At 60.0% G+C, this 45,431-nt stretch carries 33 protein-coding genes and 5 pseudogenes; 21 read left to right on the top strand and 17 right to left on the bottom strand.

Annotated features, from left to right (window positions below; translation table 11 throughout):
* Positions 1–68: 68 nt before the first annotated feature.
* Positions 69–575, bottom strand: a complete 507-nt coding sequence (locus tag IVA98_RS27385; RefSeq protein WP_247355818.1) for an FMN-binding negative transcriptional regulator — start codon at positions 573–575, stop codon at positions 69–71.
* Between the two features lie 1,047 nt (positions 576–1,622).
* Between IVA98_RS27385 and IVA98_RS27380 the strand changes: the two genes are divergently transcribed.
* The 3 genes from IVA98_RS27380 to IVA98_RS27370 all read left to right on the top strand — a co-directional run bounded on the left by IVA98_RS27380 (position 1,623) and on the right by IVA98_RS27370 (position 4,179).
* A complete protein-coding gene (locus IVA98_RS27380) occupies positions 1,623–2,099 on the top strand; it encodes a hypothetical protein (protein ID WP_247302444.1) in 477 nt (158 codons plus the stop codon).
* Positions 2,100–2,104: 5 nt separating this feature from the next.
* The gene (locus IVA98_RS27375; RefSeq protein WP_247302446.1) at positions 2,105–2,617 is read left to right on the top strand and encodes a hypothetical protein; all 513 of its coding nucleotides are present in this window, start codon (positions 2,105–2,107) and stop codon (positions 2,615–2,617) included.
* A gap of 632 nt (positions 2,618–3,249) precedes the next feature.
* On the top strand, positions 3,250–4,179 hold the full coding sequence (locus IVA98_RS27370) for a TauD/TfdA dioxygenase family protein (protein ID WP_247355817.1): 930 nt from the start codon (positions 3,250–3,252) through the stop codon (positions 4,177–4,179).
* A gap of 770 nt (positions 4,180–4,949) precedes the next feature.
* Here IVA98_RS27370 and IVA98_RS37745 read toward each other — a convergent pair.
* The 4 genes from IVA98_RS37745 to IVA98_RS27350 form a co-directional block, all read right to left on the bottom strand.
* On the bottom strand, positions 4,950–5,930 hold the full coding sequence (locus tag IVA98_RS37745; protein WP_247355816.1) for a carbohydrate porin: 981 nt from the start codon (positions 5,928–5,930) through the stop codon (positions 4,950–4,952).
* 1,819 nt (positions 5,931–7,749) lie between these two features.
* Positions 7,750–7,938 (bottom strand): hypothetical protein, encoded by a 189-nt coding sequence (locus tag IVA98_RS27360; protein ID WP_247355815.1) that lies wholly within the window; start codon positions 7,936–7,938, stop codon positions 7,750–7,752.
* A 196-nt stretch (positions 7,939–8,134) separates the two neighbouring features.
* The gene (gene hemN / locus IVA98_RS27355) at positions 8,135–9,466 is read right to left on the bottom strand and encodes an oxygen-independent coproporphyrinogen III oxidase (protein WP_247355814.1); all 1,332 of its coding nucleotides are present in this window, start codon (positions 9,464–9,466) and stop codon (positions 8,135–8,137) included.
* 1,135 nt (positions 9,467–10,601) lie between these two features.
* A complete protein-coding gene (locus tag IVA98_RS27350; RefSeq protein ID WP_247302457.1) occupies positions 10,602–10,928 on the bottom strand; it encodes a GcrA family cell cycle regulator in 327 nt (108 codons plus the stop codon).
* 557 nt (positions 10,929–11,485) lie between these two features.
* On the opposite strand from IVA98_RS27350, the gene IVA98_RS27345 reads away from it, so the two are divergent.
* Complete coding sequence (locus IVA98_RS27345; protein ID WP_247355821.1) at positions 11,486–12,724, top strand: cytochrome P450; 1,239 nt, start codon at positions 11,486–11,488, stop codon at positions 12,722–12,724.
* Positions 12,725–13,271: 547 nt separating this feature from the next.
* On the top strand, positions 13,272–13,796 hold the full coding sequence (locus IVA98_RS27340) for an EAL domain-containing protein (RefSeq protein WP_346657740.1): 525 nt from the start codon (positions 13,272–13,274) through the stop codon (positions 13,794–13,796).
* Between the two features lie 456 nt (positions 13,797–14,252).
* Here the strand turns inward: IVA98_RS27340 and IVA98_RS27335 are convergent, their stop codons facing one another.
* The 4 genes from IVA98_RS27335 to fixL form a co-directional block, all read right to left on the bottom strand.
* A complete protein-coding gene (locus IVA98_RS27335; RefSeq protein ID WP_247355813.1) occupies positions 14,253–14,951 on the bottom strand; it encodes a helix-turn-helix domain-containing protein in 699 nt (232 codons plus the stop codon).
* 103 nt (positions 14,952–15,054) lie between these two features.
* Positions 15,055–15,474 carry a response regulator gene (locus IVA98_RS27330; protein WP_247355812.1) on the bottom strand — a complete coding sequence of 140 codons (420 nt, stop codon included), beginning with the start codon at positions 15,472–15,474 and terminating at the stop codon, positions 15,055–15,057.
* Positions 15,475–15,518: 44 nt separating this feature from the next.
* Positions 15,519–16,136 (bottom strand): response regulator FixJ, encoded by a 618-nt coding sequence (fixJ, locus tag IVA98_RS27325; protein ID WP_247342243.1) that lies wholly within the window; start codon positions 16,134–16,136, stop codon positions 15,519–15,521.
* A gap of 3 nt (positions 16,137–16,139) precedes the next feature.
* Positions 16,140–17,657, bottom strand: coding sequence for a sensor protein FixL (gene fixL / locus IVA98_RS27320; protein WP_247302472.1), 1,518 nt, complete (start codon positions 17,655–17,657; stop codon positions 16,140–16,142).
* Between the two features lie 188 nt (positions 17,658–17,845).
* Between fixL and IVA98_RS27315 the strand changes: the two are divergent.
* The 10 genes and pseudogenes from IVA98_RS27315 (at position 17,846) to ccoS (ending at position 27,249) form a co-directional block, all read left to right on the top strand.
* Positions 17,846–18,729: pseudogene (locus IVA98_RS27315) on the top strand (putative universal stress family protein).
* On the top strand, positions 18,713–19,138 hold the full coding sequence (locus tag IVA98_RS27310) for a CBS domain-containing protein (protein WP_247355811.1): 426 nt from the start codon (positions 18,713–18,715) through the stop codon (positions 19,136–19,138). Before IVA98_RS27315 ends, IVA98_RS27310 begins: the two are co-directional and overlap by 17 nt.
* 211 nt (positions 19,139–19,349) lie before the next feature.
* Positions 19,350–20,999 carry a cytochrome-c oxidase, cbb3-type subunit I gene (gene ccoN, locus IVA98_RS27305; RefSeq protein ID WP_247355810.1) on the top strand — a complete coding sequence of 550 codons (1,650 nt, stop codon included), beginning with the start codon at positions 19,350–19,352 and terminating at the stop codon, positions 20,997–20,999.
* A 10-nt stretch (positions 21,000–21,009) separates the two neighbouring features.
* Positions 21,010–21,741, top strand: coding sequence for a cytochrome-c oxidase, cbb3-type subunit II (gene ccoO, locus IVA98_RS27300; RefSeq protein WP_247355809.1), 732 nt, complete (start codon positions 21,010–21,012; stop codon positions 21,739–21,741).
* Positions 21,742–21,754: 13 nt separating this feature from the next.
* Positions 21,755–21,919 carry a cbb3-type cytochrome oxidase subunit 3 gene (locus IVA98_RS27295; protein ID WP_247302487.1) on the top strand — a complete coding sequence of 55 codons (165 nt, stop codon included), beginning with the start codon at positions 21,755–21,757 and terminating at the stop codon, positions 21,917–21,919.
* A 6-nt stretch (positions 21,920–21,925) separates the two neighbouring features.
* Positions 21,926–22,801, top strand: coding sequence for a cytochrome-c oxidase, cbb3-type subunit III (gene ccoP, locus IVA98_RS27290; RefSeq protein ID WP_247302489.1), 876 nt, complete (start codon positions 21,926–21,928; stop codon positions 22,799–22,801).
* A 109-nt stretch (positions 22,802–22,910) separates the two neighbouring features.
* Entirely contained in the window at positions 22,911–24,377 is a 1,467-nt protein-coding gene (gene ccoG / locus IVA98_RS27285) for a cytochrome c oxidase accessory protein CcoG (protein WP_247355808.1), read from the top strand.
* A gap of 15 nt (positions 24,378–24,392) precedes the next feature.
* Positions 24,393–24,878 (top strand): FixH family protein, encoded by a 486-nt coding sequence (locus IVA98_RS27280; protein ID WP_247278979.1) that lies wholly within the window; start codon positions 24,393–24,395, stop codon positions 24,876–24,878.
* An 11-nt stretch (positions 24,879–24,889) separates the two neighbouring features.
* Entirely contained in the window at positions 24,890–27,082 is a 2,193-nt protein-coding gene (locus IVA98_RS27275; protein ID WP_247355807.1) for a cation-translocating P-type ATPase, read from the top strand.
* Positions 27,082–27,249 carry a cbb3-type cytochrome oxidase assembly protein CcoS gene (gene ccoS / locus IVA98_RS27270; RefSeq protein ID WP_247279006.1) on the top strand — a complete coding sequence of 56 codons (168 nt, stop codon included), beginning with the start codon at positions 27,082–27,084 and terminating at the stop codon, positions 27,247–27,249. Before IVA98_RS27275 ends, ccoS begins: the two co-directional genes overlap by 1 nt.
* A 181-nt stretch (positions 27,250–27,430) precedes the next feature.
* Here ccoS and IVA98_RS27265 read toward each other — a convergent pair.
* Positions 27,431–27,835: pseudogene (locus IVA98_RS27265) on the bottom strand (Crp/Fnr family transcriptional regulator); the annotation flags it as partial.
* Positions 27,836–28,876: 1,041 nt separating this feature from the next.
* Here IVA98_RS27265 and IVA98_RS27260 point away from each other — a divergent pair.
* Positions 28,877–29,080, top strand: a pseudogene (locus tag IVA98_RS27260) (FitA-like ribbon-helix-helix domain-containing protein); the annotation flags it as partial.
* Positions 29,077–29,250 (top strand): annotated as a pseudogene (locus IVA98_RS27255) (PIN domain-containing protein); the annotation flags it as partial. The pseudogenes IVA98_RS27260 and IVA98_RS27255, both read left to right, overlap by 4 nt.
* 328 nt (positions 29,251–29,578) lie before the next feature.
* Here IVA98_RS27255 and IVA98_RS27250 read toward each other — a convergent pair.
* Both IVA98_RS27250 and IVA98_RS27245 read right to left on the bottom strand, forming a co-directional pair.
* Positions 29,579–31,159 (bottom strand): Fic family protein, encoded by a 1,581-nt coding sequence (locus tag IVA98_RS27250; protein WP_247355806.1) that lies wholly within the window; start codon positions 31,157–31,159, stop codon positions 29,579–29,581.
* Between the two features lie 1,086 nt (positions 31,160–32,245).
* The gene (locus IVA98_RS27245) at positions 32,246–32,689 is read right to left on the bottom strand and encodes an amidohydrolase family protein (protein WP_247355805.1); all 444 of its coding nucleotides are present in this window, start codon (positions 32,687–32,689) and stop codon (positions 32,246–32,248) included.
* A gap of 443 nt (positions 32,690–33,132) precedes the next feature.
* Between IVA98_RS27245 and IVA98_RS27240 the strand changes: the two genes are divergently transcribed.
* Positions 33,133–33,357, top strand: coding sequence for a hypothetical protein (locus IVA98_RS27240; protein WP_247355804.1), 225 nt, complete (start codon positions 33,133–33,135; stop codon positions 33,355–33,357).
* 165 nt (positions 33,358–33,522) lie between these two features.
* On the opposite strand, the gene IVA98_RS27235 is transcribed toward IVA98_RS27240, so the two are convergent.
* From IVA98_RS27235 to IVA98_RS27225, 3 genes are all read right to left on the bottom strand, one after another.
* On the bottom strand, positions 33,523–34,101 hold the full coding sequence (locus tag IVA98_RS27235) for an anthranilate synthase component II (RefSeq protein WP_247355803.1): 579 nt from the start codon (positions 34,099–34,101) through the stop codon (positions 33,523–33,525).
* Entirely contained in the window at positions 34,098–35,492 is a 1,395-nt protein-coding gene (gene pabB / locus IVA98_RS27230) for an aminodeoxychorismate synthase component I (protein WP_247355802.1), read from the bottom strand. The genes IVA98_RS27235 and pabB overlap by 4 nt, the downstream gene beginning before the upstream one ends.
* Before the next feature lie 94 nt (positions 35,493–35,586).
* Positions 35,587–35,913 carry a Dabb family protein gene (locus tag IVA98_RS27225; protein WP_247355820.1) on the bottom strand — a complete coding sequence of 109 codons (327 nt, stop codon included), beginning with the start codon at positions 35,911–35,913 and terminating at the stop codon, positions 35,587–35,589.
* 2,386 nt (positions 35,914–38,299) lie between these two features.
* On the opposite strand from IVA98_RS27225, the gene panB reads away from it, so the two are divergent.
* The 3 genes from panB to IVA98_RS27210 all read left to right on the top strand — a co-directional run bounded on the left by panB (position 38,300) and on the right by IVA98_RS27210 (position 42,282).
* On the top strand, positions 38,300–39,172 hold the full coding sequence (panB, locus tag IVA98_RS27220; protein WP_247355801.1) for a 3-methyl-2-oxobutanoate hydroxymethyltransferase: 873 nt from the start codon (positions 38,300–38,302) through the stop codon (positions 39,170–39,172).
* A 14-nt stretch (positions 39,173–39,186) separates the two neighbouring features.
* Positions 39,187–40,038 (top strand): pantoate--beta-alanine ligase, encoded by an 852-nt coding sequence (panC, locus tag IVA98_RS27215; RefSeq protein ID WP_247355800.1) that lies wholly within the window; start codon positions 39,187–39,189, stop codon positions 40,036–40,038.
* A gap of 1,107 nt (positions 40,039–41,145) precedes the next feature.
* Positions 41,146–42,282 (top strand): MFS transporter, encoded by a 1,137-nt coding sequence (locus IVA98_RS27210; RefSeq protein WP_247355819.1) that lies wholly within the window; start codon positions 41,146–41,148, stop codon positions 42,280–42,282.
* Positions 42,283–43,093: 811 nt separating this feature from the next.
* Here the strand turns inward: IVA98_RS27210 and IVA98_RS27205 are convergent.
* Together IVA98_RS27205 and IVA98_RS27200 are read right to left on the bottom strand one after the other, a co-directional pair.
* Entirely contained in the window at positions 43,094–43,903 is an 810-nt protein-coding gene (locus IVA98_RS27205; protein WP_247355799.1) for an effector protein NopP, read from the bottom strand.
* A 1,051-nt stretch (positions 43,904–44,954) separates the two neighbouring features.
* Positions 44,955–45,431 (bottom strand): annotated as a pseudogene (locus IVA98_RS27200) (IS5 family transposase); the annotation flags it as partial.

Here is a 45,431-nt window from a genome sequence, read left to right as displayed (position 1 = left end):
CCAATCAGCAAGCCGCCTGACCCTTCACGCAACGCCATCGTAGAACTCGCCGTGCTCGCGCGCATGCGTCAATCAGGCGGCCTTCGTCGTATGCGTACGACAATCCGCTTAAGCTCCGTTTTGATGAAATCGGCAGGGGCGTCAGACACCGCCCAGCGGTCTTTGCCCGAGCGCTCATGCACATCGGTCAGCCGCGTGACCACCTTTCGCAGCCGATCGGCATCATCGAAGAATTCGACCGGCCCGTAGGCATGCACAGCGACATAGTTCCACGTCGGTACGGCCTCGCCTCTCTCGTGCTTGGTCACGTACCAGGAGGGGCTGACATAGGCCTCCGCTCCAGCGAAAATGGCCATCGCCTCGCCAGTCGGTGTCAGCTTCCACTGCGGGTTCGCACGCGCCACGTGGGCGTAAATCGTGCCCATGGAGCCTTCGCGCTCGTCGAGTACTACGGGCAGCATCGTTCCAACAAGCCCTTCGTGAGTAGCGGTAATCAGTGTCGCCGAGCGTGCCTGGCGCATTGTCCGATGAACGTCGGTGATATCGACAACTTGGAAGGAGGGCGGCGTGTACATCGACGAAGCTCCCCGGCAGCCCGACGGAAAGCCGGGCGACTCATCATTCGGACTGGGTACACCTCATGCTGGATCATAAAAAGGATCAGTTTTGGTGGGTGGTTTCAGTCCTCCGCGCGCGCTAGGCCCTGGGGGCGGTAAACCTATGACGCGTCAAAGGTGCAGGTGCACATCGGAGGGTGAGTTTGCACTCTGGTCAGCCGTTGCCTTCTATGCGCCCGCTTGCAGACGAATTCGGCTCTTCGCGGCGATGACTGCAGCACATGAGCAGCTTCACCTTAGGGCTGTGAGTGGGGACGACCAGAATTGCGGCTGAGCCCTGCTGCATCAGCTCGAAGCGCCGCGAGTCGCAGGTTGGCGGTGACTGGCTGTGCTAGATCCGCCCCTGGCACTGGACAGACAATCAAAAACAAGGAAATCGTAGCCATTCCGGCGGCGTGATGATTGCCGGTCATGAAATCGATAGGAGGCGTCTGTCCGTGTGATGGGCCTGGCACGCGACATACGGGGCCAATCTGGCCCATCTATATCGCAGAAGAAGGGGCCCGACATCCGACGTGCAATCCAGGAAGACGAGGATCCCAGCCGCGCCGCCTATCTGTTTCCCGCGGATGGGAATTATGATGCATCACGCGTTCTGGTGCAGGTCGAGAATGCCGAAGAGCTCAAGCGCCTCCCGCCGGTCCAGCAAAACGTCAGGAGCGACCGCCCATCCTCCCAGGCCGGACGTGTTGCGCGCTACAGTATTCCGCTGACGGGGCCTCGAAGCATCGACCGCTGCTTTCATCGGCCGTGATTGGCTCTATGGCTACCCAGATCCATCACAGCTGGCGCGGAGCCTGCGGCTGCACACTTCGGCTGTTGCGTCGCATGGTTCCGATCTTCCGATCCTGCCTCATTGAGGACGATCTGATGGCGTTAACGCCGCATGCTGATGGCCTATTCCAGTTCAGCATTTCAGTTCGAGAGTTCAAGTCCTCGTGCGGATTTTCCGGGTAAGAGAGAGCATATGCCTATGAAGGACACGATGAGCACATCAAGCGGTCGTTGCGCGTGCTCGGCGGACTTGCTGTCGTCGTCTGCGTCTCTTCCGTGCTCGGATCGAACAATGTGCGATCGGAAGCCCTCAAGGGCTTTGGCTCTGCAGCGACGGGCGGCCTTGGAGGCGAGGTAGTTCAGGTCAGATCAACCAAAGCTCTGAAGTATGAGTTGTGTCGTTCGTACAGCTACGGGCACTGCAATGACAATAGTCCGCGCGAGATCCAGGTAGCCGGAACAATAGACTTTACCGGTACGGAAGGGCAAGGCGGGGGGCAGGGTTGCCAATACGGCCGTGCTTGTTCGGCACCTTACAAGAGTGAGTCCCTTCTCCTTATAGACGGCAACGATGCGCATTGCGATGGCAAGGAGAAGACATTGGTCGGCTTCGACAGGGCGGGCAAGCGCCCGCTAGAGATTGGCTCAAACAAGACGGTGATCGGCGTTCGCCCGATCGCTACAATCAAAGGGAAGGGCTACGCCTAAATGGGGTGAGCAACGTCGTTATTCGCAATCTGACCATCAGTGATATCAATCAAGGCGTGATATTTGCCGGCGATGCTATTGCAATTGCACGAGCCGACCTGGTTAGGATCGATCACAACCGATTTCACAATATCGGGCGGCAGATGATTGCCGGCGGTTTTGGCCCTACGACGAATATTACGATTTCCTGGAACGACTTCGATGGCAGCGATACCTATTCCTCCTATTGTAACGGGGAGCACCATTGGAATCTCCTGTTTCTTAGTGTCCCGCAGACGATCACCATCGCAAATAACTATTTCCATGAGATGTCAGGGCGGGCGCCGCACATTGACGGTGCGCAGGCTATTATTCATCTCCTTAGCAATTACTTCCGCAATACGAATGCGCAACAGAGCGGCGGATTCTTCCATGCAGTGGATGCTGGACCATCTGTGCAAGTACTGATCGAGGGCAACTACTTTGACAACATTGAACACCTATCAAGACTGGTAGTGGACATATCTTTGGCTTGTTGAGCAAACCAGCCGGACCGTGCAGAACATCTGCCTCGCCTTGCTCGGACGTCTGTGCATCGAGAACATCGCGATCCCAGTGCCGCGGATCAATGGCTTTCGCCTGGATGAAGCCGTAGTTCATCGTTTGGAGCTCTTCCAAGGTCATCTATTCCTCTTCCATTTCCAGCCGATGGTGTTTCGGCAGTGATCACGGCCAGGGCAGGTCCCGGACACCTTGAGAGCCGGTGATGGCCCTTTCGCAGAGGCGGCTCGAGACTGGCCGACGTCCGCACTGTTAAGCGGAGGGCGCATACTGGACGAGAACAGCACGCACAGCTGGCTGCCCGGCGTTGCACGAGGACCGTATGGCCGTTCTCTTCGGGTGCCGAGCGGTACATTTCTTATCGATTATGTGCCCTATGCCTTCCGCCGCCGACCCGGGTGGCGTTGGCAAGAGGGTGGGAGGTGGCATCGAGTTCCTGGAAATCTGTTCGACTCAAATCCGATCCTGTACCTGACGGACGTTCACAGCTCCGTTTTCCGACTGGCATGGTGCTTGCTCGAGAGTACCCGTAGCGCGAGGCTCGCCTACGAAACCGAGTCACACGCGCCTTGCCCGCTTGAAGAATCCGCAAAGCTTGGAAAAATTCGCAATGAAACAAACGGCTTCGACCGAGAGTGTCATTCCACTGACCGACGTCGTCAAGCGCGCAGCGCGCATCGGTGTTGAAATCAGAAATATCACGCTCTCGGGTGATTTACCGAGCCAAACTATCGCTGGGATCAACAGCTTGCTGCTCGAACACAAGGTGATCTTCTTCCGTGATCAGGGGCATCTTGATGACGCGGAGCAGGAGCGCTTTGCTGCTTGTTTGGGAAGGCTGGTGCCGCATCCGACGCTCGGTACGATCAATGGAACGACCTCGATCATCGAGCTTGATTCCGCGCGCGGAGGTAGCCGGGCTGATGTATGGCACGCCGATGGAACCTTTCTCGCGGCGTATCCTAGACTTGCGGTGCTGCGAGCCCTTGTGGTCCCATCGTCCGGTGGCGATACGATCTGGTCGAACGCTGTGGCCGCCTATCTGGATTTGCCGCGGCCGCTCCAACGGCTTGCCGACGAACTCTGGACCGTTCACAGCAACGCCTTCGACTACGCCGGGACCTGCCGTGTTCGCGAAATCGACCAGAAGCATTTTGATGAGGTCTTTACCAAAACGATCTATGAGACGGAGCACCCGGTGGTCCGTGTACATCCCGAGACCAGCGAGCGCGCGCTGGTGCTCGGCGATCTGGTGCAAAGGTTTATTGATATCCCAAAACGCGACGGTCAGAAGCTGTTTGATCTATTCCAGTCTCATATCACGGCACCCGAAAACACCGTACGCTGGAGCTGGAAAGAAGGCGATGTCGCGATCTGGGATAACCGCGCAACGCAGCATTATGCGGTCAACGATTACGGTGACCAGCATCGCGTCGTTCATCGTGCCACAATCGATGGTGACGCGCCCGTCAGCGTCGACGGTCGATGCAGTGTAACGCGCCTCAAGACGACGAAGCACCCGTCCACGAAGGTTGGCTAGCAAGGCTCGGCAAATTCACCGATCATGCACTGCTCTTATCGCATGTTCGCGCGAATAGATGTTTGAGAAGAGAAGTGAACCCAGCAGAACGCCACGCGCATTGGGTGGGAGGGCTAACGCGCCGCAGACTCGGGAGGCGACCTCCTTGCTGGAGTAAGATGCTAAAGCTCGTCTCGACCGACGAAAATGAGTCAGCATTCGAGTGGCGCAAGTCATCCGGCCGCGTCCGCGTCGATTTGCCGCCGAAGGGGGGCACATCTCCGCCGACCTCGCGCATCGCGTTTCGGCCAGCGCCACGACCGTCGGACAGATATAGCGATTGCCGTGGTTGGGTAGCTTTGGCACCTGTGTCGCGGTTCCGCTTACCATACCTCTTCGGCGTGAACTAAGCTCCGAGGGCACGATTTCGGCTTGTCATGGGGAGCTCGGACGCGAGTCTGACGAACTGCACCAGCAATCATCCAAAAGCAATGTCGCTGCCGCAAGCTCAGCACTCAATTGAACAAATGAGCATCGGAGATCATTCCGCGGCCGGAGGGTATAGCTCTTGCGCAAATACGATGTCGGCCTATCGCCCGTAGACCGAAGCAGCAGGCTCTAACCTACCATTCCCAACAGCATGCTACGTTGGATATCACGGCTCAATTAGGGGGTACCCGGCTTCGCGTCAGGAGCACAGCGGATACCAAAATCGCCGTGATGGGTGGCCCACCGTTGAAAAGGGCGAGTGGGGATATCGACTACATGACGGTCCGCGCAGTCCTGAGAGCCTAGAAGAATATCGACGTAGATACCAATATATTCAGGGCGTGTCCTGTTTGCGGCGTGTAGGTAATGCTTGTCGGGTGATTGATGTACGTCAGTCCTACGGTTGTATATATCCCGGGCGCCAGATGCGCCGTATAAAGTCCCGAAATTGCTGTGCTGTCCCGGTGCGCCAGCTGCTCTTTCCCCAATGCAGCGTCCACCGCGAAATGGCTCCAGATGGTGTTGTTGACAACAAGACTCATCTGATCAGTGGGCCGGCTGTCAAACAGGCCCTTCGCATACAGGCGAAGCTCGTAGTACTGGCTAGCCCTATTTAGGTCAGGCGGAGCGTACATCGCAGAGAACCCGCCATAGATTCCGCGAGATGCCGAGCCATGGACGGCAGACTGCCAGAATTGCCTATCCGCAGCTACATAGTAGACGCTGTTCGCCTTGGCTGTCGGTTGCGTCGGATGCTGTAGGTCCGTGTAGCTGCTGTTGTTAAAGCCCGCGCCAGCCCGCAGCCAAGTCTCGGGTACCCCGGGAGCAGGCTTGTTCTTATAGCAAACTTCATCAAGTAAAAGAATGCCCGCGTCGCGCGTGCTCCAGTTCAAGCCAGTGGGGTTTTCGCTTACATGCGTATATTGACCGGCTGGACTGAGCGAGCGCTGGATTGAGAGCTTGTTATATAAGCGATCGTCAAAATTGTACTTCAGATTGAGAGCCGGCGTTGGCGCCCAATTGTTGCTCATGCCTGCTTGGAACAGCATCTTCGACGAGGGGCCAAACACCTTTTCTCCGGCACCCGCAAACTCATGTTGGTTCCTGAGGTAACCCACTTTGAGTTCGATCTTCCTTTCAAACAACGTTTGATAGTAGGAAACCGCACTGATTCCCAGTCGGTCTGGCCCGGCGCTCTTCCATGTCCAATATTGATGCTCTGCTCCCACGACGATCTGACCGTCGGGAATCCCAAACCGAGCGAGGTCATAGGTGACGATCATAGAGTTGACCGTACTAAATGTCGGATTCTGGCCGACATATTGTTGATTGGCGATGGTGCTTCTGGCGGCATTACCGAGTTGATTGTTGACAAACGTGTTTAGGGTCCAGCCAGCGAATCCAATCCCGAGATCCGAAAGCTCGGATCTGACAGAAGCTGTATCCTGATCTATGGTGTCCGCAGGACCAGGCCCAGTGAACGCCGCACCTTTTTCGCGGAGCTTCTCGAATTTTGCGAATGGGTCAATCTGCTTTTGACTTCTGCTCTTGGTGGTGACCTCCGCACTGTCGCGCGTTGTGGTAGACCTAGCTGCGTTTGGCAGCGAGTTCTCAGAAAGGCGCGCTGCTCCTTTGGGCCGGCCGCTTCGGAAGGTTACAGCCGGATTCGAAATTGTTTGGCTTCTTGCTCCGGCGAGCTCATCGGGGCTGTGACTTCTAGGGCCAGAGATATCACGAGGTTCTGCCTCCGCCGAACTGCAGGCGAGACTAGCTATCAGGGAAAGGAGAATACGCCCTCTTGACTTCGCACTTGGTCGAGAGATGAAAGCAACTTCGCCAGCCGAGTATGTCCGCATGGATACTGGCGCTATACCGCAACAATGCATCGTGATTTCCACGTCCGTCGATTTGAATAAGGTGCACGTCCACCTGACGGTCTAGACCGGTTCGGGATCCTAGTGCTCAAGGCGGACTAGGTGACGCTTGAGGCCAGGCGGCATCTCTGTGCCAACGAGACCCGCTCAGCCTTCCGCGCTATCACCACTGCTGGCGCAGCTTGGCCAACGTGGTGGTACCCAGCGCGGCGCAACCCAGCCGCTCGATCGCTAATCGAGTGCAAGCATCTGCGTGTCGAGACGGGGAGTGGCCTGCTCGATGTGACGTTCGCCGGCAAGAGATTGGCGGCCAGCGCCGGAGCCCAGGGATTCTCGCGACAAATCCGCTGCCACGAGGATGTTCTTCAACAGAGAGCCGCGCTAGCTGAGCTCGCATAAGAACACGCCGGACCCTAGAAACGCCCGCAGCTCGGTCCATGGGATGAAGCACAGGCGGGCAGAAGGGGCTAACATCTTTTGACGCGCGTAAGCTCGCTGAGGCCGGCACGAGGCCTTGATTGGCTCTCATGGGAAGATGGAGAGCGCGATTGGAGGCGTTTTGAAGCTGCGGGACCAGACAGAACATCCATCAGCTCGATTGGATTTACCGGATCTATATCGCATCGCGACTTCGTCCTTGATGTGGCCCGAGCGAGTTTCACCGGCACTGACTGGCATGTGTCCGTCATCTCCATCAATTGCTAGGTTTGGTAGGTTGACCGGGCGCGGGACGTCGGCCTCGCTGTGCGAATCTATCGTGCCGCTCGGCGCGAGACCGTCCCGGCGTTCGGGACGAACTCCGGTATGGCAGCATCGAGGGGTGGTATTCGGGAAGGTCGCTTCGATTCCGGTTGCGCGAGGCTCTTACGGGAAACTTGTTTCGATCCCGCGGGATCCGGTTCTAACTGTGGTGCTCGATTATCGTTGGCGCCGTGTCGCGCCGGCGCCGGTCCTTTTGTGCTCTTTGATCTAGCTCATCGCGTCGACCAGCTGCTGCTCTGGATTGCACGCAGCGATCCGTAGCGATCCTGGTCGAGCGGCGACCATGCACATCAATAGGATCCGTCGTGCATCACCACGAAGCGCTCCTCTTTGCTGGGAGTTCGTATCCAGCGTAGACCGCAGGCTGATTGCGGTATCCCGGGCTGCCAGCGCTTGAGGAGGTCGAAATATCCTCGTACATCCGGACGAGCTCGATCAGGTTTTAGATACCGAAGTCGCTGAACGCCTACATCTCATCTTCTCCGACGCGGTAGACCCAAATGAAGCCGTCCTCGATCGCCATTTTGTTGGCGACGTCCCGCAGCCAGTTGTCGTCCTGGTCGAGGTCCGCGGCCACACGGGCGATGGTGGTGATGTGATGAACTTTGTCGGTCACGCCGCTTGAGCGGACTGCGTTGCAGTCGGGGGCGTCCAATTGCCGGCAGCAACTCGCCTAGCTGACTTCGCGGCTAGGGCCGGGTCGGCTCTCGTCGCGCAGCTGCGCACGGCGTCCTTTACGAATTTGGCGCTGTACGTGAGTGCACCAGGTGAGCGAAAATCGTTACCCGGGCTTCTGGGCGCGTAACGGAAGGTAATGCATTCATACGATCAGCGCTCCTTGGCTGGTCTTGTCAGAGCGGCGCGCCAAGATAAGCATCGAATGCGGCGGCCACGGCGCGAGTTAGAAAACGATGCTCCTGCCTCACGCGGATGAATCCCTTTTCCACCTCCACGATCCCATCCTCGGCGAGCATTGCCAAGCGTTCGGGTGAACCGAGGAACGGGACCGGGTCAAATCCATGAGCAATGCAAATTGCCGGCACGTCGACCTCGAAATCGCACATCAGCCGCTCGATGATTGCGGCCCGGACGCGGTCTTCGAGGCTGAGACAGTAGCCCTTTGACGTCGCCAGACGGCCGGCTTTGATTTGGCGGCTGTAAGAACCCGCTGCAACTTCATTCTGGACGTAACCATCGCCAACTCGGCCGATGGCCGACGGCCCGAAACCGATGACTTTATGGCAGGTGTCGGCCGAGTAACCCAGTGAGTTCCGCCGCAGGCGACCGGCTTTCTGGGCCAGCGCGAGCTCATCGTCCGGCAAGGCGAAATGGTCAAGTCCGATTTGGCGGTAGCCCGCAGCAATCAGTGTATTGGCCATTGCCGCGGCCTGTTCTGCACGGGCAGGGCTGTCTGGCAGCGCTGCCTCGTCGATCAGGCGCTGATTCTTCTTAAAGGAAGGAACATGCGCGTAGCCAAATACCGCAAGCCGGTCTGGTCGCATGGCCGCCGCCGTAGTCGCGGTCTGAACGCAGGACTGCACCGTCTGATTTGGCAGACCGTAGATGAGGTCGAAGTTGATGCGCATTACTCCATGCTGCCGCAGCATTTCGACAGCGCGCTCTGTTTGTGCCTCACTCTGAACGCGGTTAATGGCCTTTTGAACAATTGGATCGAAGCTCTGGACGCCCAGGCTCGCGCGGTTCACGCCGGCAGCCGCTAACGCTTCGGATGTGGCGAGCGTGAACGTGCGCGGGTCGATCTCAACAGCGATGGCGGCCGTTTTCGAAACCACAAAGCGGCGGCGCAGAAGTTCCATCAGTGCCCCGAACTGCGCGGGCTCGAGGAGGGTCGGCGTTCCACCGCCGAAGTGCACGTCGCTCACAGGCAGCCGTTGCGGCACCTGCGCCGCGACCAACTCGATCTCCTTACGAAGAACCGCCAAATATTCTAGGATGGGTGAATCCCGGCGAGTGATGCTTCGAGCGAAGCCGCAATACCAGCAAATCGATCGACAGAACGGAACGTGGAAATAGAGCGACACTGACTCATTAACCGGCAGGCGCTGCAGCCATTTCTCAGAGGCTTCGGCGCCGACCACCGTGGAGAAGTGGGCTACAGTTGGATAGATGGTGTACCAAGGAAGACGAGCATCGCAATACTTTTCCAGGACCGAGGTCTGCAACGATTGTTATCCTATGTTTACGAAGTTTGTGGTCGCAAGCAAAGTCTTTTGCATTCCTTTTTGCCGACAGTAGTCCGGAACGTCGCTAGACAATTGGAAGCTTGCGTGACGGCCGATCTGCTGACGAAACGCGGTGTGGGATAGCAAGCCGTTCCTCTCGAAGACAGAGAACAACTGCTGCAGGCGAGATACTCGAATCAACACGGCCACGGCGGGGCCCCAGATTCAACTCCGCTTCGCTAATCTCCGACGTTCGCCAACGAGACATCCACCGGGGCCGTTGACGCTGCTAGAGCTCGAACTGCTCCACGAACTGACTCGTGCGAGGTTCATCGATCAAAATTGATACGTCGCCTCGCAATGTTTATCAACTGACAAGGTTTGGTAGTTGACTTCTGCCTGGCGTATTCCCCGTTTACCCAGGGATCCTGCGCCGGCTCGGGGACATCCCGGTACGTAGTCGAACTTCACCAATGCGAGGATCGTCGGTGTCGCGCGGCGCCACGGCTGTTGGCGTGAGTGTGTTCTCGCAGTTGGTATGGAAAAAGTAATGAGCCGGGTAGGCGAGGGAGAAGTGATCGATGCAATTGAACAGCCGTTTCAGACTTGCCACCGGTTTTGCACAGATCGTCAAGGCACCTATGGTGGGTGGTGGTCGTCTTCGCGTGTCTGGGGCACTGCAGGAGTCTATTTTTGACCGACGTCAGACAATATCTCGAGAGCTCGGCGGTCCGTGAAGTTGCTCCAAGGCTGAGCTTGTCACCGACGCCGGGGCGGTACCTGTCGGAGGTTCCATCGGGACAGGCTCACGGTCAAGCGGCTTCACCCGAGCTCGCGTCCTCGTCGGGCATGGCGTGTGCAGAAACTTCCAAACACGGCGCAACCAGGACGTCGGGCCCCGAAGACGCATAGCCGAAAACGAGGCTCAAGAACCAGAACGCATTCTTCTTCTAATTCAGTGCATCCAGCCTCTTGAGATTGGATGACTTGACCTACGATCGAGCCTCCGCCGCGAACATTCTACTCGACGCCACTGTTCGTCCCATAGCCACAAAGCGCGCAAACCAACAAGCAAATCGTCCGGATGGACCAAGTACGGCGCATAGCCCGGGAGATCGCGGCGCGCCTGACAGTTCTACGCGGTATTCCTGACTGCCTCAGCTAGCATCGCGTAAAGCTGCCGCTTGCTCATTTCCTGAGGCTGGCTATCTAGCGCCTTTTGCGACAGCTTCTTTCCGACGCAATCGCGACCAGCCGCCATCGCCGTCGGCCCTCGCTTCGGGGCGGGTCTAATCTTGGGTTTTGCTGTTGGTGGCTTGTGACCTCGAGTGAGGCCCAACCGAGCTAGCCTGCCGCAAACTGCGTTACGACTGCACTCGAGATGACGCGCGATCTGCGCGGCACTCTGTCCCGCGGCCCAGAGCTTTTCCAGCTGTGCCAATTCTCTTTTATTCCAGCGCATGGACGCTACTTTAGTGCCAGTTGTGACGTCAGGTTAGTTTACTCTTCGTCCGGCTCGCGCACGATCGCCGGTTTGGTCTCCTGTTCATTCATTCTACGAAAGCCCGCATCGCGAGTGAAGGAAACGAGTGTCCTTGACAAACCGCGCTCTCTTGTTAGTCCCTACCGTGATTAGGGTCCCATCTGCTCGCGCAATATAAGTAGTCGAGTGGCAACCGGGCGTGCCGCTGGGTGCCATCGCGGCGAGTGCTTGCGCCTGATGTTGACTACCACAAAAGCGAGTTCGCGCGCCTCCCCAATCTTGATAGGGGAGCTTCGCTCGCCTTTCCACTATTCTTTATCGACGGGGGCCGAACCAAGTTCCCAAGTAGCTTCGGCCGTAAGATAATTTCAGAGTTCTGACGATTGTGCGAGCTCTCGCGAAGCCGAGCCATGGACATGCGTCACACATTGTTACTGTAGGGCCCAGCTCGTTGTGTTTCGACCGAGCTTCCATGCGAGTGCAAATAGCGCATGAGCCGAGCTTTCAAAATTGCCGCCAATGTCCGCGAGACAATCATGACAGACTTATCGGCAGAGAACGCTTGCGAGGAGGCTGACATCCCGCTGAGCCGCCTTGATGTAAGCGAGCCCAAGCGCTTTGAAGATGATACCGTTTGGTCTTGTTTCGAGCGGCTGCGAAGGGAAGATCCCGTCCATTATTGCGAAGACAGCCCGTACGGTCCATATTGGTCGATAACGAAATACCGCGACATCGTAGCCGTGGATTCAAATCACACAATATTCTCGTCAGAGCGAAGCGTCACAATTGTGGACCCGCCGCAGAAGTATTGGAGTCCCAGTTTTATTAAGATGAGTCCTCCTGTCCATGCTCAGCAGCGTAAGACTGTCAGTCCGATCGCGGCATCGGAGAACCTGGCGAAGCTTGAAGGCTTGATCCGCTCGCGGGTTCAGAAGATCTTGGACGGTTTGCCGCGCAATTATACCTTCAACTGGGTCGATAGAGTCTCCATCGAGTTGACGACCCAAATGCTGGCCACGCTGTTCGACTTTCCATTTCAAGATCGACGGCTGCTGACCTACTGGTCGGACGTAGCCGCCTTGAGTCCACAAATGGGCCACCAGATCGACAGCTGGGAAAAGCGAAAGGCGGTGCTGTCCGAGTGCTTGGACTATTTCACACGGCTTTGGAGCGAACGGGCAAAATCCGAGCCGCGCGCTGACCTAATCTCTATGATGGCGCATTCACCGGCGACCCGAAACATGGAGCCATGTGAGTTCCTGGGCAACCTCATTCTGCTGATTGTTGGAGGTAACGATACTACGCGCAACTCAATTACCGGTGGCGTCTTGTTCATGAGTCAAAATCCGTCCCAACTGCGAAAACTCCGCGATGATGCTTCGCTAGTGCCGGGGGCGGTATCCGAGATTATACGATACCAAACGCCTATCGCGCATATGCGCCGGACCGCTGTGGACGATTTCACGATAGGGCACAAGCAAATCAGGCGAGGCGATAAAGTTGTGATGTGGTACATCTCTGGCAACCGAGACGACGACGCTATTGCTAGCCCCAACAGCTTCATCATCGATCGAGAACATGTACGGCAACATCTCTCTTTTGGCTTTGGGATTCATCGTTGCATGGGTAGGCATCTTGCAGAGCTGCAGCTGAAAGTCCTGTGGCAGGAGATGCTGAAGCGATCTCTGGAGGTAAAGGTGGTCGGCGAACCGGAGCGAGTTCAATCCAATTTTATGCACGGTTATTCCGCACTGCCGGTGCAGATTCCAGGTTAGTCTCGGTTGCGAGCGACATTCAACACTGGGTTATATCGTGCAGAACCAGTTAGGACCTCGTGGAGACCAGTTGTCTCGGTAAGTTCACCGGGGTTGCCTTGCGGGCTTCTGGGTGTTTTGACGATTGCCGGCAGGGCCACAGCGTCGCTATCCCGCCGAAGACCTTGGCCGGGCGGTTGCGATATTCATCGCGCCACCCCCTGGTGCCACCCCGACGGCCTCGCTTTCTGTGTCCTGGTTGTGCTCCGCCGAGCGGCCCTCTCGCCTTGTTCTGGGCGAAACGCTCGCTCGCGTTCACCTTGGAGGGATGGTGAGCGGATCGGCTCTCTCCGAGAAGCCCCAAGTGGCGGACCGATCCGTAATGGCTTTGTTTCCATGGGCGATCGCCTGCCGGAACTTTCCGCCCCGGTCGCTTGGCTTCAAAAAGCGCGTCCCACCCGACAGTTCTGTCATGCGATATCCCCTCGACATGCCTGAGCGGGCAAGGCCTTTTTGGCGGTAGGCTGATCGCGCTTAAGCGGCGTGAGCGGCGCTCTGAGGCTGTTCGATTGCCCAGATTGACGACCGGGTGCTGATGGAAGCTTGCCGTGAGGCCGCGTCGTGGAACCGACTCTTGAGGATCGCCGTCAACGTCTCGGCCGCGCAATTCCGCAGGGAGAACCTCGATGCGCAAGTCCGAAAGGCGCTGGGCGAAAGCGGGCTGTCGCTGGCCGGCCTCGAGCTCGAGATCACCGAAGGCGTGCTGATCGAGGATGTCTTGCGCGCGAAGAAGACGATGCAATCGCTCAAGAGCCTCGGCATCCTGATCGCGCTGGACGACTTCGGGACCGGGTATTCCTCGTTGTCCTACCATCGAGGCCTTCCCTCTCGACCGGATCAAGATCTATCGGGCATCCGTTGCCTCGCTTGGACAGAACGAGCGATCGTTGGCCATCGTTCGCGCTGTCATCGGCTCGCTCAGGGTCTTGGCGTGCCGGTGCTTGCTGAAGGGATCGAAACGAAGGTCCAAATGTCGCTCCTTGTCCAGGAGGGCTCTGATGAGATGCAAGGCTACTTGATCGGACGCCCGTAGCGTCTTGCGGCGGAAAGTCGGTCCAAGCCGAGGGTCCCATCTGTCGTCCAGTCAGCCTCATAGGGGAGATTGCGGCGGGCTCGACAAAGTTGTCTTCAGGATTCGGCATTGAAGGACCCGGACTGAGATCCAGACCAGCGTCACTGGTGCGAGAGCTGCCAGCAGGCCCAGTACCGCGAAAATCAGGATGATCTAGAGGACGTCAACATCCGCGCCGCATTCGCCTGCGCGCACCGTAACGTCAGGCCGGCTGCTAGGCCACAACCTGATGGGAGAGGTCGAACCGGTTTGGTCGTTTTGGGCTTCAACTCCGCCGCAGCAGTTGGCACACGTTTTGGCAACTCTGATCCTCTTGGCCGGAAACGCAGCCCGCGGCTTGATTGCGGCAAGAAAGGCCCGCCGAAATGCGTTCGGCGGGCCAAGTCGGAGAGGAGAAACGCGGCCGGGTGAAAGCGATCAGGCATCGAGATTGTGCAGGCGCTGGCGGTTGCGCAGTACGATCTGGCGGGCGCCGGAGAAGCCGAGTATGCGCTTTGCGTGAAGCTGCGAGAGCGCGCGCGACACGGTCTCGAGCGTGAGGCCGAGATAGTCGCCGATATCGCGCCGACACATCGGCAGTGCCATCATGCCGGCGACGGCGAGGCGGCGATCCATTTCGAGCAGGAAGGTTGCAACACGCTCCATCGCCGTCTTGCGCCCCAGCAGCAACATGTGATCTTCGGCGTGACGCAGCTCGCCCGCCGTCATGACCCAGAGCTTGCGCGCGACCTGTAGGTCGGTGCTGGCGGACCTTTCGAGGCTGGCTCGCTCCACGAGGCGTACGCTGGTAGCGATAATCGCTTCGGCCGCAAGGCGATGCGTCTGGCCGGGTTCGAGGCCGAACACGTCACCGGGAAGATGGAACGCGCCGATCTGACGGCGGCCGTCGGAGAGCAGCTTGTAGCTGCGCACCGCGCCGGAGACGATCTGATAGACATATTCGGCGGGCTCATCCCCGCCATAGATCTCCTCGTCCTTGCGATAAGAGAACTCGGTGGCAACGAGGCCGGCATGTCCGGCGATCGCGCCGAATTGTTCGGCAACGGAACGCGCGGGAGCGATCTTACCGCCGATTTGGGTCTTAATCGCCTGGGTCTTGAGCGTCTGGGTCAGCATCTGCGCCATCTCCGTTGTGATGGTGCATTGGTACGCGGGATCGCGCGATCCGGAAATTTCGAGCGATATCTTAAGGAGGTTTACCTACGGAGAATCCCGTAGGTCAGTGGCCGCGCCTGTCCTGGATGGCCTGGCGGATGCATTTCGCCAGGTTTTCATCGAGGAGCGGCTTCAAAATCACGTCCGTGATCCCTGCCGCCGCTGCCTTTACCGAGATATTTCCGTCGGGATAGCCGGTGATCAGGATCACGGGCCTGTCGGCGTCGGATTGGCGCAGCCGCCAGGCCAACTCGATGCCATTGATGTCAGGCATCTTGTAGTCGATCACGTAGCAGTCCGCGCCGGGCGGGGTCGTCGCATTGAGCAGCGCCGGAGCGCTCCTGAAGGTCCGCACGGCAAAGCCCTCGGTTTCCAGCAGGAAGCGCAGGGATCCCAGCACAGCGGCATCGTCGTCGACCACGTAGACGGTGGGCTTTGCCGATGCGCCTGGGGGCCGCTGATGGGGCGAGCCGATCTCGATCATGCCTGCGTGGCTACCACAGGCCCGCACACGTGCCTTGACCTGCCTCAATCCTTCAGCATGCCGGCGCGCATCGCCAGCCGGACCAGTTCCGAGAGGCTGTTGGCCTGCATCTTGGTCATCACATTGGCCCGGTAGACCTCGATCGTGCGCGGGCTGATGTCGTATTCGCGGGCGATCAGCTTATTGGAGAGACCTGCGATCAGCCCCTCCATGATCTGGTGCTCGCGCGGGCTCAACGAGGCCACACGGGCGGCCATATCCTGCGCGATAGCCTCGTTCTTGGCGACCGGTTCGGCCCGGCGGATCGCGGCCTCGATCATGGTGACGAGGCGGTCGTCCTCGAACGGCTTTTCCAGGAAGTCGACCGCACCAAGCTTCATCGCTTCGACTGCGAGCGGCACGTCGCCGTGACCGGTCATGATCACGATCGGGAACGGACTGTGCTGCGCCTTCATGCACTTGAGAAGCTCGATTCCGTCAACGCCCGGCATGCGGATGTCCGAGACCACGCAGCCGAAGGCGAGGCCGGGCAGGGCGCCGAGGAAGCCTTGCGCATTGTCGAATAGGGTGACGCCGAAGCCGCAGGAATCCAGCAGGAAGTTCAGCGAGTCCCGCATCGCCTCGTCGTCGTCGATGACGTAGACATGTCCCTTGGTTGTCATGAATCAGTTCTCGTCGGCTGCCGGGAGGGTGAAGCGGAATGTTGCGCCACCCGATGCGTTGCTCTCGGCCCACATGCGGCCGCCGTGAGCCTCGATGATGGAGCGGCTGATGGACAGTCCCACGCCCATGCCGGTCTCCTTGGTGGTGAAGAAGGTCTGAAACAGGTTTGAAATGACGTCGCCCTGGAAGCCGGACCCGCTGTCGGACACCTCCACTTCGATCACATCATCGGCGATGCGGCTGTTGGCAATAACGAGCTCGCGCCGCGGCGACTGCGCCATCGCTTCCAGCGCATTGCGAAACAGATTGACCAGGACTTGCTGGATCTGCACCCGGTCGGCGAGGACGAGATCGGCGTCCGGATCGAGATTGAAGCGGAGCTGCACGTTCTGCTCGCGGGCGCCGGCAAGCCCAAGCGCGCCGGCTTCCTCGATCAGCTTGGACAGGCTCTCGACCCGCTTCTCGGACTCGCCGCGAGACACGAAGTCGCGTAAGCGCCGGATGATCTGGCCGGCGCGCAACGCCTGTTCGGCGGCGCGGTCCAGCGCGCTTTCGATCTTCCGTGTGTTCGGATCGCTGCTGCCGGCGAGCAGCCGTCGCGAGCCCTTCATATAATTGCTGATCGCCGCCAGCGGCTGGTTGAGCTCGTGGGCGAGCGCAGAGGCCATCTCGCCCATCGCGGTCAGCCGCGAGACATGGACGAGCTCGGACTGCAATTCCTGGAGCCGCGCCTGGGTCTGTTGATGCTCGGTGAGGTCGCGGATGAATCCGGTGAAATAAGGCTCGGCGCCCGACTGCATCTCGCCGATCGCCAGATGCATCGGAAAGGTGGTTCCGTCGCGGCGCTTGCCTGTCACGATACGCCCGATGCCAATGATATGCGGATCTCCGGTGGTGCGGTAGCGCGCGATGTAGCCGTCGTGGCGGGTGCAGTCGGGCTCAGGCATCAGGATGCTGACGTTCTGGCCGATGGCCTCCTGCTCGGGCCAGCCGAACAAGCGCTCGGCCGCCGTGCTGAAGAGCTGGATGATGCCGTGGCCGTCGATGACGATCATTGCATCGGGAATGGTCTGGAGGATCGACTGGAGGTGAGTCTCGCGGGTGCGCAGTGCCTCCTCAACCTGTTTCTCCTCGTTGACGTCGAGAAAGATGCCGCTGAGATGGCGGGCGGCACCGGCGTCGTCCCGGATGAGACCTGCCCGGGCGCGAATCCAGCGCCCCAGGCCTGAGGCATTGGCAACTCTGAAGGATACGTCGAAGCCGCCGCCGTGGTCGACGACATGCTCGATCGCGCTCTCCAGGCGCGCGCGGTCCGCGGGACCGAGGCGCGAGAGAAGGAGTTCATAGCTCGCCGGTTGATTCCGTTCGATGCCGAGCAGCATTCTCGCGGTTTCCGACCACTCCAGCTCGCGCATCCTGAGATCGAGATCCCAGGTGCCGACGCCAAAGCCTTCGATCCGGACGCCGAAATGCTCGCCGCGAGCGTCCTCTGGCGGATGCGTTACGCGGCTCAGCGACAAGCTATTGCTCCCATTCTCCCGCGGAGGGGTCCCGTGGCGGCAATTTCGCCCAAGGCCGGACCGGAGGCAAGTTCGGATGTCTGATCGGCGGATTTCTCCCAACTGGGCGCCGAAAATTGATCTACCTCATCCTGCCTTGCGTCGGCGCGGCTAGATTTCCACAGCAACGTACTGCCCGGAGGCTCCCGATGACATATCCGACCGTGGTGGTCAGCCTGGCGGTCGATCAGCCCAACGAGGCACGTCTTCAGGTCGCGGGCGAACTCGCCGAGCGGTTCGAGGCGACCATTGTCGGCGTTGCCGCGGCGCAGTTCGCTCCGCCGCTCTATTTCGCAGATGGCGCCGAGGCCCTAGGCTGATCGATCGGGAGCAGGCTTCCGTCAGGAACGCCTTGCCGAGCTGGAGGCGCAATCCGCGCCGCGACGAAGGCGCGTGGCGGACACTCGGAATGGCGCAGCGCCCTGGATTTTCCCAGGCGGTTTGTCCTGGCGCAGGTGCGGTGCGCCGACATCGTCGTCAGCGGCGGATATAGCCCGCTTTCTCCGATGCCTTTTCGCTTGCAAGCCTGAAGGATCTGGTAATGCAGGCTGGCCGGCCGCTCCTGATGATAACCGACGGAGTCAGCTGGCTCGATGTGCGTAGCGTGCTCATAGTCTGGAAGGACACGCCCGAGGCACGGCGGGCGGTTGTCGATGCATTGCCGAGGCTGCGCAACGCGAAGGACATAACCATCGTCGAGCTTTCGGAATACGCTGGCGACGGCTCGGCCGCGATGGGGCGCGTCACGGACGTTGCCACATGGCTCGCTCGCCACGGCCTCGCTGCGATCGCGCGCATCCCGGAAGCCACGAGAAACCAAACCGCCGCCGCGCAATTAGAGAAGATCGCCTATAACATCGGCGCCGGCTTGATCGTCGCCGGCGCCTACGGTCATTCGCGCTTCCGCGAGCTGATCCTCGGCGGCGCCACGCATCATCTGATGACGCAATCGGCCCGCTGCATGTTCCTGTCGCACCGACGGCCGGCGAACCCAGACCAATCCAGGAGGACGCGCCGTGTACAAGTCTCTTGAACAGACCGTCGGCGGCTACATGACACGCAACGTACGGACGGCTCAGTGCGATCTCGACCTGCTCGAACTCAGCGAGATGTTCGAGCGCGACGATTTCAACTCCTATCCAGTCGAGGATGACGGGCAGGTGGTCGGCATCGTCACCAAATTCGACATCCTGAAGTGTTTCGCCTTCACGCCGAGTCAGATGCTGCCGCGCTATCCCGACCTGATGAGCCGCAAGATCGGCGACGTCATGATGCCCGAGTTCATCTATGTCAGCCCCGACACAACGCTGACGCGCGTGCTCCAGATCATGGTCGAGCATCGCATCAGGAGCATCATCGTGCTCGACGGCGCAAGGAAGCTGGTCGGCATCATCGCCCGCGAGGACGTCATCGCGGCGCTCAAGGCGACGGCGCGGTACTGACGAAGCTGCCTTGATTCCCGCGATTTCAAGCTCCGTGATCTCCCGGAGGCAATGCTTCGCGGTGTGCGCCGTGCCGTGCGCAAGCAATTGATACTACTCCCTGATCCGCATCGGTCTCACGTCAACGGAAATCCAGCTAGCTTGATTTCAATCAATTCCCCGCGAGGGTGAATGTGGTTTCTGGCGACGTGTTCTTTCTGAGAGAATCCGCATGAGCCAGCCCGCCCTCTCCAAATCCATGACGTCAGGTGAAAGCGGCCTGGCTATCGTGTTCGCAGTCACCGCCTTCTTCTGCGTGATCGCCTCGGCCAAGGCGCTCGACGCGCCCTTCGCCTTCCACGCTGCGCTCAGCGCGGCGGCGAGCCTGGCGGCGGTGTTCTGCATAATCAACCGGTACTTCGATCGCCCGGCGGCATTGCCGCCGGCGGAGATCAACGGCCGCCCCAACTACAACATGGGCCCGATCAAGTTTTCCTCCTTCATGGCGATGTTCTGGGGCATCGCGGGCTTCCTCGTCGGCCTGATCATCGCCTCGCAATTGGCCTGGCCGGCGCTGAACTTCGATCTGCCCTGGACCAGCTTCGGCCGTCTGCGTCCTCTGCACACCTCCGCCGTGATCTTCGCCTTCGGCGGCAACGTGCTGATCGCGACGTCCTTCTACGTCGTCCAGAAGAGCTGCCGCGTGCGCTTGGCCGGCGACCTCGCGCCCTGGTTCGTCGTGATCGGCTACAATTTCTTCATCCTGATCGCCGGCACCGGCTATCTGCTCGGCGTCACCCAGTCGAAGGAATATGCCGAGCCGGAATGGTATGCCGACCTCTGGCTGACCATCGTCTGGGTCGCCTATCTGCTGGTCTTCCTTGCCACTATCATCAAGCGCAAGGAACCGCACATCTTCGTCGCAAACTGGTTCTATCTCGCCTTCATCGTGACGATCGCGGTCCTGCATCTCGGCAACAATCCGGCCCTCCCGGTTTCGGTGTTTGGCTCCAAATCCTACGTCGCCTGGGGCGGCATCCAGGACGCCATGTTCCAGTGGTGGTACGGCCACAACGCGGTCGGCTTCTTCCTGACCGCCGGCTTCCTCGCCATCATGTACTACTTCATCCCGAAGCGCGCCGAGCGGCCGATCTATTCCTATCGGCTGTCGATCATCCACTTCTGGGCGCTGATCTTCCTCTACATCTGGGCAGGTCCCCACCATCTGCACTATACGGCGCTGCCGGACTGGACGCAGACGCTGGGCATGACCTTCTCGATCATGCTGTGGATGCCCTCCTGGGGCGGCATGATCAACGGCCTTATGACGCTGTCGGGCGCCTGGGACAAGCTGCGCACCGACCCTGTGCTGCGCATGCTCGTCGTCTCCGTCGCCTTCTACGGCATGTCGACCTTCGAAGGCCCGATGATGTCGATCAAGGTGGTCAACTCGCTCAGCCATTACACCGACTGGACCATCGGCCACGTGCATTCCGGCGCGCTCGGCTGGGTCGGCTTCGTTTCCTTCGGCGCGCTCTACTGCCTGGTACCATGGGCGTGGAATCGCAAGGGGCTCTACAGCCTGAAACTCGTCAACTGGCACTTCTGGATCGCAACCCTCGGCATCGTTCTCTACATCTCGGCGATGTGGGTGTCGGGCATCGTCCAGGGTCTGATGTGGCGCGCCTACACCTCGCTCGGCTTCCTCGAATATTCCTTCATTGAGACGGTCGAGGCGATGCATCCCTTCTACATCATCCGCGCCGCCGGCGGCGGCCTGTTCCTGATCGGCGCGCTGATCATGGCCTACAATCTCTGGATGACGGTTCGCGTCGGCGAAGCGGAAGTCCAGAGGCCCCTCGCTCTTCAGCCGGCGGAATGAGGAGTTTTCCATGTCGTTCTGGACACGCCATCAAGTCTTCGAAAAGAACTCGATCATCCTGATCGTCGGCATCCTGCTCGTGATCGCGATCGGCGGTCTCGTCGAGATCACGCCGCTGTTCTACCTCAAGAGCACGATCGAGGCGGTCGACGGTGTCAGGCCCTATACGCCACTGGAGCTCGCAGGCCGCAACGTCTACGTCCGCGAAGGCTGTTATCTCTGCCACTCGCAGATGATCCGCCCCCTGCGCGACGAGGTCGAGCGCTACGGCCACTTCTCGCTCGCCGCCGAGAGCATGTTCGACCACCCGTTCCAGTGGGGCTCCAAGCGCACCGGTCCCGACCTTGCTCGCGTCGGCGCCAAATATTCCGACGACTGGCACGTCACCCATCTGACCAACCCGCGCGCGATCGTGCCGAAGTCGGTGATGCCGGGCTATCCGTTCCTCAGTCAGACAGAGGTCGATCCCGACATGATCGCCGACCACATGCGTACGCTGAGAACCGTCGGGGTGCCCTACACCGACGATCAGATCGCGAGCGCCGGCGCCGATATGAAGGCCCAGGCCGATCCGAACAGCGGCAGCGATGCCTTCAGCAAGCGCTACGCCAAGGCCGTCGTGCGCAATTTCGACGGCAAGACCGGCACGCCGACCGAGATGGACGCGCTGATCGCATATTTGCAGATGCTCGGCACGCTGGTCGACTTCAAGATCTACAACGAGAAAGCCAATTTTCGCTGAGAAGGCATCAACGATGAAAGCCATCCTGACACTCGACAATCTTGCGTCCGGTCTCGTGACCACGATCTGGACGCCGGTCTTCATCGCGATCTTTCTCGCGATCATCGCCTACGCATTGTGGCCTCGCAACAAGCCCGCTTTCGACGAAGCGGCACACCTGCCGTTGCGGGAGGAGTGAGAGATCATGACCGATCATCATAGCGACATCGATTCCGTCACCGGCAGGTCCACGACCGGGCACGAGTGGGACGGCATCAAGGAGCTCAACACGCCGCTGCCGCGCTGGTGGGTAGTCACCTTCTACCTCACCATCGTCTGGGCGATCGGCTACTGGCTCGTCTATCCGGCCTGGCCGCTGATCTCCAGCAACACCACGGGCATGTTCGGATACTCGTCCCGCGCCGACGTCGCAGTCGAGCTCGCCAATCTCGAGAAGATCCGCGGCGACAAGATGGTGGCGCTCGGCGCGGCCTCACTCGCCGACATCGAAAAGGATCCGGCCTTGCTGGCGCTTGCCCGCGCCAAGGGGAAAACAGTGTTCGGCGACAATTGCGCACCGTGTCACGGCAGCGGCGGCGCCGGCGCGAAAGGCTATCCGAACCTGAACGACGACGACTGGCTGTGGGGCGGCACGCTCGACCAGATCATGCAGACCATCCAGTTCGGCGCGCGTTCCGGTCACGCCAAGGCGCATGAGGGCCAAATGCTCGCCTTCGGCAAGGACGGCGTGCTGAAGGGCGACGAGATCGTCACGGTCGCCAATTACGTGCGGTCGGTATCGGGCTTGTCGACCCGCAAGGGCTACGACGCGGCGAAGGGCGAAAAGATCTTCGCGGAGAATTGCGTCGCCTGCCATGGCGACGGCGGAAAGGGCAACCCCGAGATGGGCGCGCCGAATCTCACCGACAAGATCTGGCTCTATGGCTCGGACGAGGCGAGCCTGATCGAAACCATCAGCCTCGGCCGCGGCGGCGTCATGCCGGCCTGGGAGGGGCGGCTCGATCCGGCCACCATCAAGGCCATGGCGGTCTATGTCCACTCGCTGGGCGGTGGAAAATAGCCCATTGACGGAAGACGGGGGCGAACAAAACGCCCCCGTTTGCGCTGGATCAATGGACGGCGCCGCGTCGGGTCTAGGTTTAATCGCACCTGTCAAAAAGTACCAGGCGATGAACAAGATCGTGAGCCCGAACGAACTCACATCGGACGACGATTACGGGCCGCTCTACGCTGCCCGGAAGAAGGTCTATCCCCAGAGCGTCTCCGGCACGTTCCGCCGGATCAAATGGGGCCTGATGGCGTTCTGCCTCGGCTTCTACTACTTGCTGCCCTTCGTGCGCTGGAACCGCGGTCTCGGCGCCCCCAGCCAGGCGGTGCTGATCGATCTGCCCAACAGCCGCTTCTACTTCTTCTTCATCGAGCTGTGGCCGCAGGAGGTCTACTACTTCACGGGCCTGTTGATCGTCGCCGCGGTGGCGTTGTTCCTGATGAACTCGGTCGGCGGCCGCATCTGGTGCGGCTATCTCTGTCCGCAGACGGTCTGGACCGACCTGTTCTACGCTGTCGAGCGCCTGATCCAAGGCGATCGGCGCGAGCGGATGAAGAAGGACAAATCGTCCGATCCGATGAGGCTCGAGCGCATCTTGGAGATCGTGCTCAAGCATTCGATCTGCCTCCTGATTGCCTGGTGGACCGGCGGCGCCTGGGTGCTCTACTTCAACGACGCGCCGACGCTGGTGAAGGAGCTCGTCACCTTTCAGGCGCCGATGATCGCCTACGCCTGGATCGGCATCCTCACCGCGACGACCAATGTGCTCGCCGGATTCATGCGCGAGCAGGTCTGCGTCTATATGTGCCCCTGGCCGCGGATCCAGGCGGCGCTCACCGACGAATGGGCGCTCAACGTCACCTACCGCTACGATCGCGGCGAGAAGCGTACCTCGGTCAAGAAGGCCGCCGAGCTGCGTGCGCTCGGCGAGCAGGTCGGAGATTGCATCAACTGCTACCAGTGCGTCGCGGTTTGCCCCACCGGCATCGACATCCGCAACGGACCGCAGATGGAATGCATCCAGTGCGGGCTCTGCATCGACGCCTGCGACAACGTGATGGCCAAGATCGGCCGGCCGAAGCGGCTGATCGGCTACGACAACGACATCAACATCCATCGCCGCCAGGAAGGCAAGGCGCCGGTCTACCGCATCGTCCGGCCCCGCACGGTCGCCTACAGCGCGATCATCGCGGGCGTCGGCGGCATCATGATCTACACCCTCGCGACCCGCAGCCTGCTCGACGTCAACGTGCTGCACGACCGCAATCCGGTCGCGGTCAGGCTCAGCGACGGCTCGATCCGCAACGCCTACACGGTCCGGCTGCTGAACAAGAGCGGCTATGACCGCGTCATCGCCATCGACGCCAACGGCCCGGTCAACGCGACCATTCACGTCATCGGCGTCGACTCCGTGACGCCGGACCGGCCGATGATCGTGATCCCCCGCGACTCCACCAGCGAGCTGCGCATGCTCGTGACCGCGCCGGCGCAGAGCAATCCGGAGAAGTCGATTCTCGTCCGCTTCCACGTCACCGATATCGGGCTCGGCGAGGCCGCATCCGCCACCGACAATTTCGTCGCGCCGTAAGTCCAGGAGACACCCATGGCATCCAAGCCGCTCACCGGGACCAAGGTGTTCCTGATGCTGGTCGCCTTCTTCGGCGTCGTGATCGGCGTCAACGTCACCATGATGAAGCTCGCGATCGCGACGCTGCCCGGCACCGACGTCGACAGCCCCTATGCCGCAGGCCTCACTTATGACCGCGAGATCTCGGCGGCGCAGGATCAAGCCGCGCGCAAATGGCAGGTTAACGCTCATATCGAGCGGCGCGCCGATGGCAATGCCGTGCTCCAGGTCGAAGCGCGCGACGCTGCCGGGCAGCCGGTGAGCGGGTTGAGGTTCGGCGGACGCCTGGAGCGGCCGACCGACAAGCGCGCTGATCTCGCCGTCGAGCTCACCGAGGCGGGCATCGGCCTCTATCGCGGCGATGCCGCGTCCCTCGCGCCGGGCCAGTGGGACCTGGTGATCGCGGGTGAGGCGCGGGGGACGCGCGTCTTCCTGTCACGCAACCGCGTGATTCTGAACTGAAGGATTTCGCCATGCAGATCACGCGGGACTTTTCGTACTACGTCCGGACCGCGGGCGAAGGCGTCCAGCACATCGATCTCGCCGTCGACGGCGTTCACTGCGCCGGATGCATGGCCAGGATCGAGCGCGGACTGTCGGCGATTCCCGACGTCACGCTGGCGCGGGTGAACCTCACCGACCGGCGCGTCGCGCTGGAATGGAAGCAGGGCACGCTCGACCCAAGCCGTCTCATCGATCGGCTCGAAGAGCTCGGCTACAAGGCCTACCCTTACGAGACCGCGAGGGCGGAGGCGACTGAAGTTGCCGAATCGCGCTTCCTGCTGCGCTGTCTCGGCGTCGCCGCGTTCGCCACCATGAACGTGATGATGCTGTCGATCCCGGTGTGGTCCGGCAATGTCTCGGACATGTTGCCGGAGCAGCGCGACTTCTTCCACTGGCTGTCGGCGCTGATCGCGCTGCCGGCGGCAGCCTATGCCGGCCAGCCGTTCTTCCGTTCGGCCAGGCGCGCGCTGTCGCACAAGACCACCAACATGGACGTGCCGATCTCGATCGGCGTGTGCCTCGCGCTGGGCATGTCCGTGGTCGAGACCATCCACCACGCCGAGCACGCCTATTTCGACGCGGCGATCATGCTGCTCACGTTTCTTTTGGTCGGCCGCTTCCTCGACCAGAACATGCGGCGGCGGACCCGCGCGGTCGCGGGCAATCTCGCCGCGCTGAAGGCGGAGACCGCGGCGAAGTTCGTCGGCCCCGATGAAATTTCGCAGGTGCCGGTGGCGGCGATTCATCCCGGCGATATCTTGCTGTTGCGGCCCGGCGAGCGCTGCGCGGTCGACGGCACCGTGATCGAGGGGCGCTCCGAGATTGACCAGAGCCTGATCACCGGCGAGACGCTCTATGTCACCGCCGAGCAGGGCACGCCGGTCTATGCGGGATCGATGAACATCTCGGGCACGTTGCGGGTGCGGGTCTCGGCGGCCTCAGAGGCGACGCTGCTCGCGGAGATCTCGCGGCTTCTCGACAATGCGCTCCAGGCCCGCTCGCGCTACATGCGGCTCGCCGACCGCGCCTCGCGGCTCTACGCGCCGGTGGTGCATGCAACTGCGCTCTTCACCATCCTCGGCTGGATCATCGCCGGTGCGGGCTGGCATGATGCGATCGTGACAGGCGTTGCTGTCTTGATCATCACCTGTCCCTGCGCGCTCGGCCTTGCGATTCCCACGGTGCAGACGGTCGCTTCCGGCGCCATGTTCAAATCCGGCGTGCTGCTCAATTCCGGCGACGTCATCGAGCGGCTGGCCGAAGCCGATCATGTCATCTTCGACAAGACCGGCACGCTCACCCTGCCGGATCTAGAGGTGACGAATGCGGCCGACATCCCCGCGGACATGTTCGACCTCGCCGGTCGACTTGCACTGTCGAGCCATCATCCGGTGGCCGCCGCGGTCGCGCAGGCCGCCGTCGCCAAATCGCCGATCGTGGGTGCAATCGAGGAGGCCGGGCAGGGCGTGCGGGTAACGGTCGACGGCGTCGAGATTCGTCTCGGCCGTCCGTCGTTCTGCGGCGCCGATGCCTTGGTCGGCGACGGTGCCGATCTAGATCCGGAAGCCTCCCGCGTGGCTTTCTGCAAGGGGGCCGAAAAATTCATCCTTTCGGTGCGTCAGGGCCTCCGCCCGGATGCGCAAGCCGTGATCGCGGCGCTGAAGGCGCGCAACATCGGCGTCGAAATTCTCTCCGGCGATCGCGAGCCGGCGGTGAGGGCGGCGGCCTATTCTCTCGGCGTTCCCGAGTGGCGCGCCGGCGTCACGCCCGCCGACAAGATCGCGCGGATCGAGGAATTGAAGCGGCGCGGCGCCAAGGTGCTGATGGTCGGCGACGGCATGAACGATGCGCCGTCGCTAGCGGCCGCTCATGTCTCGATGTCGCCGATCTCGGCCGCGCATCTCAGCCAGGCGACCGCCGATCTCATCTTCCTCAGCCGGCCGCTGGCGCCGGTGGTCGCGGCCATCGATTCCGCGCGCAAGGCGCTGCGCCTGATGCGGCAAAACCTCTGGCTCGCGATCGCTTATAATGTCCTGGCGGTGCCGATCGCGATCAGCGGCGTCGTGACGCCCCTGATCGCAGCAGCCGCGATGAGCGGCTCGTCGATCCTGGTCATGCTGAATTCGCTACGGGGGCGTAGCGCGTCGCGGGAGATTGCGTGATGGAAATCCTGGTGATCCTAGTCCCGCTGGCGCTGGCACTCGGAGGTGCAGGCCTCGTCGCCTTCCTCTGGTCACTTCGGAGCGGTCAGTATGACGACTTCGACGGCGCAGCGTGGCGGGCAATTGCCGACGACGAGCCGCCGCAAGAGGCCCCGGCTAAGCCGTAAAGGGGTAGCCTTCCGCACGAGGTGCGGCGGACTTCCAGTGAATGGGAGAGCATCCCTGTCGTCGTTCATAGAGGGTTGACCAGGTTTGTTATGACGGCAGGTTGTGTCACTGCGTGGGGGGCGTTGTTCCCAATCGAAGGCGGCGCAACTGAACGGACCGGCGGCGTGGCGGGAGTCCGACCTCCATGTCCGGCAAATGCTGGCGATTGCGCAGCACGATCTGGCGCGCTCCGGAGAAGCCGAGAAGGCCTTGGGCGTGAAGCTCTGACAGGGCTCGCGAGACCGTCTCCAGGATGAGGCCGAAATAGTCGCCGATGTCACGGTGGCACTCGGACGGCCATCAGGCCGGCGGCCGCGGTGCGGGATGTCCGTCTCGAGCAGGAAGGTCGCGACCCTCCATGGCGTTCTTGCGGCCGAGCAGCAGCATGTGGTCCTCCGCGTGCTTCAGCTCGCCGGCCGTCAGGACCCAGAGCTTGCGCGCGACCTGAATGTCTGTATTGGCCGCCTTGTCCGGGCTCGCCCGGTTTACCAGGCGCACCGTGGTCTTGAGGATCGCTTCGGCCGCGATGCGGTGGGCCCTCGCCGAAGATCTCCTTGTCCTTGCCCGCTTGCGAATTCGCTGGCCACGAGCGCCGGCTGGCCGACCAGCCGCCGAACGCAGCGGATGGCGAGGGCGCGGAGCGCGTCCTGGAAGGCTGCGCTCCGGAAGGCGTGGCGGATAGAGCCGGCCTCCCGAGCGCGTAGGAGCGTATCGCGTGAGCGACCAAGTTCAGCGCGTCTTCGACGATTTTTTACGCGAGCCTTCTGCGGCCGGCAGAAATTCCCGGTAGCCCTTGACGGCAAGGAAGCGGCGCATCTCGGCGAACGTTTCGCGCGGTCGCCTGTGCAGATCTCGACTTCCTGGGCAAGATCTTTCGCCAGCTCCCGGTCCCAGGTGCTCGAGAGCATTTCTTTCACGGAAGGGTCGCGAGAGTTTTGTGGCAGTCATCGTCCTCAACCTCCGAATGGTCATGCGTCGTGAACAGCACCACCGCGATGCCGACCACAGCACGGTCGCGGATATCGTCGCGACGGTGGACAGAACGCTCATTGCCCTGAGAGCGCCCGTTAGGCCCTCCTAGACCAATTGATAAACGCCACTGCAAAAAGGATCCTCCAATTCAAAGTAGACCAGCATTCGGGAGGTTCGTACTCCAACTGGTGGATCCAGTCCGGCCCTGAACCGCCAGGCAGAGCTCGCCATACACATAATTCGACTAGGCGTCGGGCCGCGATTATGCGAGTCTTGCAGCATTTCGAGGCGTGTCGGACCGGAGGGACCCGATGTGCAGATCGTCTCTTTCGGCGTGGTTGGAATTGGGACGGGTAAAGTCCTGGGACACTCAAAGTGGCATGCGCCAGTGAAAGTACGCTCCACGACTGGACCGTGGGTGAGCGTGTAGTCGTTTGCGAAGCGGCTGGACCGCGTCTGAGCGGCAAGCAAGGAGTCGTTCTCGGGTTCGGTGCTACGCGCAGCAGGCTTCGCGTGTTGCTCGACGGTTCCAGAGGGCCGATCACGTTGCATATCACCTTCGTGGACCCGGTCGTGCAGCACGATCGCGCTTGAGAATGGTGCTGCCACAAGGGGAAAGTCCGCGCGGCGCAGCACAATCGCAGCGCGGAAGCGGAAATGCGCGCCATTCTGGAGGCCGCCGTGCGTCCCGAGGGCCGGCTGCGGCTCTGCACCGCCCTTTCGGAGATGAGCCGGAAGATCGGCCTCACCAATGCCGATGTCGAGGCACTTGAATATGGCCGCGACGCGCGTCCCGCTGAGCCGATGCGCTTCGAATGATCCTGCTCGATACCAATGTGGTCTCCGAGGCGATGAAGCCCGAACCGCATCCATCGGTCCGTGATTGGCTCGACGCCCAGGCGGCCGAGACGCTGTTTTTCTCCAGCGTCACCATCGCCGAACTGTTGTTCGGCATCCGCGCGCTGCCGCGCGGGTCGAGAGAAAGAAAGCCCTTGGTCAGCACCTCGACCTTGCAGCCGAGAACGGCCTCCCACCGTCCGTTCTGAGGCTGACAGAGGAATGGCGTGCTGCTGCTGCTCCTGGACATCGGCATGCTGATGCCGCCGAGGATGATGATCGGAATCACGCCGATCGGGATCGGTGCTGGTCAGCTTGATCGCTGATCATCATCATGTGGTAATCCCGATCATGATCGCGCGCGCTCCGAGGTTAGCCCACGGGTGCCGGTTACGGCGGCATCTCGCCGTGCGATGGCTCGCAACTTGCGCGCGCGATTTGGTGACACGGCTTTTGCCGGGCCCGCGTCCGGCGCGATCCTCAACCGAGGTCCGCCAGTGCTTGGAGTTCTCCCGGAAGGCTCTGCCGGGGCGGAGGCGGTTCACGACGACAACAGTCTGCCAGGAATGCGGCGAAGGGACCAACATCACCTTGTACGCTCGCGCTCTCGAGTGCCCGCATGTATTCGTCGCGTCTGCCGACGGGAATGATTGTCCAAGGCAGTCCTCCCGATGCCATCATGACATTCATGAGGAAGCGGCCCGTTCGGCCATTGCCGTCTGGAAGAGGGTGTATGAAGGTGAATACGAACTGTCCGAGCACAGCTCTCACGCGCGGATCCTTCTCCTCCTTCAGGCAATCAAGAAAAGCCTCCATGGCGTCAGGTACCGATTCCCAAGCGACCGGTGTGTGTCCCGAGTTCCTGATGAAAACGAAGTGAGTTCGATAGCCGGCGAGGTTTTCGGGCTTGATGATGCCGGCTTGAACTGAGGGCTGAAAGAGGGCCCGGTACCAGTCGAGGTGCTCCCGATCGGCGATCTCGGCGGCGTCCTCGCCGTTGAGCACGCGGGCGACCGCGCCACGGACCAGCTGGAACGCATCCCAGTAGCCCTTCGCGGCCATTGCATCCCTTTGTTTGCGATCTCCATCGCTGCCGTTGGGATCCCATTTCCCGGTCTTGACCTTCTCGATCAGTTCCTCCGTGACCGAGTAGCCTTCGATAGAAAGCGAGTGGTACGCGTCCGAGGTGTACCGTTCGTCGATCGCGGCCAGATATCCGTCATGATCGTTGATACGCCGCGGCTCAAGCTTGAAATTTGCTAACACCTTTTCGCGCATCTCCGCCCACATGAGACGGATTCGCGTCATGATTGGTGGCGTGGCCCGGCTTGGAAGCTGCATCGGTACCGGCGCCTTGAATGGATCGGCATCTTCCCTGACATCGTGCCCGCCCGCCGTCATCGCGGTGACGATATCGTCGGCGGCCCGCGTGTTACCCAGCAGTCGGTACGCCCCGGCGATGCGCCCCGCCACGGCCGCATGTCCGCCTTCCAGGAGGACTTTTAGGATTGCACTGGCATTCCTCTGCGAACCGAGCAGGGCGATGACGTCGTTCTTCTGCGTCTGCCAGAAAGCTGGCGCGGCAGCGCAGATCGCCTGCGGCGCCGGAAAGGTCTGAACCCCGGCGGTCTCGACCGGGGTCACCGGCAGTTTGGTCGCCTTGTACAGATAGAGGGAGGTGCCATGGAGGAGGGGCTGGGTTTGGTTATTGGCGGTCGGTGCCGCGATCACGACCTGCTTCGGAACGTTAAGATTTTCTGCAAGTAGCGGGATTGAACTTTCTGCCGAGAGGACCCAGTCACTCTTGAAGCGCTCGTTGCAGTAGGCGCGGCAAAACTCCCAGAACGACGAGTACCAGGACGTGCGGTCGCCCAACCGCTCCTCGGGTCGCGGCATCAGCACCCATCCTTTGATGATCTCCTTCAGGAACCCGGCCTCCACCAGCCGTTCGCGGTGGGTGCGCGAAAGTTCGTCGCTCCGGAAGATTCGTCGCTTTCCGCCGTTGCTGAGGGTCTTCAGCTCGGTGAGGGACTGGGCGAGTTTTTCGTGGAGGAAGGGCATGTTCCAGCTCGCGAGGTTCCGATAATTTGATGTCGTGCGAATACAATAGTATAATGCCGTTCAACGTCAATAGTATTATGCTGAGCACCTCACTAAAACTCCGTTGCGTAATTACAATAATTTATTGCAACGGCGCATTTAGACCGAGAAGCCGAGCTGCGCCGTCCGGTGGAAGGCCGACGATACGCGCTTGTCCGGCCGAGAATGTGGCCCGCCGATCGGCAAGAAACCCGGTTATGCCTACGCTCGCCCAGGGCCTCCCAAATATGACCTGAGGATCGAGCTCTCCCAAAGCTTCATCGACGAGTCGTTTGCCGAAAACCCGACCAAATTCTTGGTGCCTGGAGAACCCAATTTTCGCTACCTGAATACCTCAAAGTAATAAAATTTGGCCCGCAGTTGGCGCCGGCCGGAAAAGGGGTCTAAGAAAGGATGAGGAGGCCAAAATTGGCCTAAAACGGCATGAAAACGGGTTAAAACTCCTGATCAGTTGACGAAGTTACTTATTGCCAAAAATCATGAAGCTTGGTGATAACAATAGGTTTTTGCAGAAATTCTCGTCCGTTTGGGCCCCCCGTTGGCCGAAAACCGAACGTGACCAAACGCAACCGAGCGATATGAACCTCGAACGCGGTGGCTTCGCCGGCCGGCATTCCGCCTCAAATCGAAACGAGGCGCTAGGAAGACAGACTTCCACTCGGTAAACGAGTCCTTGAAATTGACGGGCACGGCCAAACCGACAGGGAGAGGCCGTCGGGAAGATCGGGGATGAAGGAGCATTGTAAGGGAGCTCGGACCGGCCCACCCGTCCGTCTGCACGCTGCCCGAAAGGCGGCCAGCTTCAAGTCCAGCCGGGAGGCCGCGGTCAGGTTTGGGTGGCACCAAGGCACCTATCGCGCCCACGAAATCGCGGCTCGCTATTTCAATGCTGAAACTGGCCGCATCTACGCAGATGCATTCGGCGTGCCGCGATCATGGCTGATGGACGGCCGCGGACGTGGTCCGTTGATCGACCCAGTTCGCGCGGCTAGGTTTGAAATCCGCAAATCCGCCGCAACGCAGCCATCCTAGGATGCGGCGGGTCGCTTAAGGGTCGCGCGGCGGCTCACGATGGCGATAATCTAATCTTGGATTCATCGGCGGCGATGAGGCCAGCATAAGGATCCCTTGCGTGCTTTCGACGATGAGAAGGTCGGCCGCCTTGTCGCGTTCGATGGATCCGACATAGGAATCCCAGCCGATCATCGAGGCAGGAACGCGGGTAACCGCATCGATGAGCTCTTGATCGGTGAAAAGGCCGCCTTCATGATCGCTCACCAACTTTGTGATCTTGAGCTCGCCTAGCAGGTTCTTTGTCCCACTCGGCGCCCAGTCGCAACCGATTGCCACGGGAAATCCGGGCTGGCGGGGCAAGGCGACCTTGGTGGTTGGAAGCACGCGAAGCAGAGTAAGAGTGACCGTCGTCTTGCCGACGCCGCTATGGGTCCCGGCAACGATATACGCGCTTGACCTGGTCGAAAGAGCGCCCAAAGGAGGTCCTCGCAATCTTTTCACATTGCTATGTGTGCACGCCCCGGTTGCAAATTCAAGGCTTCGAGGCGCTCAACACTCCAACGGCCTTGGCATTGGCGTTCAAGAGCCGATGCCGGCTGGGCGACGCTCTTTGCGGGCTATGCGCCTGGGCAGTTAGTGCCACTTCGTACGACACCTCTTCTATTTCTACGACTGTCTACCCTTTGGCGCGTTTGGACCAGCCGCCCCGAAGGATGCTGATCGGAATGAGGCTGCCATAGACGATCAAACCTGCCGCTAGAGCTGCAAATAGCCTCGGCGGACGCTGCCCTCACATGACGAATTCGCAGGGATGGCGATGACGACGGCATGGTCTTTTTCGAGCTGTTGCTTGATCGCGTCGAAGGATCTCGGCCGGACGTAAATGTCGCGGTGCGGCGCCAGCGCGCCAGCGAGCCGCCATGCCGAATGAGCTCTGCGAGCAGGTCGGCCTTGCTCCAGCGTCCGTCGTGCGCGCCCTTGATCCTTTCACGGACGACCTCCCGCAGGTCACGCAGGCAGACGCCGTGTTTGGATTGCGGAACGTGACCGTGGTTCGACAGGAGAGCAGCCAGCCGGACGGCGAGCGGCTGCTCGGTAATGCCCGTCAGGAGCAGGATACGCCGCGCCCGGGATGTCGGCGGTGAGTGACTTTCCCGTCCCAGGAGGTCCCGCTGGTCTTCGACGGTCGCGCCCGGGGGTGGTGAGCCATGGTCGCGCCTGGAACGCAACCAGAACAAAATCGAGGCCCATCGGGCCGGATCCTGACGGCGGCCGCCACGCTATGGCTGCACCAGTCCTCTACGGCCCCCTTAAGAAAGCTCTGCAAGCCGTAGGAAGTTTGCGAACAGCACGTCCCCTTGTGGGGTGAGTATCGACTCCGGATGGAACTGCACGCCATATGTTGGTTGATCGCGATGGGCGAGGGCCATGACCTCCCCATCATCCGAGAGTGCTGTCACCGTGAGGTGACGGGCCGATGACGGATCCAATTCGACGATAAGCGAATGGTAGCGCCCCACACAAAGTGGAGACGGTAGTTCTTTGAACAGCCCGCCGCCTTCATGTGTGACATACGAGGGCAGACCGTGCATAGGACGACGTGCGCGCGTTACGCGTGCGCCGAACACCGTCCCAATGCACTGGTGTCCAAGACAAATGCCGAGAATTGGCACCTGACCCGAAAGTTCACGAACGACGGCTGTCGATATTCCAGCCTCAATTGGAGTGCACGGACCGGGGGAGATGACAACCGCGCGGGGCCTGAGGTCAGCAAGTTCGCTCACATCCATCGCGTCGTTCCGGACGACACATGTTGCTGCACCAAGCTTGCGGAAATATCGCGCAATGTTGAAGACGAAAGAGTCGTAGTTGTCGACAATGACAATCAAGATGCACCGGAGTCTTCAGCAATGAATGCGCGAAAAATGCGCTCTGCTTTTGCAAGGCTCTCCTCATATTCGGCTGCCGGATCGGACATTGCCGTTATCCCGGCACCTGCATGGAAGACGGCCTGGCCGTCGTCGATCGTTACGGTGCGAATGGCAATATTTACATCCATATGTCCATTGAAACCTATGTAGCCTATGGCCCCGCAATACACCTCTCGCGCCACACGCTCGATATCCAGGATAATTTCCATCGAGCGAACCTTGGGAGCTCCGGTAACTGAGCCGCCAGGAAAGCAGGCCCTAAGTAGGCCCACGGCATCCTCTCCGTGTCTTAGCTCACCCGTAACGACGGACACGAGATGGTGCACCGAGGCATAGGACTCGAGATTGCATAAGGACGGGACGTGGACTGATTCAGGCGTGCAAACGCGCGAGAGATCATTGCGCAGGAGGTCGACGATCATGGTGTTCTCGGCGCGGTCTTTCTCCGAATCTACCAGCGCCTCAGCGCGACGCCGGTCTTCTTCGCAATCAGCAGAACGCGCCACCGTCCCCTTGATAGGTCGCGTTTCGACCTGTCGCCCGTCAAGCTTTAGGAAACGCTCGGGCGAGCTCGATGCAATGGTGAGCTTGCCATACCGAAGAAGGGCGGCAAAGGGAGCCGAATTCATTTTCCGCAGCTGACAATAGAAGGCTATCGGATCGAACGAGTTCGCCAGGCGAGCGCTGAAGCGCTGCGCAATGTTGACCTGGAAGGCGTCACCCGACAGAATGAGATCAATCACGCGTTGTACCGCCGCGATGTATCCCTGGCGACTGAAGTTTGAATGCCATGAGCCGGCCTGGCCTGGTGTAAAATCAGGAGGGGGGGCTGAGACTGTAATCAGCGCAACAAACTCTTCGGCTCTTCGGCGAGCTCTCTCACGCCGGCGAACCGGATCCTGCTCCGGCCACCCGGTAGAAAGGACCCAGCATCTGTCATGGCGGTGATCGAAGCTTATCACGACGTCGTAAAGATGTAGGAGGGCCTGAGGCAAGCGATGCGCCCCGATGCTCGGCACCGGCAATCGCTCCAGCGTCCTGTTCAGCTCGTATCCAAAAAAGCCGGCGGCGCCGCCCTGGAATGCCGGGAGATCGGCGCGATGCATTTGCGGATACTTGGCTAGCATGGCGCGAAGTGCCGCCCACGGATCGCCCACAATGGACTCTCCGTTGCAAATACCTCTCCCGTCCGCGATTATATAAGTGCTGAAGGGATCGCACGTCACATACGAGTACTGCCCGAGCACCGCGTGTCTCGATGCGCTATCCAGGAACGTGAGGTGCCTCCGATGCGAGAGGCGTCGCATGGCTGTGACGGGCTCAATCCACTGCAGTTCCAATACATGCATTAGTCTGTCGCTCAGCGATACATGGCTGATTGTAATCCCGCCCGGGAAGGGAGCCTCACGGCACCCAAAAACCCCTACGTGCCTGCCAGGTTAATTACGCCCGCGGGTAGGGCCTGCCAAATGGCTCCGCATCTGTTGACATGCTGTAATCGGCCGCGAGACGTAGCTCTCGGAGCGGTCTGACCTGCCGGATCGACTCCTGATAAAGCTCGTGCGCTTTATAGGCTTCGAGTTCGACTTCGTCGTCGAATTCACCGTAGACGATCACGTCAATTTCGTTGCCAAGCTGGTCACTCTTGCGGTTGCGAGCGACCTCAAGCCGGCGTGCGTGCGGGATCTTGGCGAGAACGGAAAGGCCGTCGACTATTTTGTCGACATGCGCCTTATCTTTTGCGGTGAAGAATACGATGTGTCGAATCATAGATGACCGTCGGTAATCGCGAACATTGCGGTTTGACTTCGCCCAAAGCGACAGAAGCCTCATCGCAAAGTCTGGAAGGCTCGGGCAGCCGCTCAGATGCCACTGCACGGCAGCTCCCTGCGCGATCGCCCTGGCGGGTGTTTAGCTCGATTCTTCCTCCGCTATTACGCAAGGTAGACAATCTCTGAGACGAATTTCTGCATCGTAGTAAGGAACCGCCTGATCATCAGTCGCTAGGACAACTTTCAGTAGATGCTTCCGGTCATTAGCTTCGCGCGGATCTCGTGCATGAAACGGTCTCACTTGCAGGATCGCCGCATAAGAACTGCAGCAAAATGCGCTCTTTCGTTGAATACAGGCTGGCTCATAAAACAGAAGGGGGAAGGCCGCCGCCAGCCCCTGGGTTGACATCGACGCGTGACTTCAAGGTTGAATCCGCTCTTCGGCTGATCACCGCAGAGAGATCGATCGTGAAACTCTTTCATCGCGGAACGTGGCGATAGTCTCAGCCATACAGGGCGCCTGGGAGGAGCTTATCGTTTCGGCGCTGCTCGTCGCGAAGCAACGAAGAAAGGTAGTACCTCGTGCACATCTTGCCTGGAGGCGCTTTCAGCGCGCAGCTGCATCGCACCGGAAGGCTGCGCTCCCTTCCGGAAAGTCGCTGAAATGCTGCTCCGCCCTCGCCGAAGTTTTGGCAAAATGGCCGCCCTAGGTGTCGCGGTTCTGATCGAGCACTCTTAGACTGCCTTCACTTGAACCGCGTCGCTTGCGTGCGCGTGAAAGCCCAACGCGCTAGTACTTCGGTGGATGCGATCGCCCAGGGAAGCGCGGCTGCCATTTGCTTGATCAACATCAATAGATGTAATTCGATGGTCTATCCTTAAGCAAAGCCTAGCGGAGGCAAGTCATGCGCAATCTGCTGTTTGTCGCTGCTAGCACTTCCCATGCTAGTTGGCTTTGTCGCGCCTTCGAGTGTACGTCCTGCGACCCGCTTGGCAGGACGCTCATTGTCTGCAAAGACCGTATCTGGGGGTACTGGCAACTGCCAGTTCTCGTCATTTTGTCAGTGCATGGCCACTGCATCGGGCACGGACGCCTAGCGGTATCGACCTGACCTACGCATTAGCGCGGCGGGTAGAACGATCGCGCTGACAACCAGTACAAGACGCCACGAAAAGACGCACAAGGGGAATGCGGGGTGTTGTTACGAAAAATCGTATCTTCGACGAATAGTAGTGGTCTTTGAACGTGTGCAGCAGAAGCTGATGACCCCGCAATGGCAGCCGCCGCTTAGATTACGACCGCACTACTGCGCCTTAACCCCGCTTAGCCCTTTTTGCATCGCATGACTTGGCTGGCCGTGTCAAACCGTCGACTCTTCGATGGCCTGACGCTTGGGCTGCCATGGCTGCTGCGAATTGAGCAGCAAGCGGACGGCAAGCGCACCGGCGCCTCAGGTCAGCGACGCCTCTAAGCGGCTTGCCTGACAAGTCTGTACGCCCGGGTTATCCACACGCCATCGAATTAGCGGGCAGACGCGCGTCTGCATAGCTTTCACGGTCTGCTGCGCTGGAAAGCACTCCCATGCTTGCATCTGACGAAGGCGGGGCGGTCACTCCGAGCTCGTTTGAAGAATTTCATCGCGGAATTACGCCCAGACGCAATTTTCGGCCGACAGGCAGGTGTTCATCGAACCAACCGATCGCGATATGCCGCTACGACAGAGGGTGAGCGCGAGGCCTGTTTCGGGAGCTGGAAAATGCCGAGTATCCTGGAGAAGGGATTGGAGCAGGGCATGGTACGCAATTTCTATCAGCTCCGTATGGGGAAGTATGCCGGAGTGTTGATTCAGCGCAGCAGGTGTGAGCGGCAACAGATCCTCTGGCTGCAGTTGAACTTGATGAGGCTCGGAAACGAACTTGCTCCGGTAGAGTATTGCCTCCGTGGCAAAGCCAGCCAGTCCGAGACGCACGAGATGCAGTTAAGACAATGCCGCACGCAAATTGCGTCAGAATGATCCCATCGGCGCGTCCTGACGCCCAGCGTGACGCAAGGCGCTTCCAAATGACAATTTCAATCTGGGGAGTTCTTGCTTGATGGTCGCGCGACCATTGGATTCTTTATGCACGCGCCTGCTACTTTGGAGACGTATGTTTCCGTTTCACGGTTGACAGTTTTCATTCGTCCGCCATAGAAAAAGAGTGGTCCCGCGGGCTCAATGGCTTCGGTTGCAAGAATCGGATTACCGTTCGGCTAGCATATTCGGTGACGCGGGGACTTCGTGAGGGCGATGGCTTCAAAATCGTAGGCGACACAGGTGAGATCAAATCAGTATCGCTTCGAGCTGCGAAATCGACCTGAGGCCATCTGACGGAACGGATCGAAAATGAGCCACGCTTCGGAAGTGTCAGTTGAGCGGATCACGATTCCAATCCTGCAGCGATGGAAGCAGGAGCGGCGGCGTGTCGCCATGACCACCGCCTACGATGCGGTTACGGCAGGCATCGCTGACCCCATCGTCGACATCATTCTTGTCGGCGACAGTGTTGGCAATGTCTGCCTCGGTTTCGACAACACGTTGCCAGTCAGCATGGCGATGATGAACCATCATCTCGAAGCTGTTGCGCGCACAAGGCCCCGTGCCCTGCTCGTGGCCGATATGCCGTTTCTTAGCTTTCACCTCAGTCCGGAGGAGACGATACGCAACGCCGGAGGATTCCTGCAGCGAGGCGCAGATGCAGTGAAACTCGAGGGCGGAGCCAAGCGCGTGGAAATCGTGCGTGCCCTGGTCGATTGCGAAATTCCCGTCATGGGCCATCTCGGCCTCACCCCGCAGAGCGTCAATATCATGGGGGGATTCAAGGTGCAGGGCCGAAAAGCCGATGACGCTTTGCGGCTGCTTGATGACGCTCACCGTCTGCAGGAGGCCGGATGCTTCGCGTTGGTGCTTGAAGGCATTCCGGCCGAGCTAGCCCAGCGAGCGACCGAATCGCTGTCGATACCAACTATTGGAATCGGCGCGGGTCCCGGGTGCTCGGGCCAAGTGCTCGTATTCCATGACGTGCTGGGGCTGACCGAAGGTCATCGGCCCAAATTTGTTCGCGCCTATGCAGATGGTTTTCAGCTGTTGCAGGACGCGCTGTCGCGCTGGGCTACCGATGTCCGCAGTGGAGCGTTCCCGGCGCCGCAAGAGTCCTATCGGCTTCCTGAAAGCCTGGCTAACATCATCGCAAACTGGGCTCCTCCCAACCCAACCTGATGTAAGGTGCTACGATGCAGACGATTACGACGGTCGCTGAGCTTCGTAGTGAGCTCGCGAAGGCTTGCAGCGCGGGCAAACGCGTCGGGCTCGTGCCGACAATGGGCTATTTGCACGATGGCCATCTGGCCCTGGTTAAGGCGAGCCGAGCGCAATGCGACGTCACCGTCGTTAGCATCTTCGTCAATCCGACTCAGTTCGGACCAAACGAGGATCTCAGCAGCTATCCTCGCGATTTCCTGCGCGATGAAAAACTGTGCCGCGATGCCGGTGTTACGATTGTCTTCGCGCCGGGTGCACAGGAAGTCTACCCGGCTCAATTCGAGACCTTCGTCGAACCGGGCGAATTGGCTAAGCCACTATGCGGGGCTTTCAGGCGTGGGCATTTTCGCGGCGTCGCAACCGTCGTATGCAAGCTGTTCAACATGGTGCATCCGGACGTCGTGTTTTTCGGGCAAAAGGATTTTCAGCAATGCGCGGTCGTGCGTCGCATGGCAACTGATCTCAATCTTCCCATCGAGATCGTCACCGTGCCAACCGTTCGGGAACCGGACGGGCTCGCGATGAGCAGTCGCAATCGGTACCTCAGCGAGGAAGAACGTCGACGAGCCGTTGCCATCAGTCGTGGGCTGTTCGCCGCGGCGGATGAGTTCCGCTCAGGAGTGCGCGAGGTGGACCAGCTGATTGCGATCGCCGAGCGGCATCTTGAGACAGTTGATCGGCTGCAATACCTTGAACTTGTCGATGGTGATACGCTCAAGCGCGCCGCGAGTCCGCTGCGGCTTCCGGCGGCGCTCTGTGCCGCAGCCTACGTCGGTTCGACCCGGCTGATCGACAACGTACTGCTCGCGTTGCCAACTCTGTAGCGCAATTCAGAACCAAATCGATAAACTGTTTTCTTTTTATCCGTTTCGCCCGCGTCGTCGGTGCCTGGGAGTTCCGACGCAGCCGCCCCTCGCGCTTCGCCGCGGCAAGATTTGTCGGCGGGGTAGGGCGAAGTGGTCGAAACTAATGCGCACGTAGCCCGCGTCGACCAGGGCTTCCGCAATCAATTCCGACTGAAAATGACGCACGACTTCTGGGGCAGGGCGTATTCGCCGATCTTGCACTGCTGCTTCTTGAAGTAGGGAATAGGCGCGTAACCGAACACCGGACAGGCGATCCGGACGGAGTTCGATGCATTTGGCGACCGTGTCTAGCACTACAGTCGCAATTTTCGCGGTGGTTCTGACTCTATGGGCGACCATGATTCGGCATTTGATGATTGGTGGAGCGCCGGCCGAAGATACGCGACGCCGTGGGCTTCTTTGTTGGAGTCGTCAATGGCGAGCCGTGAGTCTACCAGGCACATAAGCTGCGTGCCTTCCATGGTCAAAGTGTTTATGTCGGCGTCTACACCGCGCTGTCGGTTGCCACAACGTTTTGGCAGGCTACGCAAGCCCAGAGTAACCGGGTTGCAAACCCATCGCCTCGCATTGAGACCGATTGCGATCGGCAGATGGAATTTCATCTTGTTGTCAGCTTTGCGACTGAGCCATATTGATTTGTCGCGGATATGACTACGGGAGGCGAGGCCGCGTTGAAGGGCGCCACGGCGCAGTCTCGAGGCGCACTCGGGTGGTTCGTGCTCCTTCAGTGCGCGACCGCGCTCATCAATCAGCAAGTAACAAGCTTGTTGAGAGCCCCCAACGCTCCATGCCTAGCCGGCACAGTTGCCCGATCGTATCGAGTTCGGATCGAGACGTCACGTGCGTTTTCGCGGTGGCATCGTATTTGCTATCAAAGATGTCGTCGCGGGTCGAACTAGAAGAGTGACGATCGACGCGATCCGATATCACGCGCTGAACGTCCGGCATGGCGGATTGCGCCAACAAACGATGTCCTCTCGACCGCCGAACCTGCGCACTCTCTGTCGCTCGGGAGTCCGCCGCTGGTACAGCGCCCGCGGGTCGTCTATCAATAAGGTCCCTGTCATGGCGTCTGCTGGTCAACTATCCTCTCGGTTAGCAACGTGTCTTGCATTCTTCGTTCCCGGGGTCGGCTTCGGGGTCTGGGCCCCGCTCGTACCATTTGCAAAAGACCGGCTGGCGGTCGATGACGGCGTGCTTGGCCTACTACTGCTCTGCCTGGGTGCTGGATCCATCATCGCGATGCTTCTGACCGGTGTTTTGAGCGCCCGCTACGGCGTCAGGCTGATCATTCTTGTGGGTGGGCTTAGTCTCGCGATCGTCCTGCCGTGCCTCACGATAGCTAGCAAGTTGGCGCTCGGCGTCGCGCTATTCGCCTTAGGCGCCTCGATAGGCTCGATTAGCGTGGCCGCGAACATTCATGCGATCGAGGTGGAGCGCACGGCGGAGTTCCCGCTGATGTCCAGCTTCCACGCTCAATTCAGCATCGGGGGACTTGTGGGGTCTGCAGCCATGACCGCTTTTCTCTCGCTGCAGATTGATGCATTTGTTTCGACTGTGGTCTGCTCGGGATTGATAGTGATAGCGATCATGCTGGCGTGGCCGCGATTGGTGCCAACGGCGCAGGCGGACCAGGGACCGTCGTTCGTTCTGCCGCGTTCCATCGTGCTCCTTCTAGCCGCGATTGCGGCGATCGCCTTCCTTATCGAAGGCGCGATGCTCGATTGGGCTGCGTTGTTGGTCGTCGGCGCTGGTCTTGCTCCAAAGACGCAGAGCGGCTTAGCGTATGTACTGTTCTCCATAGCCATGACGGTGGGACGCCTTGCTGGCGACGCCGTCGTCGAACGCGCGGGGGACCGCGCGACACTTATGTTCGGAAGTCTACTGGCCTTGGCCGGTTTCGGAGCTCTGCTGGCCGCACCGGTAGCCGTCATCGCCATGGCCGGCTTGCTGCTCATTGGTCTTGGCCTATCGAATGTCGCCCCGATTCTGTTCCGGCGCGCCGGCACGCAGGAGGCGATGCCCGTTGGTCCGGCGATTGCCGTGATCATGACGGTTGGCTATGCCGGAATTCTCATTGGACCGGCTGGTATGGGGTTACTGGCCAAGTACGTGGGACTGCCGGCCGCATTTGGGGTCCTAGCCGGGCTCATGTGCCTCGTCGTGCTCTTGGCGCCCATCGTGACGGCGAACACACGGTGAATGCGTTTGAAAGGTGACAGAGCGGCACCTGGTGCGCAAGAGAAGCTTCGATCGCGGCTTGTCTCTGATCGAGCAGACGGCAATGAGTTGGCTAGCTGATATCTGCCTGGCGCCGATGATCGGCTACTTTTTGCTGGTCCCAAAGCGGTGCGCTTCTCCGGAAGTGATTCAGGCCCGGCGATTGGTGGTCCGCGCTCTTCCAGAGATCTGCCTTCATGCCTACGATGGGTCGCTTGATGCGCTTGCTGTTCGCCCAATCATTGCTTCATCCCAGGCTTCTATACCTGAGTGAATGCGCGCTTTCGGCTGTTCGCAAGCTCGAGTTTTCAACCCGATTGCGCAAAGCGGATGTTCGCCGAGCAGACGTTGATGCCTAAGGGACTTGGAAACACCGGTGTCTGGTATCTCGCAGCCCATGGACAGGTTTGTGCGGTGGCCTCGGACGGCAGACTTTCGCCCGCTGGAAACCGCAGCAGTTCAAGGCGTAAGGTCGGCGGCAGCGGCGCAGAGCTTAGCGCCAGGATCAGAGCGCATGGCTGCTGTGGCTCAATTCGCTCGACATCTCTCCTGATTTGGTGTCTTCGACTTGGCCGAGACACCTTATCTCCCTCAGATTGGCGCATCAAACGGCGAAATCACTTCGGACCGGCCTGATGGTGAACATTGGTGCCTTGTTACAAAGCACCTCGCGGATCCAGTCGAATTGTCGGTTTCGCTCGGCTGAGGCTTGACCTTTTCCGCAGCTGTCCGTTTGCCTTCGCTCCTTGCTCCACCGCCTGCCCAAACACATGAATGCCAGCGGATCTGGGCATTACATGAAGTCACCATCCTCTTCGGAATCTGCTGCAACCTCAGTATCACTGTCGACCTTGGAGAGATAAAGCTGAGATTTAGTTGCGCGCTGCCATTCACCAAGGCTGTTTTTTGTCCACTGGGCGGACTGAGTGGGGTCAAGTACCATGTCGTCCTCATCCACTTCAACGAAGCCCATTGTCTTTGCGCGGGCCTTCGCTTCCGCATTAGCAGGACGCCAGTTCACCAATGGTCGTTCGCCGTCTTGCCGAAGTTGATGTTCGAGCAGAATATCGCCGGCGTTTGCGACAAGCGGATGAGCAACCTGAAAATCCACAATTGAGGTGACTTCACTTCGTCCAGGGAACTGTTCTCGCCACTTATCGCTTTCGAACTCAGTCATGTTGAATCCGGCCTCCGTTCTTTGGAGGCCGACGCTCACATTTCCTAATTGGTAACTGTAATATCGGGCGTCTTCTGAATCTCTTCTGATACCGTATTCCTTAGCGACCTCTGCTGTGCGCTTAGCTCTTGCGGAGACAAATTCCGAGTACTCGTGTGGATTGTTGGCGATGCGGTTGATTGCGTCGCCATGAAAGGTCCTCACTTCAGTCCTGAACGTAGCTCTGTCGATCTCGACCACAGGAGGTTTCCGAACGAGGGAATAACTCGGTTGCGAAGATGAGCTGCCAGCAGACTCCTGCAATCGCGTTCTAGCGAACGCATCGGCGAAGCCCTGGCTTTCGGCACCCGCTTCCTCAGCGTTGGCTGCCCGATGATATCTTTCTTCGGCCGGAATATCGGGCCAATTGTTAACTCGACCGTACATGACGACTATACCTGGATCATACATCTTGCATTGTTTCAGGTCGTTAGACCTTACCCGCTTGATAGACAGCTTAGCTGTCCGTAAGCTGACGCCAGCGCATAAAGGGAAAATCCCGCCACGCCTTTAGGCAGCTCGACCGCGTATCGTCGAGGCGTTGCGCGATGCAGGCTTCCACGTTATCCACCCAGAACGAGGCGCGGAGGTGCTGGACTGGTGCAAGCGGCGCGTCGCAAGGGGAACACGATGCGGGACACTCGGACCCGCCGAGGCGTCGAGCGCGCCGCGAGGAAAGCGACTGCCACCGCCCGAGCGTCTCGTGCGCTGGATGGCTTGCTCGACCTGGTGGCACTCCCAGTCCGAGGCAGCGAACTGCACGCAGTGTCGACCGGATATTCGGGTGGGCGCGTGGCGCGCAACGCGATCGCGCGAGTGACTCCGGATGACGTCACCTGCTACGTGGCACTGCCGTTCGACGAGCGCCTGATCGGCGGTTGGCGTAGGAAGGGGCGCGCCGCGGCCGAACTCATGGAAGCTCCGCCTTCCGAAGCCGAGTCGGAAAGACAGGCAGCCGGAGCTGAGCCATCGACTACATGCCCGCGGCTCGTCTTCCGGTCTCGAGCCAGCTCTGCTGGGATTATTGGCGGACGACGGTCTGGCCGCCGGCGAAGTGGTAGATTGCCTGAGCGCAAACGCAGCTCTTGTGATCGCGGAAGCGCTCTCGCGGAAGCCGCGCATGCTCGTGGCGATCGCCTTCGCGACCAAGATGGCTCGGACGATTTGGGCATGGCCAATCGGAAGGTGGATTATCGGGAACCCAGCGCAGGCAGTGACGGCATCATGACGAATGCGGCACGAAAGAGCCTGATGTTGGTGAAGGGTGCGAGCAGGAGACGACCCTAATGGGCGGAACGATCGAACAGATCTGGATCAGGAAAACCAGTTAGAGCCGAAAGCGCCGAGGTGCTCGGAGATGAGAATTGGACTTGATCCGCGGATCACCATACCGGCCAGCGGCTTCTGAGAGCCTGACTCAAAAAGCGCGTGGACGCTATCAAGGTCTGGCTAAACGGCGAATTAGGAGCCTTAGATGGGCGGCGAGCAGCCAAGCGAGCTCGGTAGCGGCAGAGCCTTCGAAGTCTTTGGACAGGCGCCGGCATCTTCCGAACCATGCAAAGGTGCGCTCGACGACCCAGCGCCTGGGCAGGAGCTGGAAACCTTTGACGCGGTGCGGTCGCTCGAGGATCTCGATTGTCCAGGGCCCGCAGTCTGAGAGTGCGTTGACGAGCTGTTTGCCGCGATAGATTCGGTCGGCAAAGACATGCTGAAGCCTCGGAAAGCGGCCTCGCAAATCTTAACAGGGGCACGGCGCCATGGACATCCTGAATGTTGGCGGGATGAACATATGCGGCCAACAAGAGACCGTTGGTGTCGGTCACGATATGGCGCTTGCGCCCATGGAGGCGCTTGCCGGCGTCGAATCCGCGTGGACCGCCGGCCTCCGTCGTCGAGGCGGTCTGGCTATCGATCA

Source organism: Bradyrhizobium sp. 160 (assembly GCF_023073735.1).
Lineage (GTDB): Bacteria > Pseudomonadota > Alphaproteobacteria > Rhizobiales > Xanthobacteraceae > Bradyrhizobium.
This window is presented reverse-complemented; position numbering and strand designations above follow the sequence as displayed.

What these genes read in the sequence shown, in the direction of transcription:
- IVA98_RS27385 (WP_247355818.1), bottom strand. Translation starts at nt 575, where the DNA reads ATGTACACGCCGCCCTCCTTCCAAGTTGTCGATATCACCGACGTTCAT.
- IVA98_RS27370 (WP_247355817.1), top strand. Translation starts at nt 3,250, where the DNA reads ATGAAACAAACGGCTTCGACCGAGAGTGTCATTCCACTGACCGACGTC.
- IVA98_RS37745 (WP_247355816.1), bottom strand. Translation starts at nt 5,930, where the DNA reads ATGATCGTCACCTATGACCTCGCTCGGTTTGGGATTCCCGACGGTCAG.
- IVA98_RS27350 (WP_247302457.1), bottom strand. Translation starts at nt 10,928, where the DNA reads ATGCGCTGGAATAAAAGAGAATTGGCACAGCTGGAAAAGCTCTGGGCC.
- IVA98_RS27345 (WP_247355821.1), top strand. Translation starts at nt 11,486, where the DNA reads ATGACAGACTTATCGGCAGAGAACGCTTGCGAGGAGGCTGACATCCCG.
- IVA98_RS27335 (WP_247355813.1), bottom strand. Translation starts at nt 14,951, where the DNA reads ATGCTGACCCAGACGCTCAAGACCCAGGCGATTAAGACCCAAATCGGC.
- IVA98_RS27330 (WP_247355812.1), bottom strand. Translation starts at nt 15,474, where the DNA reads ATGATCGAGATCGGCTCGCCCCATCAGCGGCCCCCAGGCGCATCGGCA.
- fixJ (WP_247342243.1), bottom strand. Translation starts at nt 16,136, where the DNA reads ATGACAACCAAGGGACATGTCTACGTCATCGACGACGACGAGGCGATG.
- ccoN (WP_247355810.1), top strand. Translation starts at nt 19,350, where the DNA reads ATGAGCCAGCCCGCCCTCTCCAAATCCATGACGTCAGGTGAAAGCGGC.
- ccoO (WP_247355809.1), top strand. Translation starts at nt 21,010, where the DNA reads ATGTCGTTCTGGACACGCCATCAAGTCTTCGAAAAGAACTCGATCATC.
- IVA98_RS27295 (WP_247302487.1), top strand. Translation starts at nt 21,755, where the DNA reads ATGAAAGCCATCCTGACACTCGACAATCTTGCGTCCGGTCTCGTGACC.
- ccoP (WP_247302489.1), top strand. Translation starts at nt 21,926, where the DNA reads ATGACCGATCATCATAGCGACATCGATTCCGTCACCGGCAGGTCCACG.
- ccoG (WP_247355808.1), top strand. Translation starts at nt 22,911, where the DNA reads ATGAACAAGATCGTGAGCCCGAACGAACTCACATCGGACGACGATTAC.
- IVA98_RS27280 (WP_247278979.1), top strand. Translation starts at nt 24,393, where the DNA reads ATGGCATCCAAGCCGCTCACCGGGACCAAGGTGTTCCTGATGCTGGTC.
- IVA98_RS27275 (WP_247355807.1), top strand. Translation starts at nt 24,890, where the DNA reads ATGCAGATCACGCGGGACTTTTCGTACTACGTCCGGACCGCGGGCGAA.
- ccoS (WP_247279006.1), top strand. Translation starts at nt 27,082, where the DNA reads ATGGAAATCCTGGTGATCCTAGTCCCGCTGGCGCTGGCACTCGGAGGT.
- IVA98_RS27250 (WP_247355806.1), bottom strand. Translation starts at nt 31,159, where the DNA reads ATGCCCTTCCTCCACGAAAAACTCGCCCAGTCCCTCACCGAGCTGAAG.
- IVA98_RS27240 (WP_247355804.1), top strand. Translation starts at nt 33,133, where the DNA reads ATGCCGAATGAGCTCTGCGAGCAGGTCGGCCTTGCTCCAGCGTCCGTC.
- pabB (WP_247355802.1), bottom strand. Translation starts at nt 35,492, where the DNA reads ATGCATGTATTGGAACTGCAGTGGATTGAGCCCGTCACAGCCATGCGA.
- IVA98_RS27225 (WP_247355820.1), bottom strand. Translation starts at nt 35,913, where the DNA reads ATGATTCGACACATCGTATTCTTCACCGCAAAAGATAAGGCGCATGTC.
- panB (WP_247355801.1), top strand. Translation starts at nt 38,300, where the DNA reads ATGAGCCACGCTTCGGAAGTGTCAGTTGAGCGGATCACGATTCCAATC.
- panC (WP_247355800.1), top strand. Translation starts at nt 39,187, where the DNA reads ATGCAGACGATTACGACGGTCGCTGAGCTTCGTAGTGAGCTCGCGAAG.
- IVA98_RS27210 (WP_247355819.1), top strand. Translation starts at nt 41,146, where the DNA reads ATGGCGTCTGCTGGTCAACTATCCTCTCGGTTAGCAACGTGTCTTGCA.
- IVA98_RS27205 (WP_247355799.1), bottom strand. Translation starts at nt 43,903, where the DNA reads ATGTACGGTCGAGTTAACAATTGGCCCGATATTCCGGCCGAAGAAAGA.